This is a genomic window from Flagellimonas pelagia, assembly GCF_003584135.1.
GTDB lineage: Bacteria > Bacteroidota > Bacteroidia > Flavobacteriales > Flavobacteriaceae > Flagellimonas > Flagellimonas pelagia.
Map to the genome: position 1 here is coordinate 65,172 of NZ_QXFI01000009.1, position 54,536 is coordinate 119,707.

A 54,536-nucleotide genomic window follows, 5' to 3' on the forward strand; every position below is an offset into this window, starting at 1 on the left:
CAAAGATAACAACATCTCCCTTTTTTAGTTCATGTTCTGGAAGTTCCCCGTTCAAGACCTTGTCCAACAAAGTGGGCACTGTGGCTACAGAACTATTTCCCAATTCATGGATGCTCATCGGCATCACGTTTTCAGGGACTTCCTTACCATAAATTTTATAAAACCTTTTGATGATGGCCTCGTCCATTTTTTCGTTGGCCTGGTGGATGAAGATTTTTTTCACTTCATCGATTCCGACTCCGCTTTTATCCAAACAGGTAGCCATGGCCTTAGGAACATTGATACAGGCGAATTCATAGATTTTACGTCCTTGCATTTTAATATAACGGGTATCCTTGCAACAACCGGAACTATTGCTTTTGTCGAAATAGAGATAGTAAGCCTCTTCGTTGGCGAAGGTCATGGAGGCATGGGAAAGGATTTCACCCGAAGCAGGATTGGCTTCCAGAACAGCTGCCCCTGCACCGTCGGAAAAGATCATACTATCGCGATCATGTGGGTCTATGATTCTTGAAAGGGTTTCCCCACCAATGACCAAACATTTTTGGGCCATACCACTTTTGATGAAGGCCGTGGCTTGGATAACACCTTCGATCCAACCAGGGCATCCAAAAATGATGTCATAGGCCACACATTTTGGATTTTTTATTTTTAGCAAATGCTTTACCCGAGTTGCCAAACTGGGCAGGGTGTCCCCTTGGATTTTCCCCGGGGTGAGATCGCCAAAATTATGGGCAAAAATGATGTAATCCAGTTCTTCCCTATCAATACCAGCATTGGCAATGGCCTTTTCGGCGGCCAGATATCCCAAATCGGATGTTTTTAGTTCCGGTTCGGCATAGCGCCGTTCGGCAATTCCCGTGATGGCCTTGAATTTTTCAATGATGACCGTGTTCTCCTGTCCAAAAGAAGAGCCATCGGTTTCCATAAACTGATGTTCAAGAAAAGCATCATTTTTGGTGACGATGGTCGGGATGTAGCTTCCAATGCCTGTAATGCCAATTTTCATATTGAGGTTTTTAAAATTGATTTAAGATAACAACTTTTTTATTTAGTTATTATGCATGCATAATAAATGCTACAACGTCCAAAATAAGGTTTTCAAAAAATTGAAAAAGGAAAAAGCCTTGGTCGAAATCTCGACCAAGGCTTTTCATCAATGTTTATCAAGGTTTTTAGGCCTCCATGTACTCTTCGATAGGGGCACAGGTACAGATCAAATTACGATCCCCAAAAGCCTCATCGGTTCTTCTGATGCTTGGCCAAAATTTATTTTCGGCTACAAACGGCAATGGGAAGGCAGCTTTTTGTCTGCTATATGCATGGTCCCAAGTATCACTGGTGATCATGCCCAACGTATGTGGAGCATTTTTAAGCACGTTGTCCGTCTCTTCGGCACTGGCTTCATCAATCTCACTTCTGATGGAAATCATGGCATCACAGAACCTGTCCAATTCGGCAAGGCTTTCACTTTCTGTGGGCTCGATCATCAAGGTACCTGCAACTGGGAAAGAAACCGTTGGTGCATGGAAACCATAGTCCATCAATCGTTTAGCGATGTCCGTTACCTCAATTCCATTGGCCTTGAAAGGACGGCAATCAATGATCATTTCATGGGCGGCACGACCGCGTTCACCTGTATAGAGCACCTCGAATTTCCCTTTCAACCGGTCCTTGATGTAGTTGGCGTTCAAAATGGCCGCCTTGGTGGCATTAGTAAGTCCTTCAGCTCCCAACATCTTGATATATCCATAGGAAATCAAACATACCAAAGCACTGCCCCAAGGCGCAGCAGAAATGGCTGTAATGGCTTCTTCGCCACCTGTTTTGATCACTGGATTGGAGGGCAGGAACGGTTTTAGTTGTTCCGCCACACAAATAGGCCCAACACCTGGTCCACCACCTCCGTGTGGTATGGCGAATGTTTTGTGAAGGTTCAAGTGGCATACGTCCGCACCAATGGTCGCAGGGTTGGTCAGCCCGACCTGGGCATTCATGTTAGCCCCGTCCATGTAAACTTGTCCGCCGTTATCGTGTATCAATTTGGTAATCTGTTTGATGGATGACTCAAATACTCCGTGGGTGGAAGGGTAGGTCACCATCAAAGCTGCTAAATTTTCGGAATGCTGCTTGGCTTTTTCTTCCAAATCGGCCATATCGATGTTTCCTTTTTCATCGGTCTTGGTCACCACCACTTTCATGCCGGCCATTACTGCGGAAGCTGGGTTGGTTCCGTGTGCCGAGGCAGGAATTAGGCAGATATCACGATGTCCCTCACCTCTGGATTCGTGATAGGCACGGATAACCATCAACCCGGCATATTCGCCTTGTGCCCCAGAGTTGGGTTGCAAAGAAGTGGCAGAAAAACCGGTAATCACGTTCAAGTAAGCTTCCAAGGATTTCAACACTTCCTGATAGCCCTCGGCTTGTTCCAAAGGAACAAAGGGGTGGATATTGCCCCAATGGGGCCAACTCAACGGAAGCATTTCCGAGGCGGCATTCAATTTCATGGTACAGCTTCCCAAAGAAATCATGGAATGGTTCAGTGCCAAATCCTTGCGCTCCAATTTTTTGATGTAACGCATCAATTCGGTCTCGGAATGGTAGGAGTTGAACACTTCATGCTCCAAAAATGGGGTGTTACGCTGAAGAGATGCAGGAATCACCTCTTTGATTCCACTTTCGAACGAAAACTCCTTTTTATCCTCTTGGGAAACAATAAAACAGGAAAGCAATAATTTCAAATCCTCTTCGGAAGTGGCTTCGTTCAATGAAATGGAAACGGTTTCCTGATCAATATAATTTAGGTTGATGCCACGGGTCTCGCAAACCTCCTTTAATTTTCCAATGCTGGAAAATTTCACCTTGATGGTGTCAAAGAAGCTTGTGTTCAATTGTTCAAGTTCTATGGCTTCAAGACCTTTCGCCAATAGTTTGGTGAGGGTATGCACCTTGTTGGCTATGTATTTTAATCCATTTGGGCCATGATACACGGCATACATCCCCGCCATTACGGCCAATAAAACCTGGGCAGTACAAATGTTGGATGTGGCCTTGTCCCTTTTAATATGCTGTTCCCTGGTCTGGAGTGCCATTCGCAGGGCACGGTTGCCATCGGTGTCTTTGGTCACCCCAATGATTCTTCCGGGCAAACTTCTTTTATATTCTTCCCTGGTGGCAAAAAAGGCTGCGTGCGGTCCACCGTATCCCAAAGGGATACCGAAGCGTTGGGTGGTACCCACCACAACATCAACACCCCATTCACCAGGAGCTTTCAGCATAACCAAGCTTAGGATATCCGCAGCAACGGCTACCTTGATTTCTTTTTCTTTGGCCTTCTCCACAAATCTGGCATAGTCATGGACTTGACCATGTTTTCCGGGGTATTGCAACAATGCGCCATAGAATTCAGAAGCGAAATCGAAAGTTTCGTGATTGCCAACTACCAACTCTATTCCTAAAGGAATAGCCCTTGTTTTAAGGAGGTCCAATGTTTGGGGCAATACTTCCTCGGAAACGAAAAATTTGGAGGCACCATCCTTTTTCTGCTGTCTTCCACGGACATCGTATAACATGGTCATGGCCTCGGCGGCTGCCGTACTTTCATCCAAAAGGGATGCATTGGCAATTTCCATTCCGGTCAAATCGGTAATCATGGTCTGGAAGTTCAAAAGGGCTTCCAAACGGCCTTGGGCAATCTCGGCTTGATAGGGCGTATAAGCGGTGTACCATCCTGGGTTCTCCAAGATGTTCCTTTTAATCACGGACGGGGTCAAGGTTTCATGATACCCCAATCCGATATAGGTTTTGAAAATCTTATTTTTTTGGGCCAATTCCTGAAGATGGCTTAAAAACTCATGCTCACTGATCCCTGCAGGAAGGTCTAATGGTTGTTTGAGTTTGATGTCATCAGGAATGGTCTCGTAGATGAGTTGTTCCACATTTTCAACCCCAATGGTTTTGAGCATTTGGGGCATGTCTTTCTCCGTAATGCCTATGTGTCTGGCGGCAAAAACCTCTGTGTTCATGTTCAATCCAATAAAGTGCACAAAATTAGGGATTAATTCAATGAAAATGGGCAATTTTGATGGCCAGGGAAGCAAAGTTGTTAACCACAAATTAACCTTTTACTTTCTTCCCTTGATTTGCTCAGATGCGTACGTTGAAATCCATATTCGATTTTTATTTGGATGCGAGTATCCATGTGGCCTTGGCGGTCATAGCGATGGCTGGTGTCACCTTTCACCTGTTCGGTACTTTTTCGGATATTGATCTATTGGGCTTTATTTTTTTCAGTGTGATCGTATGCTACAATTTTATCAAGTATGGTGTGGAAGCCTATAAATATTTGATTGTTTCCAATGCGTACCATAAAAGCATCCAAATATTCAGCTTTTTGTCCTTCGGATTCGCCCTTTACTTCTTTTTTCAATTGGATGTGGAGATTTGGTGGGGAACCATTGCTCTGGGATTATTGTCGGCCCTCTATGCCGTACCTCTTTTACCAAGGGCCAAGAACCTCAGGAATTTGGCTGGGCTCAAAATCTATATTGTTGCCTTTGTTTGGGCGGGGTTTACGGTTCTGTTCCCACTACTGGATGCCCATATGCCACTGGATTGGGATTTTTGGATAAACTTTTCCCAACGGTTCCTTTTGGTATTGATATTGATCCTTCCGTTTGAAATCAGGGACCTGCAGTGGGACGACAAGTCCTTAAGAACGTTGCCACAGGTATTGGGTATACGGAACACCAAAAAAGTGGGGATTGCCATGACCGTCATTTTCTTTCTCCTCACTTTTTTGAAAGATTCCATCCATCCCATGGAAATTGGTATGAGGTTGGTCCTTGCCATCGCTTTGGCATTGGTACTGATGTCCGACAAAAGAATGAGGTCACGCTACTTTGTATCCTTTTGGGTGGAGGCGATTCCTATTTTTTGGTTTTTGTTGTTCTGGGGAGTGGAGAAAATCCTCTAGAATTTTTTTTCAAGGTCACGCTTCATACGTTCCTTGTCGTCTTTGGAAAGCATGGTAAGACCCGCCCGATCGCACATAGAGGTAAGCTCACTGTTCTTTTTGGAATACTGTTTACAGGCCTTGCAGTACAATAGGTGAATGCGCAATTTGACAATATCCCAAAAGCTTGCCTCTTTGTATTGTGATTTGTTACAGATATTTGATGCCTCCTGACATGTGATCTTCATAGCTAATACCAATTATCGTTTAAACAACCCATTAATGCTGTTCGGGCCCTATGGATCATCACCCAAAGATTGGACGGATTAATGTCCAGTTCATTACAAATATCTTCTGTGCTCATGCCCTGTATGGTCTTCATTTTAAAGACGACGGCTTGTTTCTGGGGCAGTTTGGAAATGCAATCCTGAATGGCAAGCCCCAGTTCCTCGTTTTCCATGATATTGTCACCGTCCTTGCTGAACGGGTCGGCCACTTGTTGTTCCAGCCAATCCCCTTCGGCATCGGAATCCGAACTGTAGTTGATGCGCACTTCCGCCTTTCCTTTTTTAGAGTTGATCTTTCTGTAATGATCGATGACCTTTCTCTTTAAGATGGAAATCAACCAGGTACGCTCCGCGGCATCCCCTTTGAAGTTTTTGGCGGAATTCAGTCCGGCATAAAAAGTTTCCTGGACCAGGTCTTTGGCCAAATCGGCATCGCTTACCCGAGCAACCGCATAGTTGAACAGGTAATCTGCATAGAGGTCTACCCAGTTTTCAGGATGAAGTTCTTGTGCGGCCATAGTTGTTTAGATGCACCAAAATTAATTTTTTTTGGAACAAATTACCTTTTTTGTCGGTTTCTTTGGTAAAAACCGATTAGACGTTGAATGAATACCAGACTAACAATTTAAAGGCTTTTTTTGGCTGAATTATCTGAGGCAAGACTTTTTTGAGAAAAAACTGCCTAGATATATTGAAATGGAGAGTTGTCTTTTACCCTGTTTATGATATTTGGAGTAGAATATCCTTAATATCCTCCGATTTAAGGGGTTTTACCAGATAATCTGAAATGGCGTCGATTCTTTTTGCCCTCTTCATGTCCATGGGATCTATGGAGGAGGAAACCAGATACACTTTAATCTCCTTGTTCAACCCTGGAAGCAGATCGACAAACTCATCCATAAATTGAAATCCATCCATAACCGGCATATTGATATCCAAAAAAATGATATCGGGAAGTGCATCCAATTGATCTTTGTTGGCTGTTATATGCTCTAGGGCTTCGGCCCCATCAGAAAAGGTGTTTATCGATTTTACGGAAGGAATATTTTTTAAAGTTACTTTTAGAGTGAATTGGTAGATATCGTCATCATCCACGACAAAGACATTAAGGGAGCTCATATTCAGTTATTTAGGTTTATAAAAAAGGATGTTCCAACACCCTCTTCACTTTCGGCCCAGATACTGCCACCCATTGCATCTACTTGGGCCTTCGTCAAAAATAGTCCAACGCCCTTGGCGTCCTTGTGCCGGTGGAACACTTTGTTGAACCCGAAAAGTTTGTGTCCATTTTTCTTCAAGTTGATTCCAAGTCCATTGTCCCTGAATTCAAGTTTTGTTTTTCCATTCTCAACTTTGGAATAGATGAAAATTTCGGGTGTTCTGTTTTCAGAGCTATATTTTAGGGAGTTACTTACCATATTCAGGAAAATACTCTCCAAATAGACTTTGTTGTACATGGCAAACGGAGCGTCGGTAAAATCGGAGGTTATGTTTGCTCCCGATTTTAAGATCTGGGCCGCCAGCATTTCTTTCGTCTTTGACAGGATATCCTCAAGGGAGATTTTTTCAACAGGGATTTGTTCGGCGTTTTTTATCATTAATGATTCCACCAAGGTATCCAAGGTCCAGGTAAGATGATTGGTAACGGTCTCGATTTTTTCGATGAGTTCCTCCTTCATCTCTGCATCATCTTCCGTCTTGTATAGGCTCAGGAGGGCACTTAGGTTGCTCACGGGGGACCTTAAATTGTGTGAGGTGATATGGTTGAATTCTGCGAGCTGTCGGTTTTGGGCCTTTAGTCTTTTTGCGGATTCTTTTAGACTCTTATTGGTTTCCATGATTCTGTGCGCTGCTTGTTTTTGGGTGGTGATATCCCTAATGGCTATGGAAACAAGGAGGCCTTCAGGTGTTTCAAGAGGACTCAGGGTAACTTGAACCGGAATTTGGAAACCAGATTTGTTAAGTACGAAGAAATCTAGGTTGTCGGGAAGTCCAGTATGTTTGGGGTCTTTAAAAAAAGCAATTGCGTAAAACTCCATGATGTCCCATAGTCGTTCCGGAACAAGCATGGATACATGTTTCTCTTTAAGTTCGGAGAATGTGTATCCAAACATTTTTTCGGCTTGTTTGTTGATCAAATGGATGGTGCCTTTTTGATCCACGATTACCATGGAATCCGGTGCGGAATCCAAAAGTCCCCGAAATTTGATTTCGGACATACGCTGTTCCGTAATATCCTGGGTGATGCCTACCATTTTAACTACGTTACCGGTACCATCCATAATCAGTTCACCAAAAAGCTCAACGGTTCTAATCGTGCCATTTTTGTGGACTATTCGGTGCATGAATTTTCTGAACCGTTTTTCGGATATGAATTCCTCTGCGTTGGCACGAAAGTTATCTCGATCATCCGGGTGAATTGCAGCAACGACATTTTCAAAGCCTAATTGAGATCCAATTTCCAAGCCAAAAATCCGATACATATTGTCGGACCAGATAAGGTGGTCATTCACAATATCCCATTCCCAATAGCCTATTTGGGCCATTTCCTCGGCAAATGTTAATTGTTGGTTTTTTTTAACCAGTTCTTGCTCTTTGTTGACTTGATCGGATATATCCTGGCATGTGCCAAACATTTCCACAGTTTTTCCGAGATCAGTTTTGACAATGCCCATGGATTTGATGATTTTTATGGTACCGTCCCTATGCTGAATACGATATATAAGATCATCGTAGGTCCCAGTTTCCAAAGCCTTCAATATCTTTTGCTCCACAAGGTTCCTGTCGTCCACATGTATATAGTTCAAATATACTTCATAGGAAATGGGCTCATTTTTGGAATGACCGTAGATTTCATAGAGATTGTCGGACCAAGTTAGTTCCCCGGTAACGGTACTCCAGTTCCAATTTCCAATTTTGGCCATTTTTTCCGCATTGTTGAGCTGTTGGTTTTTCTTGGCCAGTTCAAATTCTGTTTTTTTACGATCCGAAATGTCTACGAGGATGCCCACTATTTTAACGCACGTTCCATTTTCAAACTCGGGATAGCCTATTTTGCGCACAAACCGTTGATTTCCCTTCGCGGTAACCATTTCCACATCAAAGTCATACGGTTCCCCTTCATGAATGGCATTTTTTAAGGCTTGTCGAGCCTTTTTTCTACAATCTCCTTCTTTATAAAAGCTTAGTTCTAATTCAAGGGTGGGCACAAAATCGCTAGGGACTTCAACAATTTTTTTAATAGTATCATTCCAATATAGTTCTTGGTCAACCATATCAAATTCATACACACCTATCTGTACGGCATTGGCCGTATGGTTCAGTATTTGTTTGATCTTGATATCCTCAATGTCCTTATGTTTCATTTCAAGAAGAATTGATTGATTAGATTTTGGGATAATCAGGTTGTATCAGAAACCGGTTGGCTTCCATTTTCCTAAAAAACTTAAAACTAAGATAGAAAAGATAGCAAATATATTGTGTGAAATTTATGACAGGAGTCAACTTTTCAACAATCCCGCTCTTTCCAATAAAGCATCAATATTGGGCTCGGCCCCACGAAAACGTTTATAAAGCTCCATGGGATTTTCAGTGCCACCTTTGGACAGCACATGCTCCCGGAACTTATTTGCGATTTCCCTACTAAAAATGCCATTTTCCTTAAAATAAGCAAAAGCATCCGCATCCAATACCTCCGCCCATTTGTAGCTGTAGTATCCGGATGAATAACCACCTTGGAAAATATGGGAGAAGGAAGTGCTCATGCAGGTTTCGGGGGTTTCGGGAAACAGATTGGTGCTTTTGAAGGCTTCCGTCTCGTATGCTTTCACATCCTTGATGTTGGTGGGGTCTTTGCCATGCCATGCCATGTCCAAAAAGCCAAAACTCAATTGGCGAACCGTTGCCATTCCTTCCTGGAAGTTGGCAGATTCCTTAATTTTTTCCACCAATTCCATCGGAATCAGTTCCCCGGTTTCATAATGATGGGCGAATAGTTCCAAGGCCTCTTTTTCATAACACCAGTTTTCCATCACCTGGCTGGGCAATTCCACAAAATCCCAATAAACCGATGTCCCTGACAGACTCGGATAGGTAGTATTGGCCAACATGCCATGAAGACCATGTCCAAATTCATGGAACAAGGTGGTCACCTCGTTAAAAGTGAGCAAGGAAGGCTTGGTGCTGGTGGAACGGGTAAAATTGCACACGTTGGAGATGTGTGGACGACTGTTCTTTCCGTTCAAGGTGTATTGTGATTTGAAGGATGTCATCCAAGCGCCATCGCGCTTGCCGGGTCTTGGGTGAAAATCGGCGTAAAAGAGCGAAATAAAGTTGTTGGCATCATCGTATACTTCATAGGTTTTCACTTCCGGATGATATTTTTCCACATTGGTGACTTCCTTGAACTTGAGGCCGAACAATTTCTCGGCGACCAGGAACACCCCGTTGATTACATTTTCCAGTTTGAAATAGGGTTTCAGTTTTTCATCATCCAGATTGAACAATTTCTGCTTTAATTTTTCCGAATAATAAGCACTGTCCCATTTCTCCAAACAATCTATACCATCCAATTCTTTGGCGTAGGTCTCCAGTTCGGTAAATTCCCTTTCGGCAGCTGGTTTTGCCTTGGTCAGGAGTTCGTTGAGGAATTCCAAAACTTTTGCAGGGGTTTCGGCCATGCGTTCTTCTAAAACAAAATCGGCATGTGTAGGGTATCCCAATAAGTTGGCACGTTCAAACCGAAGGTTCACGATTTTAAGCACATTTTGCTGGTTGTCCAATTCATCGTTGTGGAATCCCTTGCTGCCAAAAGCAATGGACAATTTTTTACGTAGTTCCCTGTTTTCGGCATACTTCATAAAAGGAATGTAGCTCGGATACTCCAAGGTGATCAGCCAACCTTTTTTTTCTTTGGACTCCGCCAATTGGGCAGCGGCCTCCACGGTACCTTCGGGTAGTCCTTTTAAATCCTCCTCATCCGTGATCAAGAGTTCATATTTATTGGTCTCGGCAAGTACATTCTCACCGAACTTCAATTTTAATTTGGAAAGTTCCGCATCGATTTCACGAAGTCGTTTTTTGTCCGTTTCGTTCAAATTGGCTCCATTGCGACTAAAACTTTTGTATTTCTTGTCCAAAAGTGTGTACTGTTCCGGTGTCAGTTCCAAGCTGTCCCTTTGTTCATAAACGGTTTTGATACGTTCAAAAAGGCCTTGGTTCAGTATAATGTCATTGCTGAATTCTGATAATAACGGAGAAACTTCCTGGGCGATTTTTTGGATTTCCTCATTGGTTTCGGCAGAATTCAGATTAAAAAAAATGCTTGAGATGCGGTCCAATTGCTGCCCTGCAAAATCAAGGGCCTCCAAAGTATTCCTGAAAGTTGGAGGTTCTGGATTATCTACGATCTCATCGATCTCTTTTCTGGCATCATCCATAGCCTGAAGAAAAGCAGGTTTAAAATGTTCGTTTTTTATTTTTGAAAAGGGAGCTTGTTCAAAAGGCTCCAACAATGGATTGTTCATAGCTTTTTTTCTGATTCTTTTTGTTTTGATCGGGTGGCCGCAATATCGGATACCAAAAAAGCAAAGCCAATGATTGAGGACAACACGGCCATGGTCAGCGGAGCATAGGTTCGTACACTGGCACCATAGGTTTGTTTGTTCATGGCTTCGATGGCTTCTTGGGAATATTCGTTCAAGTCAACAAATCCATTGCCGTTCAGGTCATATTTGCTGGCATATTCGGCAATAAATTGCCAATGGATTTCAATATAGATCAATAGCGTGGCATATAGGGTGAAGACCAAAAGGGCAGTGCGCCACAAGCTTTTTAAATAGGGATTGTCCACTTTTTTCCAAGTGATTCCGACAAAGGCAATAACAATTATCGCCAACAACATGCCCATTTGATTGTAGCTCATGACAAGCGTTAGGATTTTTTCCTGACCTCTTCCGCTCCCTTGATCACTTTTTCTTTCAGTGATTCCTTGTAGGCTTCAATCTTGGCCAAAACTTTGGCATCTGCACTACCAATGATCTGTGCAGCCAAGATTCCAGCGTTTTTGGCTCCGTTCAGTGCCACGGTGGCCACAGGTACTCCGCCAGGCATTTGTAGAATGGAAAGGACAGAGTCCCAGCCATCAATTGAATTGCTGCTCTTCACAGGCACCCCAATAACCGGTAAGGGTGATAATGATGCCACCATGCCGGGAAGGTGTGCGGCACCCCCGGCTCCTGCAATGATCACGGAGTAACCTTTTTTATGGGCGTTTTTGCTGAAATCGAACAATTTCTCAGGGGTACGGTGTGCAGAAACAATGTCTACCTCCACTGCAATCCCAAATTCCTTCAACATATCCACAGCGTCCTGCATAACGGGAAGGTCACTGGTACTCCCCATGATTACGGCTACTTTGCTCATATTATTCACTTATCACTTTAATTGTTTCCTTTACTTTTTGTGCCACTTCACGGGCATGGGCCATATCTTCATCCACAATGGTCACATGACCCATTTTTCGGAAAGGTCTGGTTTGTCTTTTACCATAGATGTGAGGGGTAACACCCTCCATTTCCAAGATTTGTTCCATGTTTTGGTACACCACATCACCGGTATGGCCTTCGGCGCCTACCAAGTTTACCATAACACCGGCCACCTTACTATCGGTTTTGCCTAAGGGTAAGCCCAAAATGGCGCGGATATGTTGTTCAAACTGGTTGGTATAACTGGCCTCAATACTGTAATGGCCACTATTGTGAGGCCTTGGAGCCACTTCGTTCACCAAAATTTGGTCTTCCTTGGTCTGGAACATTTCCACGGCCAAAAGGCCAATATGTTTCATGTGTTCTGAAACTTTTAAGGCTATATCCCTCGCTTTTTCCGCTACTTTTGGTTCGATTCGGGCGGGGCAGATCACATATTCTACTTGGTTAGCTTCGGGGTGAAATTCCATCTCCACCACCGGATACGTAACCACCTCACCTTTGGTGTTCCTGGCTACAATCACCGCCAATTCGTTCTTAAAGTCGATCATGCGTTCCGCTATGCATTCCACATTGGGCAGTCCTTGCAAATCTTCCATCTGGCGCACCACTTTTACGCCCTGACCATCATACCCGAATTGTGCGCTCTTCCAAACAAAAGGCAATTGCAATCCACCATTGTGAATACTGTCCTCAATTTCTGAGGTATAGGCAAATCGTGTAAAGGGTGCTGTGGGAATTTCGTGGTCGGTGTAGAACAATTTCTGCGTGGCCTTGTTCTGTATCGTTCTAAGCGTTTTGGTGGGCGGATACACTTTTTTCCCCTCATGTTCCAATTTCTCCAAGGCATCGATGTTCACATTTTCGATTTCGATGGTGAGCACGTCCACATCCTGTCCAAATTGGTATACCGCATCAAAGTCCATCAAGCTGCCCTGTACGAATTCGTTACAGGCAATTTTGCAGGGGGCATCTGCGGATGCATCCATTACTTTGGTGTAAATGTCCCATTTTCGGGTTTCATAGAGCATCATCTTGCCCAGTTGTCCACCTCCTAAGATTCCCAGTTTAAAGTCGGATGAAAAAAATTGCATTGATCGGCGAATTGGAATGAAAGCAAAAATACATGAAATCCATGAAGGTATGAAAGAACTGGGATCATACCACCTGTAAAAATGCTATCTTTGCCAACCTGACCATAACGAGAATACAGTGATCAAGCTTCACGATAAAGTTTTTAAACCCTATTTGAAGGAAGAGGAGATTCTCCGCGCCATAGAAAAAATGGCAGTGGAAATTGCCAAGGATTATAAAGATGAGGTTCCCTTGTTTGTGGGGGTGCTCAACGGTGCCTTTATGTTCGTTTCCGATTTTTTGAAGGCTTACCAGCATCCGTGCGAAGTTTCCTTTGTGCGATTGAGTTCCTACCAAGGTCTTACCTCAACAGGGATTGTGGAAACCTTACTGGATGTTCCAGAGGAATTGGAAGGAAAGAGCGTGATCATTTTGGAGGATGTGGTGGATACCGGTCGTACGTTGAAGCACCTGGTGCATCTGTTCTCCAATACCAATGTGAAAGAATTCAAGATAGCGGCCCTGTTCTATAAATCTGAAGTGTACAATGGCGAGTATCCGATAGATTATATCGGATTGGATATCCCCGATCATTTTATCGTGGGCTATGGACTGGACTACAACGAGTTGGGCAGGAACCTGAGGGAAGTTTACCAATTAAATCAAGCTAATATGATCAACCTAGTGCTTTTCGGCAAGCCAGGTGCCGGAAAAGGTACCCAGGCCGGGTTTTTAAAAGAAAAGTATAATTTGAAGCACATCTCAACCGGGGATGTATTTCGCTATAACATTAAAAACGGTACCGATTTGGGCAAGTTGGCCAAATCGTATATAGACCGTGGGGATTTGGTTCCCGATACGGTGACCATAGACATGTTGAAGGACGAAGTGGAGAAAAACCCAGATGCCGCAGGCTTCATTTTTGATGGGTTCCCACGTACCGCTGCCCAGGCCGAAGCATTGGACAATTTTTTGGAATCCAAGGACATGAAGGTGGATGCCACCATTGCTTTGGAAGCCGAAGACGATATCTTGGTGGCCCGTTTGTTGGAGCGCGGCAAGGTAAGCGGTCGTTCCGATGATCAGGACGAAAGCAAGATCCGTAACCGTTTTGACGAATACAATGAAAAAACGGCACCTCTTAAAGCCTACTACGAAAAACAGGGCAAATTCCATTCCGTGAACGGTATTGGGGAAATCGACGAGATCACCACGCGGTTGAGCCAAGTGATTGAATCATTGGTTTGATCCGAACTTCTTACGGCCGAATAGGCCTTTCGCTTTAAAACTAAAACCGACAAGATGACCGAGGGCAATTTTGTGGATTATGTGAAGGTACACATCTCTTCCGGTAACGGGGGCAAGGGCTCTGCGCACCTGCACCGCGAAAAATATGTGGCCAAAGGTGGTCCAGATGGTGGTGATGGAGGTCGTGGTGGGCACGTGATTGTAAAGGGCAATAAAAACCTTTGGACCTTGTATCACTTTAAGTTTCAAAGGCATTTTAAGGCAGGCCATGGAGAACATGGCGGTAAAAGCAGAAGTACAGGTGCCGATGGTACCGATGTGTATATGGAAGTACCCTTGGGTACCGTAGTCCGCGATACCGAAACCAACAAGATCCTTTTTGAGATTACGGAGGACCAGGAAGAAAAAATCGTCCTTGAAGGTGGCATGGGTGGTCGCGGGAACTGGCATTTTAGGACCGCCACCAACCAAACCCCTCGTTATGCACAACCTGGCATATCTGGTCAAGATACCCAAGTGACCTTGGAATTGAAAGTTTTGGCAGATGTGGGACTTGTGGGGTTCCCGAATGCGGGGAAATCTACCTTGCTTGCTGCTATGACCTCAGCAAAACCTAAAATTGCCGACTATGAGTTCACGACCCTAAAACCGAATCTGGGCATTGTGGAATACCGCGATTTCAAGAGTTTTGTAATGGCGGATATCCCCGGAATCATTGAAGGTGCAGCTGAAGGAAAAGGGTTGGGGCATTATTTCTTGCGCCATATCGAACGGAATGCCACACTGCTGTTTTTAATCCCAGCGGATAGTAAGGATATCAGTCAGGAATACAATATTCTCTTGGGGGAATTGGAACGTTACAATCCTGAGTTATTGGACAAGAATCGATTGGTGGCCATATCCAAATGTGATATGTTGGATGCTGAACTTATTGAAGAAATGAACGAGGACATGAAGGAGGATTTTAAAGACGTTCCGTATCTATTTATCTCATCTGTAAGTGGTTTGGGGATTCAAGAACTCAAGGATAGGCTTTGGACACTGTTGAACGAATAAACACTTTTCTTTCCTTATCCGATCATTTTATTGACTAATTTTAAGGGATCAGATCTACCACTTATGCGTTTTGTTTTTTCCTTGGTATTGGTTTTCCTGGTACTGTCCTGTACAACCGTCAGGGTCAATTATGATTATGATAAGGACATAGACTTTTCTAGTTACGCTACCTATAACTATTATTCCGACATGAAGACCGGTCTCAGTCAATTGGATGAGAAACGCTTGGTTCGTATTTTGGACTCCACACTAAAGACCAGGGGATATCGATTGACCGAGGAGCCCGATTTTTTCATCAATATCTTGAACAGTGAATTCCAAAGTGCCCCGAGCAGTTCGGTTGGCGTTGGTATTGGAGGTGGCGGACGAAATGTTGGTGGTGGTATATCCGTGGGATTGCCTGTGGGGAACCCTGGAATACAACGGAGCATACAGTTCGATTTTGTGGATGCCCAAAGAGATGCACTGTTCTGGCAAGCCACTGCCCAGAGCGGCTACAGGGAAAATGCCTCGCCCAGTGTTAGGGAAAGCAATTTAAGGGCTTTGGTGAAAAAGGTATTTTCCAAGTTCCCTCCAAAAGCTAACTAGCAAATATTCAGTAATATATCTGTAAATATTCATCGTTTTTTCAGCTTTTACCGTTCAGGTGATCCTATTTACCACTGGTCATAATTCCGGTGCTAGGACAATTGACTTGTTTTACTTTAGCCGAACAATCACAAATCAAAAAGCCATGATCGTACTTGCAAAATTGATTATCGCCGTATTAGTAAGCATTCTGCTGTAATCAAGCAGGCTATCCGTAAAACAAAAGTCATGAAAAAACTTAGAACATCACAAATTGTAATCATCGCCATTGGTATCATAGGCGGTCTCATAGGTATCTTCGGAAGGTTTGATGGATGGGAATACATGGAGTATTTTCCATTTTTCTACTCTGGAATGACGATGATCTGGATTGCATTTTTACCGAATAAAGGATGCAGTTGCAATCTTTTCAAGAGAAAGACTGCCCAAAAATCTTAATTTTTAGATTTTGATAATTTACCAACTTTCACCCACACAAAGGGTATATTTGGGAAAATGACCATCCATGTATGGAATTGAGTAAGGGGAGAAGAAATAAGATATTTTGGGCTCTGCAGCTCCTTGGTTGGGGGTTTGTAAACTCCTTGGCAGCCTTTATTCCCAAAAACATCAGTATTGAACTCGTCACCTATTCGGTTGTCGTTGGAATATTTATTGGCATCTTTTCCACCTCACTGCTTCGGTTTTACCTTAAGAGGAACATCAATTTTGAGTCGTTCGGCACCAAGGATTTGGTTAAAATATTGGTATCCTTCGTCCTCACTTCGGCATTGTATGGGGTCTTGAACCTGTTCTTCGGGTATTTATACTTGAAATTTGGACCTTCCCTCACCGAATCGGAACTGTACCTTTTTAAGGGGTATGACAATTTTTGGATACAGGTGGTCAATTCGGTCTTTTTAGTAGGAGCATGGACCGTTACCTATTTGGTGATCAAATTGTTGTTGAAACTCAATCAGGATAGGATCGAACGCTTGGAACTCAATACCAATTTAAAACAGGCCCAATTGAATACATTGAAAGGACAGATCAACCCCCATTTCATGTTCAATAGCCTGAACAACATCCGTGGGTTGATGTTGGAGGATGTAAATCGATCTAGGGAAATGCTCACGAAACTTTCTGAAATCTTAAGATATTCCCTGACCAAGAACAATGTCAATGATATTCCGGTTCGGGAAGAATTGGAGGTGGTTGACAATTATATCGACCTATCCAAGATTCAATTTGAAGATCGCTTGGAATTTATCAAAAGGGTGGATCCGGACACGTTGGATTTGAAAATTCCGCCTATGGTGATCCAATTGTTGATCGAAAATGCAGCAAAGCACGGCATTGCCAACCTAAAGAAGGGAGGAAGAATTGTATTGAGCATTCAACGGATAGATGATGAGCTGTTGATAGAGGTCAGGAACACGGGCAAGTTGAATATTTCCAAGGATTCCACACAATTGGGGTTGCAAAACATCAAACAGCGCTTAAAATTGTTGTATGCCGACAAGGCATCCTTTACCTTGGAGGAGGTTTCCGATGAAGTGGTGGCCAAAATCATAATTCCCATGTCATGAAGATCAGAGCGGTTATAGTGGAAGATTCCCGTTTGGCAAGAAATGAGTTGAAAGAGCTCATTAAACTGCATGATGACCTTGACCTTATCGGTGAGGCGGAAAATGTGGACAATGGTGTGGAACTGATCCAATCGGAAAGGCCCGATCTTTTGTTTTTGGACATCAATATGCCCGAAAAGGACGGATTTGAACTATTGGAAATGTTGGATGAGGTGCCCATTACCGTTTTTACCACCGCTTATGATGAGTACGCCATAAAATCGTTTGAGTACAATGCCCTCGATTATCTTTTAAAACCTGTCAGTGAAAAGCGCTTCGGTCTTGCGTTGGAAAAGGTAAGGGCTCAAATGGAATCACGGAACAACCAATCCAAGGCAAAAAAACTCACCGAAGGCAGCCAGATTTTTATCAAGGACGGGGAATCATGCTGGTTGGTAAAGGTAGGAGACATTGCTTTGTTCGAGATTGTCGGGAATTACACCAGGGTCTATTTTTCCGACGAAAAACCGCTATTATACAAATCGCTTAATCAAATCGAGGAAAAACTTCCGGAGGAATCTTTTTTTAGGGCCAATCGGCAACAAATTGTGAACACGAATTTTGTGGAGGGGGTAGTTCCTTGGTTCAATGGTAAATTAAAATTGACGTTGACCAATGGAGAGGAGGTTGAGGTTTCCCGAAGGCAATCCTACATTTTTAAAGATCGTATGAGTTTATAAAAAAGGCCTTCTTAAGAAGGCCTTTTTCAATATTATGCGCGTAGGATATCCTTGTACCGATCCTTATAGCCCACAAGGACTACAATGTTCAAGATCAAAAGGGCCAGGGCGGGACCGATAGTTTCCGGTGCCATGGTAATATGAAAGAGCACGGCGCAGACCGATACGCTCATCAAGATCAAGGCCATAAGAGCCCCGTATTTGTTAAGAATAAAGGCAATTCCCGAAACAACTTCCACCAATCCTACCAATAGTAAGGTCTTGGAAGAGGTAAGCGCTGTAAAATAGGTCATTAAACCTTCTGGCATTTCTTCCGGGGCAGGGAGAAAGGGGTAAAGCTTGTTCGCCCCAAAGACGATGACAAAAAGCCCTAAAAGGATACGGGCAACCAAAAAAACTTTTGAATTCATAGGTGATTGTTTTGTGGATTAGATACTAAATGTACCTAAAAATCGAACATATGATAATTGTTTTTTGGATGTATTTTGTTGAAAATGAAACACTTTTAAAGTGACTTTAGCAATCCACCATCAATGGGAATGTTCGTCCCGGTGATAAATGCAGCTTGGTCAGAGGCCAAAAAGGCCACCAAATAACCATATTCTTCTGGTTTTCCAATACGTTTCATAGGAACCTGTTCTTCCATGTTGGAACGAACCTCATCTGGGGAGATTCCGAGTTTTTCCGCTTTTTTGGAGTTGAGTTGAGCAATACGGTCTGTGTCAAAATATCCTGTGAGTGTGCTGTTCACCGTAATCCCATCCTTGGCCACATCATAGGCCAAACTTTTTGCCCAAGTGACCACCGCAGCGCGAATGGAATTGGACAATGCCAGATAGTTCAGAGGTTCTTTAACGGAAATGGAGGCCACATTGATGATACGTCCCCAATGTTGTTGCTGCATGTGGGGAAGGGCCAGTTGAGTAGTAAATACAACGGATTTGAATAGGAGATCGAAAGCTTCTTGGTAATCCGCCACATTTTTTTCCAGGGTACCACCTGCTTGTGGACCTTGGGTGTTGTTTACCAAAATGTCCACGGTATTGTTTTTAAAATAGCGGGTCAGAGTGGTTTTGAAACCTTCAAAATTTGAAAAATCAATCACCAGATATTGGTGTTGTTGGCCTTGTTTGGTGTCCAATTCCGAAACAATGGTTTTCATCCGCGTTTCGTTCCTTGCCATAAGGGTCACGCTGGCACCACTGGCCGCCAATTGTCGAGCAATGGCCTCCCCGATTCCCTTACTGCTGCCACCTACAAGCGCTTTTCTGCCTTTTAATGAAATGTTCATCTTATTTGTATTCAGATCTTACAGGGCTGAAAATATCCATCAATTTGCAAACAGTGATGGCTTTGCCACTGTGTGGCGTGTTGGATGGAATGATAACGACGTCCCCTGGTCCATAAGTTTTTGTCACTCCGTCCAGGGTGAATTCAAAAGTGCCATCCACCACATGCATGATCTGTTCGTTCACATGATGATGTTCGGGCACCACCGCGCCTAGTTCCACATCCCAAAACACCCAGCTCATTTGCTCGCCATGGACCAATTTTCCATGATAGCCGGGCATGATTTCTTTTGATTCGATATCTGATAGGTTCATTGTTCTCAATTTTACCACCAAGATAAAAATTAATAGGGGTTTCTTTGTTTGTATTGGGTTGGGCAATGGCTATTTTTGAACAATAAATGGATTTGATGCACATACATTTTATAGCCATAGGAGGAAGCGCCATGCACAATTTGGCCCTTTTGCTACAAAAAAAAGGCCATACGATTACGGGGAGTGATGATGTAATTTATGAACCATCCAAAAGCAGGTTGGGGGCCAAAGGGTTGTTGCCGAAGGAGTTCGGTTGGTTTCCTGAGAAAATACACGAAGGTTTGGACGCCGTGATCTTGGGAATGCACGCCAAGGCCGATAACCCAGAGTTGCTCAAAGCCCAGGAATTGGGTCTTAAAATGTATTCCTACCCTGAGTTTCTGTATGAACAATCCAAATATAAAACCCGTGTCGTGATTGCAGGAAGTCATGGGAAAACCACCATAACTTCCATGATCCTTCATGTGCTCCAGTATCATGATAGGGATGTGGACTACATGGTAGGGGCCCAATTGGAGGGATATACGGACATGGTCCATCTCACAGATGAAAATGATTTTATGGTTTTGGAAGGTGACGAATACCTATCCTCGGCCATTGATCGTAGGCCCAAGTTTCATCTGTATCGACCAAACATTGCGTTGTTGAGTGGTATTGCCTGGGATCATATCAACGTATTCCCAACGTTTGAAAACTATGTGGAGCAGTTTCGCATTTTTGTGGACAGCATAGTGAAAGGTGGAAGCATCACCTATTGTGAAGCTGATCCCGAAGTAAAAAAAATGGTTGAGGAAACCGAAAACCCCATACGAAAGTTTCCGTATTCGGCACCGGCCTACCGAGTGGAAGATGGTGTGACCCTACTCGAAACCGAGGAAGGGGAAATGCCTTTGGAAATTTTTGGGGAACACAATTTGACCAATCTGGCCGGGGCCAAATGGATCTGCCAACAAATGGGTGTGGACGAGGAGGATTTTTATGAGGCCATTTCCACGTTCAAAGGAGCATCCAAACGATTACAGAAGATTGCGGAAGGCAAAAATAGTGTCGCGTACAAGGATTTTGCCCATGCACCCAGCAAAGTAAAGGCCACGGTGAACGCAGTAAAAGAACAATACCCAAACCGAAGTTTGTTGGCCTGTTTGGAGTTGCATACCTATAGCAGTTTAAATCCGGAATTTTTAGTGCAATACCGCAATACATTGGATCAGGCAGACCAGGCTGTGGTATATTACTCGTTGGATGCCTTAAAAATCAAGGGAATGACCGAAGTCTCCCCACAACAAATTTTAGAGGCTTTTGGCAGACCAGACATCAAGGTTTTTACTGATGTCAAGGGCTTTCAGGACTTTGTATATGGGCAACAGTTTGAAAATTCAACCTTGTTACTAATGAGTTCCGGTAATTATGGGGGCCTTGATTTTGAAAAATTAGCTGAGAAGTTTTAAAGATTTTAAACTCCGAATTGCCTTAAATGATGGTCCAAATGTTTATACTGCATCTGGCCCCATTGCTCAGGTGTGAAACGTCCAAAAACAGGATGTGGGTCCCATTCGGTCTTGTCTTTTTCTTGGTGAAAATCATTGATCAATGCCACCAATTTGTCCTTCTCCGTGGCAAAATCCTTTTCTTCGGTCACTTTTAATCCTTTGGCCGTAGGAAGGTTGTGTCGCCACGGCTTATCGTTGTATAGGCTTTTTCTGAAAAATTTGCCCATGAGTTTCAACATAGGATTGGGTTTGTTGTTGGGGTTTGTTCTTCCTAATCCGATCTTGAGCGGAAATTGACAGTGGTGCAACATTTGTCCCACCTTCATTTTGCCCCATTGCCCCTCGGAATCCGCAGTCAAATGCTCGATTCGGGATAAGATTTCGGCATGGGCCCCAGTGTCGAAAAGTGATTTCATGTTGAAGGGTTTATCCTGAAAAATACATAAAATTATTCTCCTATCTTTAGACCATGCAAGAAAAACTAGCTTCCTTTTCCATAAAAAATTGGGCAGACGATGACCGACCTAGGGAAAAATTGGTGCAGAAGGGCAGTTCCGTTTTGTCCGATGCCGAATTGATCGCTATTTTGATCGGTTCAGGAAGTAGAAATGAGAGTGCAGTGGAACTTGCCAAACGCATTTTGGCATCGGTGGACCACAACCTGAACGAGCTTGGAAAACTTTCCGTGAACCAATTAATGCGTTTTAAAGGCATTGGGGAAGCCAAAGCAGTGACCATTGCCGCGGCATTGGAAGTAGGAAGGAGGAGAAGGGCGGAGGACACCAAAAAAATCACCAAAATAACGGGGAGCAACGATGTTTTTGAGCTGTTGTACCCCTTGATCGGAGAATTGCAGCATGAGGAGTTCTGGATCATTTACCTGAACAATTCCAACAAAGTGGTGCATAAAGCACAATTGAGCAAAGGCGGTATTACTGGCACTTTGGTAGACGTAAGGTTGGTGTTAAAACAGGCTCTGGAACTTGGAGCCGTGGGCATTATTTTGGCGCATAACCATCCTTCGGGGACCCTAAAACCCAGTGCAGCCGACAAACAAATCACCCAAAAACTGAAGATCGCCTCCGAGGCTTTGGACATCAAGGTGCTGGATCATTTGATCGTGGCCCAGCACGACTATCTCAGTTTTGCGGACAAAGGAATATTATAGCCATATGCTGCTGATATTTACACATAAGGTCACCAATAGGCTTACGTATACGGCCAAACAAATCTTTGAAAGGATTTTGGGCATGGAGATATCCTTTACCACAAAGGTGGAGGATTTCATCAAGCACAATGGCCCCAAGATGACCTATTCCAAGCAACCTTTGCAGAATGAGTTCTTTATTCGGAGCAATGATCTGTTGTTCGAACAGGGTATCAATGATTTGGAGATCAAGGTTTCTGATTGGGATGGGGTTCCCTGTTTTTTTGCCAGCGGCGAGAAAAGCACCGTACCCTATGATGTTTTTTCGGCCAGTTTTTTTCTTTTAAGTCGTTATGAGGAATATTTACCCCATGTGAAGGACAGTGTAGGTAGGTTTCCGGTAAAGGAAAGTCTCGCTTATCAACATAAATTTTTGGAGCTTCCGGTTGTGGATCTTTGGGCGTACAAGCTTTTGGATGCGCTTAAGGAACGTTTTCCCAATCTGGAATACGAGGAAAAATCATATGGTTTTACCTCCATCATCAACGTGACCACCTCCCATGCATACAAAATGCGCGGTCTGGCCCGAACGCTTGGTGGATTGTTTTTGGACCTGGGAAATTTTAAGTTCAGGTACGTGTGGGAACGTATTTCGGTATTGTTGGGACTTAGGAAGGATCCTTACGATAATTTTTATGAACTGGTGGAGATACACAAAAAATTTCCGATCAAGACCATGTTCTTTTTTCAGTTTGCCAAACATTCGGCACACGACAAGAACATCTCCCCGAACAACAATAAATTCAGGTACCTCATCAAATCCATTGCGGATTACAGCATTGTCTCGCTTAGTACGTCCTTTCTTTCATCAACAAACAAGGATGTACTCAAGGAAGAAAAGAAACAATTGGCCAATCTTATCCATAGGCCCATCAACTATTCCAGGTTGAGGTACAACAGGGTAAATGTGCCGGCGGCATATAGAAATTTGGTGGAAACCGAGTTTACCGACGATTTTTCCATGGGATACACGCACGAAATCGGTTTTAGGGCCGGGACCTGTACACCGTTCCATTTTTACGACATCAATATGGAAGTGAGGCAACCCTTGAAGGTACATCCCTTTGCCCTACATGATTATGCCTTGGTGAACTACAAGAAAAAGGACGAGGTCTACGAGAAGATGGATAGGGTTTATCGTATGGTGAAACAGGTAAAAGGGGATTTTGTCATGGTTTTTTCCAATGAACTTTTGGGGAGTAAGCACCGATTGGATTGGATGGAGCTGTATCAATCGTTCCTAAAGCGTTATTATGTTTGAGCACGAGGTTACGGACATCTTTTTTGATCTTGACCACACCCTTTGGGATTTCGAAAAAAACTCGGCCCTTACTTTTGCCAAAATATTGGCCGAGAACAGGGTTGCAGTGGACCTGAATGGCTTTTTAGAAATCTATTCACCCATCAACCTTCAAATGTGGGCCTTGTACCGTGAGAACGGTATAAGTAAGTCCGAACTTCGCTATCAACGCTTAAAACGCACATTTGATGCATTGGATACTCCCGTTTCCGATGAAATGATCCATGTGTTGGCCCATGAGTATATACAGAGGCTATCTTCCTTTACCCATCTGTTGCCCAATGCCATTGAAATTTTGGAATACCTCTCTCCAAAATACAAACTTCACATCATTACCAATGGGTTTCAAGAGGTACAGGAAAGGAAAATGAAAGGCAGCAGTATCCATCACTATTTCGACAAGGTCATCAATTCTGAAATGGCAGGAGTTAAAAAACCACATCCCCGCATCTTTGAACTGGCATTGGATATGGCACAGGTGGACCCCAAGAACACCTTGATGATCGGGGATGATCTAGAGGCAGACATTCAAGGGGCAAAGGCAATGGGGATGCAGGCAATCCATTATAATTCCCACAATGTGGCAAGACACGAGGTTTGCAAGATGATTAACGATCTCATTGAAATAAAAAGCATTTTATAGAGTTATACTAAGAGCGGTAAACCCCGTTCTGGACACTGGAAAATGTTTTTGGCTATGAAAAGATCATTTTATCTGCTCCTTTGCTTTGCTGTGGTGTTGATGCTTTCCCAATCTTGCACAGAACAGCAGGATTTCGGTCAATTTGAAGACCTTAGCATTACACCGACCTTGGCAACCGGACTTTTTTATATGGAATCCGATGAGGCGACCATCAATGATGCTGGTACCTTTGGCACATTCTATGCCCAAACAGTCAATTTTGATGCCTTTAATGAAGAGTTTGTGGCAGACCACCTAATTGAAGGGACCATCACTTACGAGATTGTGAATACCACAAGCAAACAGTTGCGCATTACCATCGAGTATTTGGATGAGGCGGGCAATACCTTGGACGGTGAATTGTTCAATATAGATGCCGATCCTTCCGGATTGATGACTTGGGAAGTGGCCTATGGGCCAGGAGGTAAAAGCTTGGACATTTTGGCAAATACCTCAAACCTTAGACTTACGGCGACAAATCTTAGCGATGCCATCAGCGTTTCGTCACAACCTGAACCCAAAGTGAAATTTAAATCTGCAGCAGAGTTTTTATTTAGGTTGAAATGAGGTTACGGTCCTATTTAGTGTTTTCTGTCCTTTTGGGAAGTTTTACGATTTCCGCGCAAAACAAGGAATTGCTTTATGATTTTTATGAAATTCCTCAGGCGCTCATGGTCAATCCAGGGGTAAAAACCTCAGAAAAGTGGCATGTAGGTATCCCGGTCATTTCAGGACTGTCCTTTCAAGGTGCTACCAGTGGGGTTACGGTAAATGATTTATTCGCAAATGACGGGATCGATTTTACAACAAAGGTACAAGAGCGGGTACTGGATGTCATGACCCGTAAGGACGATTTCAGTACAACCAGCCAAATTGAAGGTTTTACCATAGGTTTCAGGGGAAGGAACAGACCGGATGACTACTATTCTTTCGGTATGTACGGAGAAACCGATGTCATTGTCTATTGGCCCAAGGATTTGGCCATCTTGGCCTTTGAAGGCAATGGGGGTAACAATATTGGAAGGAGATTTGATTTGGGAGATTTGAACTTACGTGGAGAGATGGTCAATGTGTTCCATTTTGGGGTCAACAGAAAAATGAGCAATACCCTTACCGTTGGGGCAAGGGCCAAGCTTTACTCCAGTATTTTTCAGTTTCAATCCATTAAAAATTCAGGGACTTTCAGGACAACAGAAGGTCAGGACAATATTTATGTTACCTCCATCTCTGCGGACATGCAACTACAAACTGCGGGGGTGAAGGGTTTTTATGATATTCTGGAAGAAGATACTGGAACTACAAGAAAGGATGTTACAAGTTTGTTCACCGAACGGGTATTATTGGGAGGTAATTTGGGACTTGGGTTCGATGCCGGTTTCAGTTACCAGTTAACCCCGCAAACCACCATTACAGGTAGTGTATTGGACATCGGTTTCATATACAACAACAAGGATGTTTGGAACTATACCTTTAGCGGAAGTACGAGCACCCAAGGGATTTCGGTCTATTTGCCGGAAGATATCGATAATCTGGACAATAATCTTTGGCAAGAGCTTATTGATGATATTGATGAGGCTTTGCCCCATGGGGAAAACACGTCTTCCTATATTTCCTTTAGACCGGTAAAGGCATACGGTTCCATTCGGTATGACTTTGGTGAAGGCGGCAACAACACATTTGACAATTGCGGATGTGGAGTAAATGCAGGGGGCGGAGGAAACCAAGATTTTTATCGGAACAGTATAGGAGGACAATTGTTCATGATGAAAAGGCCTAGGGGCGTTCAGGCAGCCCTAACAGGGTTTTACCAAAAAAGGTTCGGAAGGGGATTATCCCTTAAAACAACCTATACCATAGACAAGTATTCTTTTACGAACGTGGGTTTGGGACTGAACCTTCAGGCAGGTCCTGTAAATTTTTATGTGCTGGGCGATAACCTTTTGAGCTATGCCAACGTAGCGGACAGTCATTATGCATTTTTACAGTTTGGATTTAATATCATATCTTGGAACGATAATTGAATGATGTTCCGTATGAAGTCAAAACTATTATATGTTATTTTGTTTGCCTTGGGTTTGAATTTCTCAGGACATGCCCAGTTGAATGACTATAAATATATTATCGTTCCCAAAAAATTCGCGGCCTTTAAAGGTGAAAACAGATATCAGACCAGTACATTGGTCAAATATTATTTCACAAAGAATGGTTTTAATACCATTTATGATGATGAAATGCCTTTGGACCTGGCGACCAATAGATGTTTGGGACTTGTGGCCGATCTTTTGGATAATTCTTCCATGTTTTCCACCAATGTAATCATTACACTGAAGGATTGTAAAAATTCTGAGGTATACCGAACCTTTGAGGGAAAAAGTAAGACGAAGGACTATGTGGATGCATATAAGGAGGCCATTCAAGACGCCTTTACTTCCTTTGCGGGAATAGGTTATGCTTATGAACCGAAGGAAACCGAAACCCCCAAAGAACCTATTGTGGTTAGTTTTAGAGACGATGTAAAGATCGTTGAGGATAAAGAGGGGGAAAAAGTTGTTGAGCAAAAGGCAACTACCGAGGAGCAGGTATATAAAAGCGTTGAGCCGAAACCATCCAATTTTACCAAGGCAACCCAAACCGAAGGAGGGGAGCCCATATCATCCGATCTATTGTATGCCCAGCCTATTGAAAATGGCTATCAATTGGTGGACAGTTCGCCCAAAGTTGTCCTTAAACTCGAAGAAACCTCCATGGAAAATGTTTTTCTTACCACCTACCAAGGTAACAATGCCGTGGTATTCAGCAAGGATGGCAAATGGATATTGGAGTATTTGGAAAATGGAAACAAACAACAAAAGGAGCTCAATATCAAATTCTAATACCCATATTTGTCCTTCCAACGGGATTTTAAAAAATCTTTCATGGCTTTTTCCCTAGGGTTGTTCCCCGGGCGGTAAAAGGTGGTACCTGAAATTTCATCAGGCAAAAACTCCATGTCGGCAAAATTGTTTTCATGGTCATGGGCGTAGGCATATCCTTGCCCGTAACCAATATCCTTCATGAGTTTGGTGGGTGCATTTCTTATGGCCAAGGGTACGGAAAGGTCCCCAGTTTGTCTTACTGCTTGTTGCGCCTCATTGATGGCGATATAGCTCGCATTGCTTTTGGCAGAGCTGGCCAAATACGTCGCACACTGACTTAAAATGATCCGGGCTTCAGGATGTCCTATGGTGTTAACGGCCTGAAAGGTAGTGTTGGCCATTACAAGGGCAGTGGGATTGGCGTTGCCAATATCTTCGGAAGCCAAGATTACCATTCTCCGTGCAATGAATTTAACGTCCTCGCCCCCCTCGATCAGTCGGGCAAGCCAATATACTGCGGCATTGGGGTCACTACCCCGTATGGACTTAATGAAGGCAGAAATAATATCATAATGCTGCTCCCCGGTCTTGTCATATAAAAAGGTATTCTTTTGGACTTTGCCCAGCACCATGTCATTGGTGATGGTAATGGGGCCTTCAGATTCCGAGTTTACGATCAACTCGAAAATGTTCAACAATTTTCGGCCATCCCCTCCCGAGAGTCTCAGCAAGGCCTCGGTTTCCTTTAATGTTATTTTTTTGGACTTTAGAACGCTGTCGGTCTTCATGGCTCTTTCCAAAAGGGCAATAAGGTCTTCCTTCCCAAAAGGATTTAGGATATATACCTGACATCGGGAAAGGAGCGCGGGGATTACCTCAAAACTTGGGTTTTCCGTTGTGGCCCCGATTAAGGTTACCCAACCCTTTTCTACGGCACCCAAAAGTGAATCTTGCTGTGATTTGCTAAAACGATGGATCTCGTCTATAAAGAGGATTGGATTTTTGGAAGTGAAAAGCCCACCACTTTGTTTGGCTTTGTCAATGACTTCCCGAACATCCTTTACGCCACTGCTAATGGCACTAAGGGTATAAAAAGGTCTTTGGCTTTCAGTGGCGATAATGTTGGCCAAGGTGGTTTTGCCCGTGCCCGGTGGTCCCCAAAAAATCAGGGAAGGAATCACACCATTCTTGATTTGGGCGGTCAAAGCACCATGCTCACCCACCAAATGTTGCTGACTGATATAATCCGAAAGGGTTTTGGGCCGTATACGTTCTGCCAAAGGTTCGTTCATAGGATAAAAGTAAGACAAATTTAGAGGTGTTTGGCCAGGTTCAGGGAATGAGATTTTAGCCAGAACTGACAATTTGTGTAAATTGGTTATCGTGGTAAGCTATTTGAGTCCATTGGAAACATGAAGTCATCCGAACCTTTTAAAATTCCGTTAAGTGTTGTATTGGCACCTATGGTTGCCGTGCTCTGCATTTGGACAGTATTTTGGGTAGAGGTTGGATTTGGGGTCAATTTTAACGACTATGGCATTTTTCCCAGAAAATTATGGGGATTGAGGGGAGTAGTGCTTGGCCCTTTTATCCATGGATCGGTAGAGCACCTATATAACAATACCATTCCGCTGGCCATTTTGTTGGCCTTCCTGTTTTATTTTTACCAAAGGGTAGCTTTAAAAGTTCTTGTTTTTGGGGTGATATTGTCGGGACTCCTAACATGGGCCATTGCCCGCCCTTCATATCACATAGGCGCAAGTGGTGTCATTTATGTTTTGGCAAGTTTCATTTTTTTCAAAGGGATTCTGGCCAAATATTATAGACTGGTTGCCCTTTCGTTGGTCGTTGTGTTCATCTACGGAAGCATGGTCTGGTATATATTTCCGGTAAAGGAAGATATTTCATGGGAGGGGCATCTAGCTGGTTTTGTTACAGGGTTGCTGCTGGCGTTTATCATAAAGGCAGAAGCGCCGGAGGTGCGAAAATATGAATGGGAAAAGGATGATTTTAATGAAGATGAAGACCCGTTCCTAAAACATTTTGATGAGCATGGTAATTTTATTGAAAACAAGGAGGAGAAGGAAACCGGCATACAAATAAAATACCACTATAAAGAATCCAAAAAAGATTGATGTTATCCTTGTCGCTGCCGAACCACTTCATACAGGAAAACACCACAGGCAACAGAAACATTAAGGGAACCGATTTTGCCCAGTAGAGGCAGTTTGGCCTGATGGTCCACCATGCCCAGTATTGAGGGGGAAATACCTTTTTCCTCCGAGCCCATGATGATGGCTGTGGGTTGGTCAAAAGCTATGGAATAGATATCATTTTCAGCCTTTTCGGTGGCTGCCGTAATAGAAATGCCTGAGGATTGCAGATAAAAAAGAGCGTCCTTTAAATGATCCACTTTGGCAATAGGAACATTAAAGGCGGCACCGGCAGAGGTTTTCACCGTATCATCGGTTATGGGGGCCGAACCATTTTTGGGGACAATGATCCCATTCACTCCACAGCATTCCGCAGTGCGGATAATTGCACCAAAATTCCGTACATCGGACACTTGGTCCAGAAGTAGGAAGAAGGGCATTTTTTCCTCAGAAAGGATTTTTTCCACCATGGTTTCAAAATCTTGGAACTGAACGGGAGAAATCTGGGCCACCACACCTTGGTGGTTGTTCCGTGTTATCCGGTTCAATTTTTCAATGGGGACGTAGGAGGCGCTTAGGCCCGATTTGCGAATAGTGGACTCCAACTCTTTGAACAGGTCTCCTTTCAACCCTTTTTGGATAAATATCTTGTTAATGGGCTGATTGGCACTTATTGCCTCTAAAACTGCACGTATGCCATAAATGAGTTGGTTGTCTTTCATGGGGCAAAAGTAAATAAAAAAACCGCCCAAATTTTGGGCGGTTTTTATTACGAGTTGTATGTTGTTTTAATGATAATGTGAAAAGACATCCATCAAAACTGAACTTTTATTTCCAATTCAAAAGAGGAAAAAATCATTTTATTGCCCATCAATATATTCGAACAGCTTTACTAAATCGGCTTCTTCTTTAATATCTATATTATTATCCTTGATATAGGTCTTTATTTTTGCTCTTAAAGGTTCTTTGAACAATTTGAGTAGTTTGTTTTCTTTAAGAGGTATTTCATCGATTCGGTTTACACCATCCATTTGGTAATAGTACTCGATAAAATGGGTGAATCTGTTGGGAACAGCTTTAACAAAGGAATTTTGAGCCTTTTGGCCTTCGGTAAATTTTACCTTATCCCTTCTATATAGATTAACTTTTTTTCCATTCAAGAGGGTTGTCAAATAACCATTGGTAGTATTCCCTTTTTTGTCGATAAAGGTTGAAAAACCCATGGGTTTTCCATTGATCATTATTTTAATGGCTTTATCTTTTACCAGGCTACTGACCTTTTCCTCGGCCAATTTGGTCTTTTTTAATTCTATCTCTTCGTTATAGGCATTATATCTGTAGTAAAAGGAACCCATGCCTTCTTCATTATAAAAAACGGGAGCGGAAATGAATTCATCATTGGTATAGGGAGAACCGGAAAATTGATCAATCCCTGTCCTTTTGGACAAACGTGCATATTGATCATTCATGTCGCCGATTACACTATTGACCAATGCGCTGGATGCGGCATTGTAGGAACTCCCTGCGGCGACTTGACCAGCATATTGGGAGAATGTGAATTGCGTAACAATTAAAAAACTGATTGTAGAGATGATATGTTTCACGATGAAAATTTTGAATGTAAAGTATAAATAATTGATGCGTTTAGCAAGAAAAGAGGTTAAGTTAACATTGTTTTTGTGCATTTGGAACTAACCTTGGCATGATTTTTCATCTATAACTATTTTGATATGAGTTTTTTATGTGATGGATAAAAATGAATAAGCCCGATCATAGCTAGCTATGATCGGGCTTGACTCTTAGTTGTATAATTTACTATTGTTTTGTAAAACGATAAGTAGTTTGAACTGGTGAGCTACAATCACTTTGCGTATCATCTGTAAACGTGACCAAGAAAACACTATCGTCATTCGGGTCGTAGGTTTCCCTAACAGTTGGGTCAGAGAACCAATCACCACCACTTGAACAGGCACAACCACTATTTTGGGTCGGAACCTTAATCTCACCACAAATGAATTCAATGGTGAAATCCCTTAATGTAGTGCAGTACAATGGATAGTTAGCTGTTTGGAATACCCTTTCAACGGATGTTGCTCCAACGGCCAAAGTAACTATTTCACCATCTGACAACGTTGGACCATCCACATATCCTGACGTTTGCTCTATTAAATAATCACCTACGAATAGGGTGCTTTCAACAGGACAAGTAACGGAAGGGGTGTACAAAAATGGTGAAGCAAAGAATGATCCTGTAGAAGTATCCGTGTTGTCGTCGTTGGAGAAACTTCTTCCATCGGTCAATACGGCTTCAAAGCGAACATAAAATTGGTCGCCACCATCCAAAATGCTGCTGTCCATTGACAATAAGCTTAGCATCTCATCAAGAGTAAGAGTATAGGTAGTTCTTGGGAATCCGTAGATACCGGTATAAAATTCGGAGCTGGGAATGGTAGCGGCCATAACCTCATCCAAAATATCATAGTCGGTTTCGCCTGTTTCAACAGTGTTGTCCCTAAAGGATACAAAAACCTCCAGATGATCTACAAGGGCACCATTTTGTTCATCCTGCATCTCGACCTCAACTGAAAAATTGGCATCCGATTTTCCAATGGGCAATTCATTTGAGATAACACTTACCGTTCTGAGCACTATTCCGCTCGTGGTATTATCAAAGACTTCGTCAACCACGGCGTTCCCGTCATCACATGAATTGAATGTGAATACTGCTAGCGCTGTTGCCGAGGCTAAAAGTAATTTATTTATGATTTTCATGATTTTCAATTTTTTTTAATTGTTATTGTGCTGGTGGGAACGCAGGTGAAGCTGGATTGTTGTCCCAGAATACCTGTCCTGTCAAATCATCCTTTTGTGTCAAATTAGGATTGGTGATCACCTCGTTCTGAGGATACAGGAAGGATCTTGGGAACGGACCTGGGTTAGCTTCCCAGTTCGGCTCCAAATTCGTAGGATACCCTGTTTTTCTGTAGTAGTTGTAAGCTTCGGCAGAACCTCCGTACAACGTTACAAAATACTGGTCTGCAAAAATGTTCATTTGGTCATCACCAGTAGCTGCGGTAAAGTCGGCAATAATGCCGTCAATCCAGTCAGAAACTTCTGTAGCTGTTGGTTCATAAGACAAATCTGCAGTAGGGTCCACAGCTCCATAAGCCTGGACTTTGGCCATTGATTTTTCCAAACCAGATTGGAAAAAACCTGCTACGACCGCAGTTGAGGAACCTTTGGCCATTTCGTTGTCTGCTCTCCAGAAATCAACATAGGAAGCAAGGATTATAGGAAGGATACCTGCACCCGCGCCACCTTTGCCCAAACCAACGGTAGGGTCATCTTCTTCATCGTCAAAATCATTGTCATCAAATTTACCGGCAGCTGGATATACACCTATAGCAGTTTTCAAGAAACCATCTGGTGGCCCACCTTCATTGTTACCATGAGACCTACCCCAGTAACCGTTGGGAACACTACAATATGCCCATCCACTCTCCACGTAATGAACTGGAGGAACGGCCAAGGAACAAGCCAATGTCTCTTCATTTGGAGGAGTGCCATCGGAAGATCCTGGAGTACCGCCGGTCTGGCGATAGAAGTAGTAACGCATTCTTGGATCACTTACGTTTTGCATGTATTCCATAAGCCAGTTAGACCTATAGTTGTCAGCACCACTAGGAGTGTAGTCGCTGGCGTAGTCTGGGTGACGAGTATCAGGCTGAAGGGCCCTGGAGCCATATTGGAACTGGAAATCGTCGTCACTGCCAGAAATGAAGTTGCCAGCAGCGATGGTGGCGTCAAAAGCAGCAGTATTGCCTGTTGTAACATATGCCTTCAATTTGAGGGAGTTGATGACCTTGATCCATTTAGTGGTATCCCCATCATAGAAAAAGTCTGTTGCACCATTGGTGGCAGGTCCGGCAGCAAACAATGCCTTGGCCTCATCCAACAATGCCAATGCACTGTTATAAACTGAGGCACCATCATCCATCAAAGGAGCTGGGTATGTTGCTGGATCACCGGCTTGGGTATATACGGCTTCGCCAATATAATCAGCAAGCAACAAGAGCATGTGCGCTTGAAGGGTTTTTCCAACAGCAATGTGGAAGGAATAATCTACGTCACTTGCCGCATCGATATCTTCCAATGCCGTAACATTGGTGAAAATACCCAAACTGGTGTTGCTTGGGGTTGTGCCCCCACTACTGTAGGTTCTTGACCAAATGGTGCTGAAAGTTGAACCCGGGTAGTTGTTAAAGTAGTTCCTTCCGCTCATATATTCGATCCTGGTCAAATCACCACCTAACTGACTGATGGCGAAAATATTGTCTCGATATGAAAGCTGTATGGAATTCAACAGCAATGCTGGATCCGCCTGATCGGCAGCAAGGTCGTTTGGACTCACCAAGAGATCCATGTCGGTTGTCTCACAAGATTGCAACAATCCTGTTAACAAGAGAACAACGGTTATATACTTAACTATATTTCTCATAATATTTTAGCTATTTTTTTGTTTAGAACGTTACTTTGACGCTTATACCGTACTTTTTGGCGCTAGGACCGTTGATAAAGTCGAATCCTTGTGCGTTACCAATTCCAGCACCTTGAACGTTCGGATCAAAGTGTGCACCCTTGGGAGTGTTGTAAGCATCATACCATAGGTTGAAACCTTGAGCGGTAATGCTCAAAGAACCAAATGGAGTCTTGTCCAAAAATTTGGATGGGAATGTATAGCCCAAAGAAACCTCTTGAAGCCTGACTACAGAAGCATCATAAATCTTCAATTCAGCAGGACCGAACAAGATGTTGTCAAAGTAGAATGAAGAGTTGTTTGTCTGTTTCATGTTAACTTCACCTGTACTTTGGGATACACCTGGGAGAATATAGGTGTTTTCCCTGTTCAAGGTTTCAACGATTAAACCACGACCCAACAAGGTTGCAATGGTGTTGGACATCATATCACCACCTTTTGTCCAGTTAACTTGGAAACCGAAGTTCCAGTTTTTGTAGGATATACTGTTGATGAAGTTAGTGATGAAATCAGGGTTTGGATTACCGATGATCGGCACATTTCCATCAAGGTCTTGCTCAACAACTACATAATCACCAGCATCGTTAACCAAGAAGTTTCCGTCAGCATCCCTTCCTACGGCCGTACCAACGATAGAACCAAGAGGCTTACCTTTGATGGCAGCATTACCACCTACAAATAAGGTTGAACTACCGGCATAGATAATGATGTCTTGTTCTTGTTCGGTAACTACAGGTTTGTATGTAGAGAAGTTAGCTCTGGTGTTCCAGTTGAATCCTCCAGGGCTATCGCTTCTAAACCAATCAACAGAAGCATCAATTTCGAAACCATCACCTTCGATTTTACCTACGTTACTCTGAGTGAAAGTAAATCCAGTGGATGGGGAAAGAGGCTCCCTGACAATCAGGTCTTTGGTCACACGGTTAAAATATGTGAAATCCAAAGAAACTCTGTTGCTGAAGAATTTGGATTCAAAACCAAGTTCATATTCAGTCAAAAGCTCAGGCTTCAAATCTGGATTTGCCTTAAAGCTTGCAACTTGGTTGGTGGTAGTCTCCCCGCCTTCACCATAAACTTGAGTGGTCTGCTCTACAATACCAACAGTTGGATAACCGGTTGGGAAAGTTGCTGATGAACCAACACCAGCTCTCAATTTCAAAAAGTTAAGTCCTCCTTGTGATTGCAATTCTGGAAAAGCAGCTGTTGGTAAGAAAGAAATACTTCCACTAGGGTAAGTTCTACTGTTGTTTTCTGTGATCAAGTTGGAAACCCAGTCAGTCCTGGTAGAACCTGTCAAGAACAACATATTGTCATAGTCCAATGTTACCTGGCCTAGCAAACCTGCAATGTTTCTTCTTTCGGAGTACTGGATCGGAGTTTGGTTGGAGTAGTTGAAGTGACGAACCACGCCATATACCAACTGACCGGTACTGGAAACACCTTGTTGGTCAAAAGTAGTTGACCTTGTGGTGGCACCTGCAGTGAAGGTCATACCCAATTTCTCTGATAGGTCATAGTTTCCGTTTAGGGCCAAGTAATGGTCCCAAATGGTGTTATTGTTATCATATGTTTTTAGGTATCCATAGATTGCAGAGTCGAAACCAACACCACCTTTGTTGGAGTATTGAGTGTTTCTCTCATTGTAGAAGTCCATACCGCCCCTATAGGTAACATCCAAATTATCGGATATGGCATATGTGGCAGATGCATTCCAGAAGAACCTATTGGTCAACTGGTTGTTGGAAATGTTGTTTAAAACCCATCTTGGGTTGATGATATCGTTTCCATTTCGATAGTAGACACTGGAGTGGTCGATTGGGTTTTCATAAGGAAGACCCATCAAGTCAACGTTCCTTGGTGTAAAGAATACGTGTCCGAACAAAGAAAGTCCCAAACTACCGTTACCCCTACTTGCCGCAATTGGAGGCGAGGTATAGTCGGTTCTTGAGAAGTTCATGGCAGCACTGATGGTGAACTTGTTCGTCAGTTTGCTTCTACCACCAACGGATATGTTGAACCTATCCAGTTGATTACCTGGTACAAAACTCTCGTCGCTCAAGTAACCTGTATTTACATTAAAAGATGTATTGCCGTCTGCAGACCCACCATTGATGTTAATGGAAGTACTGCTAACCCCTCCAGGTCTGAAGAAATCTTCAACACTGTCATAAGGTTTCCAGGCATATCTTGCATTTTGTAACTCAGGGAATGCTTCCCTTGTTTTGGCAACTGCTGTTGTGGAATAAGGGTGAGCCAATGTGCCATTTTCATCTATGGCGGCTTGATTACCCCATCCTGCTACACCATCTTTGGCGAATTTTGGGCCCCAGTTACTGTAGAACCACCCGAAAGATTGGTCAAAACCACCACCATATTCATCTTGGTAGTCGGGCAAAGATGCCATTGCATTAACAAAATAAGATTGATTGACGGTAATCTCCGTTTTCTTTGCACCTCCAGAACCAGCACCGGCCTTGGTGGTGATCAAGATCACACCGTTTTTACCTTGGGTTCCATAAAGAGTGGCCGCGGCCAAACCTTTAAGCACTTCAACGTTGGCAATGTTGTTCGGATCCAAATCCAAGAACCTTGAGGAACCAGTGTTACCATCCAAGAAGTTGCCGGCTGCGTTGGTGTCACTACTAAAAGGTACACCATCAACTACGAAAAGAGCCTGGTTGCTTCCACTAAAGGAGCTCAAACCTCTGATCACCACGTTGGTACCGGAACCGGCCATACCGCCAGCTGCGGTAATGTTTACCCCAGAGGCTTTACCGCTCAAAACCCTGGCCACGTCACCATCGGCACGTTGCTCAAGATCTTCCTCGCCTACAGAGGATACTGCATAACCTAGCGCTTTCTTTTCACGCTTAATACCTTGTGCGGTAACAACAACCTCTTCAAGGGCTTGGGTGTCTTCCACCATTTGTACATTGATCACAGTGGCGGCTCCTACAACCCTTGTGGATGGTTTTTGTCCTATGTAAGTGAAGAGTAGGGTTTGACCTTCACTTGCACTGATTGCATAGTTTCCATCAAAATCTGTCTGGGTACCTGTAGTGGTCCCCTCAACGACAATGTTGACCCCAGGCAGTGGGAGGCCATCGGCATCCGTAACAGTACCTGTAATCGTCTTGTCTTGTGCAAAGGATATATGCACAACAAACGCCAATAATAGCGTTAACAATCCATTAAGTTTTGTTCTCATTGTTAAATTATTTGAATTAGCTAATGGCTAAAATCATAATTTCATGTTAATAATCCAAACTAATTTTATAAAATCTTTAAGACTCGGACCGTAAATGCAATAACTGCAAAATGTTTATGAATGATTAATAACTCTTCAATTTGAAGGGGGTTGAATTGATCTTAATGCAAATAATGCATCGTAGGCCCCGAAATCACTAGGGGTTGACCTTTTTAAAGGGCTTAAAACAATTAAACGTGCTGATTTTAAATGTGATTTAGCGGGTTTGGGTTTTGTTAAGCAAAAATTAACAGTATCGAAATATCCGCCACTATACCTTAATATATTATAGTGTTTTTTAGAACACTTTTTTTGATGACGTGTTTTGATCGGTTTCGCATTATGGTGGATTGTTGAAATGCATCCGATAATTCTTAATTGGGTAATGTTGGGGTAAGTCAATCCTCTTAACTGCTTTTTGAACTTTTTTTTCCGTAAGGGGTAAAATTAATTCCCTTCCATTTGAATTATTCCGAAATATCACTACATTTGCAGCCCTCAAAATGAGGGTTATTCAGTTTTTAAAAGAAATTTAATGCCAACAATTTCACAATTAGTACGAAAAGGAAGGGCCACGATTACCAAGAAGAGTAAATCGGCTGCTTTGGATTCGTGTCCTCAAAGAAGAGGGGTTTGTACGCGTGTGTACACCACTACACCGAAGAAACCAAACTCTGCAATGCGTAAAGTTGCTAGGGTAAGGTTGACCAACGGTAAAGAGGTGAACGCTTACATCCCTGGTGAGGGGCACAACCTTCAAGAGCACTCGATAGTATTGGTAAGGGGCGGAAGAGTAAAGGATTTGCCTGGTGTTCGATACCATATCGTTCGCGGGGCGTTGGATACCGCCGGTGTTGCCGGTAGAACACAACGTCGTTCGAAATATGGTGCTAAGCGTCCTAAAAAGTAATCAACTTTAAGAAGAAGCGATGAGAAAAAAGCAGGCAAAGAAAAGACCATTATTACCAGACCCAAGATTTAACGATCAGCTTGTTACACGTTTTGTGAACATGATGATGTGGGATGGTAAAAAGTCAATTGCATTCAAGATTTTCTACGATGCAATCGATATTGTTGATGAGAAAAAGACCGACGAGGAAAAAACAGCCTTGGAGCTTTGGAAAGATGCCCTTTCCAATGTAATGCCACACGTTGAGGTAAGAAGTAGAAGGGTTGGTGGTGCTACATTCCAGATTCCAATGCAGATCCGTCCGGACAGAAAGATATCCACTGCCATGAAGTGGTTGATCAGTTACTCCAGAAAGCGTAACGAGAAATCCATGGCCCAGAAATTGGCCTCCGAAATCTTGGCCGCTGCCAAAGAAGAAGGTGCTGCAGTGAAGAAAAGAGTAGATACACACAAAATGGCCGAGGCCAATAAAGCATTCTCACACTTTAGATTCTAATTCACAACATGGGAAGAGATTTAAAATATACAAGGAATATAGGTATTGCAGCTCACATCGATGCTGGTAAAACAACTACTACTGAACGTATTCTTTTTTATACTGGTGTGAGTCACAAAATTGGTGAGGTGCACGATGGTGCGGCCACTATGGACTGGATGGAGCAAGAGCAGGAGCGTGGTATTACCATTACTTCTGCCGCTACTACCTGTACGTGGCAGTTTCCTTTGGAAAATGCACAGCCTACACCTGATACAAAGCCATACCACTTTAATATTATCGACACTCCCGGACACGTGGACTTTACCGTTGAGGTAAACCGTTCTTTGCGTGTTTTGGATGGATTGGTGTTCTTGTTCAGTGCTGTTGATGGTGTTGAGCCACAATCCGAAACCAACTGGAGGTTGGCCGATAACTATAAAGTGCCACGTATCGGTTTCGTGAACAAAATGGACCGTCAAGGTTCCAACTTCTTGAACGTGTGTAAGCAGGTTCGTGAGATGTTGGGCTCCAATGCAGTGCCAATTGTGTTGCCGATAGGTGATGAGGCCGACTTTAAAGGTATCGTGGATTTGGCCAAAAACAGGGCTATCGTATGGCACGATGAGAACTTCGGTTCTACTTTCGATGTTGTGGATATTCCTGCTGAAATGGAGGCTGAAGTTAAAGAATACAGAGCCGCCTTGATCGAGGCTGTTGCTGAATATGATGAAAATCTGATGGAAAAATTCTTCGAAGATGAAGATTCCATCACTGAAGAAGAAGTGCATGCTGCATTGAGAGCTGCGGTTATGGATAGGGCGATCATCCCTATGATCTGTGGTTCTTCTTTCAAAAACAAGGGGGTTCAGTTCCTTTTGGATGCTGTTTGCCGTTACTTGCCTTCTCCTTTGGATAAAGATGCCATCATCGGTATCAATCCAGATACAGAAAAAGAAGAAAAAAGAAAACCAGATCCAAAAGAGCCTTTTGCCGCTCTTGCATTTAAGATTGCTACCGATCCATTTGTAGGTCGTTTGGCATTCTTCAGGGCATATTCAGGTCACTTGGATGCAGGTTCTTATATCTTGAACAACCGTTCAGGAAACAAAGAGCGTATTTCCCGTATCTATCAAATGCACGCCAACAAGCAAAATGCTATTGAGTTCATCGAAGCTGGTGATATCGGTGCTGCTGTTGGGTTCAAGGATATCAAGACCGGGGATACCCTTTCTGATGAAAAACACCCAATTGTTTTGGAGAGTATGCAATTCCCTGATCCTGTGATCGGTATTGCTGTGGAGCCCAAAACAAAGGCTGATGTTGATAAAATGGGTATGGCTTTGGCCAAATTGGCCGAAGAAGATCCAACCTTCCAGGTAAAAACCGACGAGGCTTCTGGTCAGACCATCATTTCTGGTATGGGCGAGCTTCACTTGGATATCATCGTGGATCGTTTGAGGCGTGAGTTCAAGGTTGAGGTGAACCAAGGTCAACCTCAGGTTGAGTACAAAGAAGCCCTTACAGCCAAGGCAAACCACAGGGAAGTTTACAAGAAACAGACCGGTGGTCGTGGTAAGTTCGCGGATATCGTGTTCTCCATGGAGCCAGCCGAAGAAGGTAAAGTTGGATTGGAGTTTGTTAACGAGATCAAAGGAGGTAACATTCCTAAAGAATATGTTCCATCTGTAGAAAAAGGATTCAGGGAAGCCATGAAGAATGGTCCTTTGGCCGGATTTGAGATGGACAGTATGAAGGTTACCCTTTCCGATGGATCTTTCCACCCTGTGGATTCTGATTCCTTGTCCTTCGAATTGGCCGCGAAATTAGGTTACAAAGCTGCTGCCAGAGCTGCAAAAGCGGTGTTGATGGAGCCGATTATGAAGTTGGAGGTGCTTACACCAGAGGAAAACATGGGTGATATTGTAGGTGACTTGAACCGTAGAAGGGGACAAGTGAACAACATGGACGATAGGGCCGGTGCCAAAGTGATCAAAGCTGAAGTGCCACTTTCTGAAATGTTCGGATATGTAACCTCGTTGAGGACCTTGTCTTCAGGTAGGGCAACATCCACCATGGAATTTTCACACTATGCCGAGACTCCTTCCAATATTGCAGAGGAGGTAATCAAGGCAGCTAAAGGAGTAACAGCGTAATTATCAGCAAGATGAGTCAAAAAATTAGAATTAAATTGAAGTCTTACGATCACAATTTGGTGGACAAATCTGCTGAGAAGATCGTGAAAACAGTGAAAACCACTGGTGCGGTGGTAACGGGACCTATTCCATTGCCAACGAACAAAAAGATATTTACGGTTTTGCGTTCACCCCACGTGAACAAAAAATCTAGGGAGCAGTTCGAATTGAGCTCTTATAAGAGACTTTTGGACATTTACAGCTCTTCATCAAAAACCATCGATGCCCTTATGAAGCTTGAGCTTCCTAGTGGTGTTGAGGTTGAGATCAAGGTCTGATAATCAGTTGTAAGTGTTGAGTCTTAAGTTTTGATTGTTCAGAACTGTCAACTTAAAACTTATAACTAAAAAGTACATGTCTCTGACGATGGTCAGGGAAAAACGGAGAAAGAAAAAAATCTGGGTCAGAGCAGAAAATTTTCTTGACCCAATTTTTTTGCCAAGAAATTGGCACAATTAAAAAAGTAAACAATTAATAATTAATAAATATGTCTGGGTTAATAGGTAAAAAAATCGGCATGACCAGCATTTTTGACGAGAATGGAAAAAACGTTCCATGTACCGTTATAGAAGCTGGACCATGTGTGGTTACCCAAGTCAGAACCGAAGAGGTTGACGGGTACAAAGCCCTTCAGCTTGGTTTCGATGACAAGGCAGAAAAACGTGCTAACAAGGCCGAAACAGGTCACTTTAAAAAAGCAGGTACTTCTCCTAAAAAACAAGTCATTGAGTTCCAAGGATTTGAAGGTGAATACAAATTGGGAGATACTGTTGGTGTCGACATTTTCCTTGAAGGAGAGTTTGTTGACGTTGTAGGTACATCCAAAGGAAAAGGATTCCAAGGTGTTGTTAAACGCCATGGTTTTGGTGGTGTTGGACAATCCACCCACGGTCAGCACAACAGATTGAGGGCCCCTGGTTCCATTGGTGCCGCTTCTTATCCTGCCAAAGTTTTCAAAGGAATGAAAATGGCCGGTAGAATGGGTGGCGAGAGAGTGACCGTACAGAACTTAAGAGTATTGAAAGTGGTTCCGGAGAAAAACATCTTGGTTGTAAAAGGATGTGTGCCCGGTCACAAAAATTCATACGTAACAATTCAAAGGTGGCAATAATGAAGGTAGCAGTATTAGATATCACAGGAAAAGAGACCGGAAGAAAGGTAGAGCTTTCTGACGATGTTTTCGCCATTGAGCCCAATGAGCATGCCATTTATTTGGATGTGAAACAATATTTGGCCCACCAAAGACAAGGTACCCACAAAGCCAAGGAAAGAGGTGAGATCGCTGGTAGTACCAGAAAGATCAAAAAACAAAAAGGTACCGGTACCGCAAGGGCAGGTAGCATTAAGTCTCCTGTTTTTAGAGGTGGTGGTAGGATCTTTGGTCCAAGACCTAAGGATTATTCCCAAAAGTTGAACAAGAACCTTAAGCGATTGGCTAGAAAATCTGCCTTGACCCTTAAGTCAAAAGAGAACGCTTTGGTCGTTGTGGAGGATTTCAATTTTGAAGCACCAAAGACCAAGGATTTCGTTAGTTTCTTGACTTCATTGGGATTAGAAAATAAAAAGTCCCTTATTGTGTTGGGCGATACAAATAATAACGTATATTTGTCGTCGCGTAATTTGGAGCGTTCCGAAGTTGTAACCGGTTCAGAATTAAACACTTACAGAATTGTTCATGCGAACAGCGTAGTGCTTACTGAAAGTGCTTTGGAAGGAATTGAATCGAACCTAAAGAAATAAGAATATCATGAGTGTGTTGATAAAACCGATAATTACGGAGAAAATGACCGCTGACAGCGAGCTTTTCAATCGCTATGGTTTCTATGTTGACCCAAAGGCCAACAAGTTGGAAATCAAGGAAGCGGTAGAGGCCACTTATGGTGTTTCTGTGGAAAAGGTAAGAACCATGAACTATGGTCCAACGCGTAAGAGTCGCTATACAAAAACCGGAATCCAACACGGAAAGACGAACGCTATGAAAAAAGCGATCGTTGATGTTGCCGAAGGTGATATTATTGATTTTTACAATAATCTATAAAGACAAGAGATGTCAGTTAGAAAATTAAAACCGATAACCCCTGGTCAGCGTTTTAGAGTAGTAAACGGATTTGACGCGATTACTACTGATAAGCCGGAGAAAAGCTTGCTTGCTCCGTTAAAAAAGTCAGGTGGTAGGAACAGTCAAGGTAAAATGACCATGCGCCACAGAGGTGGTGGTCATAAAAGAAGATATCGTATCATCGATTTCAAAAGGGACAAACAAGGAGTGGATGCCACTGTGCAATCTATCCAGTATGATCCCAATAGAACTGCATTTATCGCCTTGGTAGAGTACGCAGATGGTGAAAAAAGATATGTGATCGCACAAAATGGAATGCAGGTAGGACAGGCTATCCAATCCGGTACCGGTTCTGCCCCTGAGATTGGAAATGCACTTCCTTTGGGTGAGATTCCTTTGGGTACCATCATTTCCTGTATTGAATTGAGACCTGGACAAGGTGCCGTTATGGCCCGTAGTGCAGGTACGTTCGCACAGTTGATGGCGAAGGACGGTAAGTTTGTGACCATCAAATTGCCATCTGGTGAAACCCGTATGGTGTTGGCCACATGTTTGGCAACCGTAGGAGCTGTTTCCAACTCTGACCACCAATTGTTGGTATCTGGTAAAGCAGGTAGAAGCAGATGGTTGGGTAGAAGACCAAGAACTAGGCCAGTGGCCATGAACCCTGTGGATCACCCAATGGGTGGTGGTGAAGGAAGGGCTTCCGGAGGTCACCCAAGATCTAGAAACGGTATTCCTGCCAAAGGTTTCAGGACCCGATCCAAGACCAAGGACACCAATAGGTACATCGTAGAACGTAGAAAGAAATAAAAGAAAAAGTAAATGGCACGTTCGTTAAAAAAAGGACCATTCGTTCATAATAGTCTGGAGAAAAAAGTCCAGACCAATATAGAGACAGGTAAGAAAACAGTTATCAAAACGTGGTCAAGAGCCTCTATGATAACCCCAGATTTTGTGGGACAGACCATCGCAGTACACAACGGGAAGCAATTTGTGCCCGTGTATGTAACCGAGAACATGGTAGGTCACAAACTTGGAGAATTTTCACCAACACGATCTTTTAGGGGTCATGCTGGAGCTAAAAACAAAGGTAAAAAGTAAGTAAGCAATGGGAGTTCGTAAAAGACAAATGGCCGAAAGGTTAAAGGAAGAGAAAAAGCAACTTGCTATCGCAAAGCTTAACAATTGCCCAACATCTCCAAGAAAGATGCGTTTAGTGGCAGATTTGGTAAGGGGAAAACAAATTGAGATGGCTTTGGCCATCCTAAGGTTCAACCCTAAGGAAGCATCCAGAAAATTGGAAAAACTTTTGCTATCCGCCATCGCCAATTGGGAAGCTAAAAATGAGGATGCCAGTATCGAGGATGCCGATCTTTACATCAAGGAAATCCGTGTAGACGGTGGGACCATGTTGAAGAGATTGAGACCAGCTCCACAAGGTAGGGCCCACAGAATCAGAAAACGTTCCAATCATGTGACCATGATCTTGGAGTCCAATAACAACGTTCAAAGCTAGAAGAAGAATATGGGACAAAAGACCAATCCAATAGGAAATCGCTTAGGAATTATCAGAGGATGGGAATCCAACTGGTACGGAGGAAACGATTACGGCGATAAGCTGGCTGAAGACGATAAGATCAGAAAATATGTCCATGCCCGTTTGGCCAAGGCCAGCGTGTCAAGGGTCATTATAGAGAGAACCTTGAAATTGATCACCATCACCATTACCACGGCTCGTCCTGGTATCATCATCGGTAAAGGTGGACAAGAGGTAGATAAACTTAAGGAAGAGCTTAAGAAAATCACCAACAAAGAGGTTCAGATCAATATTCACGAAATCAAGAGACCTGAATTGGATGCCAATTTGGTAGCTGCCAGTATCGCAAGACAGATCGAGAGCAGGATTTCATACAGAAGGGCCATCAAAATGGCTATTGCAGCTGCAATGCGTATGAATGCCGAAGGAATCAAGGTTCAGATTTCAGGACGTTTGAACGGTGCTGAGATGGCACGTTCAGAATCTTACAAAGAAGGAAGGATTCCATTGTCTACTTTCCGTGCCGATGTGGATTATGCCTTGCACGAAGCCCACACTACCTATGGTAGATTGGGTGTGAAGGTTTGGATCATGAAGGGTGAAGTTTATGGAAAAAGAGAACTTTCCCCGTTGGTAGGATTGAGCAAGAGTCAACCAGGAAAAGGCGGTAAACAAGATGGTGGTAAAAAACCACGCCGTAGAAAGTAATAAGATAAAGTAAGGTAAGATGTTACAGCCAAAAAGAACAAAGTTTCGTAAGGCCCAGAAAGGGCGTATGAAGGGAATCTCGCAAAGAGGACACCAGCTTTCCAATGGAATGTTCGGTATCAAGTCCTTGGACTCCCACTTCATCACCGCCCGTCAAATTGAGGCTGCGCGTATTGCTGCGACAAGGTACATGAAGAGACAAGGTCAATTGTGGATCAAGATATTCCCGGACAAGCCCATCACCAAAAAACCTCTTGAGGTTCGTATGGGTAAAGGTAAGGGTGCTCCAGAATATTGGGTAGCTATTGTGAAACCTGGAAGGATCATGTTCGAGGTGGCCGGGGTTCCCCTGGATGTTGCCAAGGAAGCCCTAAGGCTTGCGGCACAAAAGTTGCCCGTGAAGACCAAATTTGTGGTAGCTAGGGATTATTCCGCTTAATTTTTAATTGAGAAGAAAGATGAGACAATCAGAAATAAAAGAACTTTCAATTGAAGAGCTAAAGGAAAAGTTGGCCGAGTTGAAGAAACAACATGCCGATCTTAAAATGGCTCACGCCGTTACTCCTTTGGAAAATCCTTTACAGATCAGAAAGACCAGAAGGACGGTGGCAAGACTTGCAACTGAATTAACTAAAAGGGAATTACAATAATTGGTTCTGCCTTATGGAAAACAGAAATTTAAGAAAAGAAAGAATAGGCGTTGTTACCAGCAACAAAATGGAGAAATCAATTGTGGTTTCTGAGGTAAAACGAGTTAAGCACCCTATGTACGGTAAATTCGTTTTGAAGACCAAGAAGTATGTAGCCCACGATGAGAAGAACGATTGCAACGAAGGTGACACCGTTAAAATAATGGAAACCAGACCTATGAGCAAGACAAAATGCTGGAGGTTGGTAGAAATCCTAGAAAGAGCTAAATAATTATGGTACAGCAAGAATCAAGATTAAAGGTTGCGGACAATACCGGTGCAAAAGAAGTTTTGACCATCCGCGTACTGGGAGGTACAAAGAGAAGATATGCTTCCCTAGGTGACAAGATTGTTGTATCCGTTAAGGAGGCAACTCCAAACGGTACCGTTAAAAAAGGTTCTGTGTCCACAGCTGTTGTGGTTAGGACGAAAAAGGAAGTAAGGAGACCTGATGGTTCTTACATCCGTTTCGACGACAACGCCTGTGTATTGTTGAACGCTGCTGGTGAGATGAGGGGTACCCGTGTATTCGGACCTGTTGCAAGGGAGTTGAGGGACAGGCAGTTCATGAAGATTGTTTCATTGGCGCCAGAAGTGCTATAAAAGAATTATCAGAGAGATGAAGTTGAAAATCAAAACAGGGGATACGGTCAAGGTCATTGCGGGAGACCACAAGGGCAGTGAAGGTAAAGTACTTCAGGTAGACCGTGAAAAGAACAAAGCTATCGTGGAAGGCATCAACGTGGTGTCCAAACACGAAAAGCCAAGTGCTAAGAACCCTCAAGGAGGCATAATCAAAAAGGAAGCACCTATCCAAATCTCCAACCTAGCATTGATCGATCCAAGATCTGGAGAGGCTACCCGCGTGGGTTACGAAGTTAGGGATGGTAAGAAAGTAAGGGTTTCCAAAAAATCCAATGAAGTAATTTAGTCATGAGCTACATTCCAAGATTAAAACAAGAATATAAGGAGCGTGTGATCAAGGCTCTTACCGATGAGTTTGGGTACCAGAATGTAATGCAGGTTCCAAAATTGCAAAAGATCGTAGTAAGCCGTGGGGTCGGTGCAGCCGTATCCGACAAGAAGCTTATCGACCATGCCGTGGATGAGTTGACCATGATCACAGGTCAGAAAGCGGTGGCCACCCTTTCCAAAAAGGACGTTGCTACGTTCAAATTGAGAAAAGGTATGCCCATCGGTGCCAAAGTAACCTTGAGAGGTGAGCGCATGTACGAATTTTTGGATCGATTGATTACCTCCGCCCTTCCAAGGGTGCGTGATTTCCAAGGGGTTAAAGCTACCGGTTTTGATGGTAGGGGTAACTATAACTTGGGTATCACCGAGCAGATCATCTTTCCAGAGATCAATATAGACAGGATCAACAGGATCAACGGTATGGACATTACCTTTGTTACTTCTGCTGATACTGATAAAGAAGCAAAATCATTGTTAACCGAACTGGGAATACCCTTTAAAAAGAACTAGTATGGCCAAGGAATCAATGAAAGCCCGTGAGAGAAAAAGGGCGAAAATGGTTGCAAAATATGCCGAGAAAAGAAAAGCCTTAAAAGAGGCTGGCGATTATGAAGCCCTTCAAAAGCTTCCGAAGAACGCATCTCCGGTACGTATGCGTAACCGTTGCAAATTGACCGGAAGACCAAGAGGTTACATGAGAACCTTCGGTATATCCAGGGTTACTTTCAGGGAAATGGCCAACCAAGGCCTTATCCCAGGAGTTAAAAAGGCAAGTTGGTAATTTAGATAAAGAAAAGAAATGCTTACAGATCCAATTTCAGATTATTTGACCAGGATTAGAAATGCCAGCAAGGCAGGTCATAGGGTAGTGGATATCCCCGCTTCCAATCTAAAGAAACAGATTACCAAAATATTGTTCGACCAAGGATATATTTTGAGCTATAAATTCGAGGAAGACGAAGTACAGGGCAATATCAAGATTGCCTTGAAGTACGATAAGTTTACTAAAGAGCCCATCATCAAAAAATTGCAAAGGGTAAGTAAGCCCGGTTTGCGTAAGTATTCAGGTTCTGATGAGCTACCAAGGGTATTGAATGGTTTGGGTATCGCTATTGTGTCCACTTCACATGGAGTGATGACCAGCAAGCAGGCCAAGCAAGAGAATGTGGGTGGCGAAGTATTGTGCTACGTATATTAATAGAGAAAAGAGTAGAAAAATGTCAAGAATAGGTAACAGTCCAATTGCAATTCCTGATGGTGTGACCGTTGAAGTGAAAGATTCAGTGGTTACCATTAAAGGTAAGTTGGGAGAGCTTTCACAAGAATTTTCAGAAGTAGAGGTGAAGGTAGAGGATGGCAGTATTTCAGTGGAAAGACCTTCCGATGCCAAAGAGCATAGAGCTAAACACGGTTTGTACCGTGCCCTATTGGCCAATATGGTAAAAGGGGTATCGCAAGGATGGTCCAAGGAATTGGAATTGGTGGGTGTTGGATACAGAGCCAGCAACCAAGGACAAAAGTTGGATTTGGCCCTGGGCTTCTCCCACAACATCATCCTGGACATCGCTCCAGAGGTGAAGGTTGAGACCGTTTCCGAAAAAGGGAAGAACCCTATTGTTAAACTAACATCTCACGACAAGCAATTGGTAGGCCAGGTTGCCGCCAAGATCAGATCTTTCCGTAAGCCAGAGCCTTACAAAGGAAAAGGTATCAAGTTTGTTGGTGAGCAACTAAGAAGAAAAGCAGGTAAATCAGCTTAATAATTAAGACTATGGGATTATCTAAGACTGAAAGAAAATTTCGCATCCGAAGAAGAATCAGAAAAGTATCCTTCGGAACTGAAGCAAGACCAAGATTGTCTGTGTTCAGGAGCAATAAGGAAATATATGCCCAGTTGATCGACGACAACAAAGGTGTAACTTTGGCATCTGCCTCATCCAGAGATAAGGAAATCGACGCCAAAGGAACCAAGAGTGAAGTCGCTACAAGCGTGGGTAAGGCCATAGCGGAAAAGGCCCTTAAGCTAGGTATAGAGGCCGTGGCTTTTGATAGGGGAGGAAACCTATATCACGGAAGAGTAAAATCATTGGCTGAAGGAGCTAGGGAAGCAGGACTAAAATTCTAAGAAAACTATGTACCAGAATTACAAGAACGTAGAGACAGTTAAGCCAGGTGGACTGGAGTTGAAAGACCGTTTGGTTGGAGTACAAAGGGTTACCAAGGTAACCAAGGGGGGTAGAGCCTTTGGTTTTTCAGCGATTGTCGTTGTAGGTGATGAGAACGGAGTTGTTGGACATGGTTTGGGAAAATCCAAAGAAGTTGCCACAGCTATTGCAAAAGCCATTGAGGATGCCAAGAAAAACTTGGTCCGTATTCCTTTGAACAAAGGAACCCTTCCCCATGAGCAAAAAGGTAAGTTCGGTGGTGCCAGGGTATATATCCAACCAGCATCACATGGTACCGGAGTAATTGCAGGTGGAGCCGTAAGGGCGGTATTGGAAGCCGTTGGTGTACACGACGTATTGTCCAAGTCACAAGGTTCATCTAACCCTCACAACGTGGTAAAAGCTACTTTCGATGCCTTGTTGCAGTTGAGAAGCGCCGATACCGTTGCCAAGCAAAGGGGAGTTTCTTTGGAAAAAGTCTTTAAAGGATAAATCGAGGATATTATGTCAAAGATTAAGGTAAAACAAGAAAAAAGCGCCATCAAAAGGCCAGAGAACCAAAAAAGAACTTTGGAGGCTCTTGGTCTGCGCAAGATAGGACACGTTGTGGAACACGAAGCAACACCTAGTATCCTTGGAATGATTAATAAGGTAAAACACTTGGTTTCCACTGAGGAAGCTTAAATATAGAGGCACATGGATCTAAATAATCTTAAACCAGCCGAAGGCGCTGTGCACAAAGAAGGAAAACGTTTAGGTAGGGGTGAAGGTTCCGGTAAAGGGGGTACAGCTGCCCGTGGACACAAAGGAGCCAAGTCTAGATCTGGATATTCAAAGAAAATTGGTTTTGAAGGTGGTCAGATGCCTTTGCAGAGACGTGTTCCCAAGTTCGGTTTCAAGAACATCAACAGAAAAGAGTACAAAGGAATCAATTTGGGCAAATTGCAAGAGTTGGTGGATAAAGGTACCGTTAAAGGTGAAGTGACCTTGGATACTTTGATCGACAACGGATTGGCCCACAAAAATGATTTGGTAAAGATTTTGGGTGATGGCGAATTGAAAGCGTCCCTAAAAGTATCTGTACATAAATTTACTGCTTCCGCTAAAGCCGCTATCGAGGCTGCTGGAGGTGAGGCAATAAGTTTATAAGTAGTGTAGCATGAAGAAATTTATTGAGACCATATCTAATATCTGGAAGATCGAGGAACTGAGACAACGTATCATCCTCACCTTAAGTCTATTATTGGTTTACCGATTTGGTGCCCAGATTGTACTTCCCGGTATTGATACAACCCAATTGGCCCAATTGACTTCCAACACGGAGCAGGGTATTTTGGGTATATTGAATGCTTTTACGGGTGGGGCTTTTGCCAATGCATCCGTTTTTGCCTTGGGGATCATGCCATATATTTCTGCCTCCATTGTGGTACAGTTGATGGGAATCGCGATTCCTTATCTACAAAAACTACAAAAGGAAGGGGAAAGTGGTAGAAAGACCATCAATCAGATTACCCGTTGGTTGACCATTGGTATCTGTATTGTTCAGGCCCCTGCTTACTTGTATGGTTTAGGAGCCTTGGGTGTGCCGGATAGCGCATTCGTTTTGGGTAAAGGAATGGATTTCATCGTGCCAGCAGTGATCATCTTGGTGACCGGGTGTGTGTTTGCCATGTGGTTGGGTGAGAAAATCACAGACAAAGGTATCGGTAACGGTATCTCCTTGTTGATCATGGTGGGAATCATCGCAAGGATGCCACAGGTATTCGCTCAGGAATTCGTATCAAGGACTACCAACAATACAGGTGGTATCATGTTCATCTTGATTGAGGTGATCGTTTGGTTCTTGGTCATCTTGGCCAGTGTGTACTTGACTATGGCTGTAAGGCAGATTCCTGTGCAATATGCACGTAGAACGGCTTCCGGTGGATACGAAAAGAATATCATGGGTGCAAGACAGTACATTCCTTTGAAGTTGAATGCTTCCGGGGTAATGCCTATCATTTTCGCCCAAGCGATTATGTTCGCCCCAAGTTTGTTGGGTAGAACATTCAACAATACAGCCGTAGGACAGTGGATGGAGGTTCAGTTCGCCGATATTTTCGGATTGGCCTACAATACTTTGTTTGCGATTTTGATTATCATTTTCACCTACTTCTATACCGCGATTACCGTGCCTACCAACAAAATGGCCGATGATTTGAAAAGAAGTGGTGGTTTTATCCCAGGTATCCGTCCAGGTAAAGAAACAGGGGATTATCTGGACAAGATCATGTCCTTGATCACCTTGCCAGGATCTATGTTCTTGGCCCTGTTGGCGGTTTTACCGGCCATTGTGGTCAAGTTGATGGATGTTCAGGCTGGTTGGGCATTGTTCTATGGTGGTACATCCCTATTGATCATGGTAGGTGTAGCAATAGATACTGTACAGCAAGTGAATTCTTATTTGTTGAACAGGCATTATGACGGCTTGATGAAAACCGGCAAAAATAGAAAAGTAGCATAATTTATGGCAAAGCAGCCAGCAATAGAACAAGACGGGACTATCATTGAGGCATTGTCAAACGCAATGTTCAGGGTAGAATTGGAAAATGGGCATGTTGTTACGGCGCACATCTCCGGGAAAATGAGGATGCACTACATCAAATTGCTTCCAGGGGATAAAGTAAAGTTGGAAATGAGCCCATACGATTTAACAAAAGCAAGAATTACTTATAGATACTAATTACAATGAAAGTAAGAGCATCAATAAAGAAGAGAAGTGCCGACTGCAAGATTGTTCGCAGAAAAGGCAGATTGTACGTAATCAACAAAAAGAATCCTAGATTTAAACAAAGACAAGGGTAATTATGGCAAGAATTGCAGGTGTAGATATACCTAAACAAAAGCGTGGCGTTATTTCGCTTACCTACATTTTCGGTGTGGGCAAGAGCAGGGCGCAAGAGATTTTGAAAGCAGCCCAGGTAAGCGAGGATACCAAGGTTTCAGATTGGACCGATGACGAGATCGGTAGAATTAGGGATGCAGTTTCCGCTTATACTATTGAAGGTGAGCTTCGCTCGGAGACCCAAATGAACATCAAGCGTTTGATGGACATCGGTTGTTACCGTGGAATCCGTCACAGAGCTGGTTTGCCACTTAGGGGTCAACGTACCAAGAACAACTCTAGGACCAGAAAAGGAAAAAGAAAAACAGTTGCCAACAAGAAAAAAGCAACTAAATGATAAAACATAGTCATTAGTCTTTAGACGTTAGAAGAATCTGTTTGAAATGTAAAAGTCTAGGATTCCAATAACTAAAAACTAACACTAGAAACTAAAAAATATGGCAAAGGCAAGTACCAAAGTCGCTAAAAAGCGCAAAGTAATAGTAGAATCTACAGGAGAGGCGCACGTGGTGGCATCTTTTAACAACATCATCATTTCCCTTACCAACAAAAAGGGAGATGTGATCTCTTGGTCTTCTGCAGGTAAAATGGGATTCCGTGGATCTAAAAAGAACACCCCATATGCTGCACAGGTAGCCGCCGAGGATTGTTCCAAAGTAGCTCACGAAGCAGGATTGAGAAAAGTAAAGGTTTATGTTAAGGGACCAGGTAACGGTAGGGAATCCGCTATCCGTTCCATCCACAATGCTGGGATCGAGGTTACCGAGATCGTAGATGTTACCCCACTACCACACAACGGTTGTAGACCTCCAAAAAGAAGAAGAGTTTAATCAATTTTAAATAATGGCCCAAATAGGGTCTTCACCAGAAGGCGCAGTTTAGATTATCGAAGGATAAGCCTTAATTCATAATCGCGCTTTCCAAATTTAAGAAGATGGCAAGATACACAGGACCAAAATCAAAAATCGCTAGAAAGTTTGGAGAAGCGATTTTCGGGGACGACAAGTCTTTTGAAAAGAAAAATTACCCTCCAGGACAGCACGGTAACAACAGACGCCGTGGTAAAAAATCAGAATATGCTATCCAGTTGATGGAGAAGCAAAAGGCCAAATACACATACGGTATTTTGGAGCGACAGTTCCGTAACCTATTTGAGGAGGCCAAAAGAAAAGAAGGAGTAACCGGTGAGATATTGCTTCAATTGTGCGAATCCCGTTTGGACAACGTAGTCTACAGAATGGGTATTTCTCCTTCAAGAAGGGGAGCACGCCAGTTGGTTTCACACCGTCATATCACCGTAAATGGTGATGTAGTGAACATTCCTTCCTATAAACTAAGAGCCGGCGACGTTGTTGGTGTCAGGGAAAAATCAAAATCTGTTCAGGCTATCGAGGATTCGTTGGCGGCCAACAGTTCCGTTTACGAATGGATTACCTGGAACACCGAGAAAAAAGAAGGTACTTTTGTGGCCGTTCCAGAAAGACTTCAGATTCCAGAGAACATCAAGGAGCAACTGATCGTCGAATTATACTCTAAATAAGAATTCAACATTAATCCAATTATGGCATTACTTAATTTTCAGAAGCCCGATAAAGTTATAATGATAGATTCAACAGATTTCGAAGGGAAATTTGAATTTCGCCCTTTGGAACCTGGCTACGGATTAACAGTTGGGAATGCGCTGAGAAGGGTTTTGCTTTCCTCTTTGGAAGGTTTCGCCATCACTTCTGTGCGCATAGATGGAGTTGAACATGAGTTTTCTGTTATCCCAGGCGTTGTTGAAGACGTAACTGAGATCATACTGAACCTTAAACAAGTGAGGTTCAAAAGACAAATTGATGATGTTGAGAGCGAGACTGTTTCCATTTCCGTTAGTGGGAAGGAACAGTTGACCGCCGGAGATTTCCAAAAATTCATTTCAGGATACCAAGTCCTTAACCCCGATTTGGTAATCTGTAACATGGATCCAAAAGTGAGCATCAACTTGGAGATCGTGATAGAAAAAGGACGTGGTTACGTTCCTGCAGAGGAGAACAAAAAATCCAACGCACCGCTTGGTAGCATTGCTGTGGATTCTGTGTACACTCCCGTAAAGAACGTAAAATACAGCATCGAGAACTACAGGGTTGAGCAAAAGACCGATTACGAAAAATTGGTTTTTGAAATCATCACCGATGGTTCCATCCATCCTAAGGATGCGTTGACCGAGGCTGCTAAAGTTTTGATCCATCACTTTATGTTGTTCTCTGACGAGCGCATCACTTTGGAAGCTGACGAGATTGCACAGACCGAAACCTATGATGAGGAATCTTTGCACATGCGTCAGTTGTTGAAGACCAAATTGGTAGACATGGATTTGTCCGTAAGGGCTCTGAACTGTTTGAAAGCCGCCGAGGTGGATACCTTGGGAGATTTGGTTTCCTTCAACAAGAACGATTTGATGAAGTTCAGGAACTTCGGTAAAAAGTCCTTGACAGAATTGGAGGAATTGGTCATCAACAAAGGCCTTCAATTCGGAATGGATTTGAGCAAATACAAATTAGATAAAGATTAATTAATCATATTTTGCTCCCCGGTTCCGATTGGGTTTGGTAGCAAGATGATAAACTGTAAAAATGAGACACGGTAAAAAAATCAATCACCTAGGAAGGAAATCAGCCCACAGAAAGTCCATGTTGGCCAATATGGCTTGTTCCTTGATCGAGCACAAAAGAATCAACACCACGGTTGCCAAGGCAAAAGCTTTGAAGCAGTTCGTTGAACCGTTGATTACCAAAGCAAAGACCGAGAACAACCAGACTGCCGAGAAAGGCATGCACAACAGAAGGATTGTTTTCAGCAGCTTGAGAAACAAATATGCCATCACCGAATTGTTCGGC

General features: G+C 43.2%; 67 protein-coding genes (2 of these 67 cut by a window edge). 47 read left to right on the forward strand and 20 right to left on the reverse strand.

What is annotated here, in order from left to right:
• On the reverse strand, positions 1 to 1,009 hold the 5' portion of the coding sequence (locus D2V05_RS02085; RefSeq protein ID WP_119645938.1) for a 3-oxoacyl-ACP synthase III family protein. It extends 50 nt beyond the left edge of the window; only the first 1,009 of its 1,059 coding nucleotides appear in the window; the start codon lies at positions 1,007 to 1,009; its stop codon lies beyond the left edge, outside the window.
• Between the two features lie 166 nt (positions 1,010 to 1,175).
• A complete protein-coding gene (gcvP, locus tag D2V05_RS02090) occupies positions 1,176 to 4,028 on the reverse strand; it encodes an aminomethyl-transferring glycine dehydrogenase (protein ID WP_119646117.1) in 2,853 nt (950 codons plus the stop codon).
• Positions 4,029 to 4,153: 125 nt separating this feature from the next.
• Here gcvP and D2V05_RS02095 point away from each other — a divergent pair, with 125 nt between their 5' ends.
• The gene (locus tag D2V05_RS02095; protein WP_119645939.1) at positions 4,154 to 4,978 is read left to right on the forward strand and encodes a UbiA prenyltransferase family protein; all 825 of its coding nucleotides are present in this window, start codon (positions 4,154 to 4,156) and stop codon (positions 4,976 to 4,978) included.
• On the opposite strand, the gene D2V05_RS02100 is transcribed toward D2V05_RS02095, so the two are convergent.
• The 8 genes from D2V05_RS02100 to D2V05_RS02135 form a co-directional block, all read right to left on the reverse strand.
• The gene (locus D2V05_RS02100) at positions 4,975 to 5,205 is read right to left on the reverse strand and encodes a hypothetical protein (RefSeq protein ID WP_119639375.1); all 231 of its coding nucleotides are present in this window, start codon (positions 5,203 to 5,205) and stop codon (positions 4,975 to 4,977) included. The genes D2V05_RS02095 and D2V05_RS02100 overlap by 4 nt on opposite strands.
• Positions 5,206 to 5,207: 2 nt before the next feature.
• Positions 5,208 to 5,762, reverse strand: coding sequence for a sigma-70 family RNA polymerase sigma factor (locus D2V05_RS02105; protein ID WP_119645940.1), 555 nt, complete (start codon positions 5,760 to 5,762; stop codon positions 5,208 to 5,210).
• 202 nt (positions 5,763 to 5,964) lie between these two features.
• The gene (locus D2V05_RS02110; RefSeq protein ID WP_119645941.1) at positions 5,965 to 6,363 is read right to left on the reverse strand and encodes a response regulator; all 399 of its coding nucleotides are present in this window, start codon (positions 6,361 to 6,363) and stop codon (positions 5,965 to 5,967) included.
• A 2-nt stretch (positions 6,364 to 6,365) separates the two neighbouring features.
• Positions 6,366 to 8,609, reverse strand: a complete 2,244-nt coding sequence (locus D2V05_RS02115) for a PAS domain-containing sensor histidine kinase (protein ID WP_119645942.1) — start codon at positions 8,607 to 8,609, stop codon at positions 6,366 to 6,368.
• Between the two features lie 135 nt (positions 8,610 to 8,744).
• Entirely contained in the window at positions 8,745 to 10,769 is a 2,025-nt protein-coding gene (locus tag D2V05_RS02120) for a M3 family metallopeptidase (protein WP_119645943.1), read from the reverse strand.
• Entirely contained in the window at positions 10,766 to 11,167 is a 402-nt protein-coding gene (locus D2V05_RS02125) for a hypothetical protein (protein ID WP_147378205.1), read from the reverse strand. The genes D2V05_RS02120 and D2V05_RS02125 overlap by 4 nt, the downstream gene beginning before the upstream one ends.
• An 8-nt stretch (positions 11,168 to 11,175) precedes the next feature.
• The gene (gene purE / locus D2V05_RS02130) at positions 11,176 to 11,667 is read right to left on the reverse strand and encodes a 5-(carboxyamino)imidazole ribonucleotide mutase (protein ID WP_119645945.1); all 492 of its coding nucleotides are present in this window, start codon (positions 11,665 to 11,667) and stop codon (positions 11,176 to 11,178) included.
• Between the two features lies 1 nt (position 11,668).
• On the reverse strand, positions 11,669 to 12,823 hold the full coding sequence (locus tag D2V05_RS02135; RefSeq protein ID WP_119645946.1) for a 5-(carboxyamino)imidazole ribonucleotide synthase: 1,155 nt from the start codon (positions 12,821 to 12,823) through the stop codon (positions 11,669 to 11,671).
• A gap of 118 nt (positions 12,824 to 12,941) precedes the next feature.
• On the opposite strand from D2V05_RS02135, the gene D2V05_RS02140 reads away from it, so the two are divergent.
• The 6 genes from D2V05_RS02140 to D2V05_RS02160 all read left to right on the forward strand — a co-directional run bounded on the left by D2V05_RS02140 (position 12,942) and on the right by D2V05_RS02160 (position 17,982).
• Positions 12,942 to 14,051, forward strand: coding sequence for an adenylate kinase (locus D2V05_RS02140; RefSeq protein WP_119645947.1), 1,110 nt, complete (start codon positions 12,942 to 12,944; stop codon positions 14,049 to 14,051).
• Positions 14,052 to 14,105: 54 nt separating this feature from the next.
• The gene (gene obgE, locus D2V05_RS02145) at positions 14,106 to 15,107 is read left to right on the forward strand and encodes a GTPase ObgE (protein WP_119645948.1); all 1,002 of its coding nucleotides are present in this window, start codon (positions 14,106 to 14,108) and stop codon (positions 15,105 to 15,107) included.
• Between the two features lie 63 nt (positions 15,108 to 15,170).
• On the forward strand, positions 15,171 to 15,695 hold the full coding sequence (locus D2V05_RS02150; protein WP_119645949.1) for a DUF4136 domain-containing protein: 525 nt from the start codon (positions 15,171 to 15,173) through the stop codon (positions 15,693 to 15,695).
• Between the two features lie 228 nt (positions 15,696 to 15,923).
• Positions 15,924 to 16,133, forward strand: coding sequence for a hypothetical protein (locus D2V05_RS19555; RefSeq protein WP_147378206.1), 210 nt, complete (start codon positions 15,924 to 15,926; stop codon positions 16,131 to 16,133).
• Positions 16,134 to 16,204: 71 nt separating this feature from the next.
• Positions 16,205 to 17,263: a sensor histidine kinase gene (locus tag D2V05_RS02155; RefSeq protein WP_119645950.1), complete on the forward strand. Its 1,059-nt coding sequence runs from the start codon at positions 16,205 to 16,207 to the stop codon at positions 17,261 to 17,263.
• A complete protein-coding gene (locus D2V05_RS02160; protein WP_119645951.1) occupies positions 17,260 to 17,982 on the forward strand; it encodes a LytR/AlgR family response regulator transcription factor in 723 nt (240 codons plus the stop codon). The genes D2V05_RS02155 and D2V05_RS02160 overlap by 4 nt, the downstream gene beginning before the upstream one ends.
• Positions 17,983 to 18,014: 32 nt before the next feature.
• On the opposite strand, the gene D2V05_RS02165 is transcribed toward D2V05_RS02160, so the two are convergent.
• The 3 genes from D2V05_RS02165 to D2V05_RS02175 all read right to left on the reverse strand — a co-directional run bounded on the left by D2V05_RS02165 (position 18,015) and on the right by D2V05_RS02175 (position 19,586).
• The gene (locus tag D2V05_RS02165) at positions 18,015 to 18,392 is read right to left on the reverse strand and encodes a DoxX family membrane protein (protein WP_119639388.1); all 378 of its coding nucleotides are present in this window, start codon (positions 18,390 to 18,392) and stop codon (positions 18,015 to 18,017) included.
• Positions 18,393 to 18,487: 95 nt separating this feature from the next.
• On the reverse strand, positions 18,488 to 19,273 hold the full coding sequence (locus tag D2V05_RS02170) for an SDR family oxidoreductase (protein ID WP_119645952.1): 786 nt from the start codon (positions 19,271 to 19,273) through the stop codon (positions 18,488 to 18,490).
• Position 19,274: 1 nt separating this feature from the next.
• Positions 19,275 to 19,586 (reverse strand): cupin domain-containing protein, encoded by a 312-nt coding sequence (locus D2V05_RS02175; RefSeq protein WP_119645953.1) that lies wholly within the window; start codon positions 19,584 to 19,586, stop codon positions 19,275 to 19,277.
• Between the two features lie 95 nt (positions 19,587 to 19,681).
• Here D2V05_RS02175 and D2V05_RS02180 point away from each other — a divergent pair, with 95 nt between their 5' ends.
• Positions 19,682 to 21,034, forward strand: a complete 1,353-nt coding sequence (locus tag D2V05_RS02180) for a UDP-N-acetylmuramate--L-alanine ligase (protein ID WP_119646118.1) — start codon at positions 19,682 to 19,684, stop codon at positions 21,032 to 21,034.
• 5 nt (positions 21,035 to 21,039) lie between these two features.
• On the opposite strand, the gene D2V05_RS02185 is transcribed toward D2V05_RS02180, so the two are convergent.
• Positions 21,040 to 21,492, reverse strand: a complete 453-nt coding sequence (locus D2V05_RS02185) for a DUF1569 domain-containing protein (RefSeq protein ID WP_119645954.1) — start codon at positions 21,490 to 21,492, stop codon at positions 21,040 to 21,042.
• Between the two features lie 53 nt (positions 21,493 to 21,545).
• Here D2V05_RS02185 and radC point away from each other — a divergent pair, with 53 nt between their 5' ends.
• The 6 genes from radC to D2V05_RS02215 are packed head-to-tail and all read left to right on the forward strand — an operon-like array spanning position 21,546 to position 27,138.
• The gene (gene radC / locus D2V05_RS02190; RefSeq protein ID WP_119645955.1) at positions 21,546 to 22,244 is read left to right on the forward strand and encodes a RadC family protein; all 699 of its coding nucleotides are present in this window, start codon (positions 21,546 to 21,548) and stop codon (positions 22,242 to 22,244) included.
• A gap of 4 nt (positions 22,245 to 22,248) precedes the next feature.
• Positions 22,249 to 23,544 (forward strand): polysaccharide deacetylase family protein, encoded by a 1,296-nt coding sequence (locus tag D2V05_RS02195; protein WP_119645956.1) that lies wholly within the window; start codon positions 22,249 to 22,251, stop codon positions 23,542 to 23,544.
• Positions 23,537 to 24,226 (forward strand): YjjG family noncanonical pyrimidine nucleotidase, encoded by a 690-nt coding sequence (locus D2V05_RS02200; protein WP_119645957.1) that lies wholly within the window; start codon positions 23,537 to 23,539, stop codon positions 24,224 to 24,226. The genes D2V05_RS02195 and D2V05_RS02200 overlap by 8 nt, the downstream gene beginning before the upstream one ends.
• A gap of 54 nt (positions 24,227 to 24,280) precedes the next feature.
• Positions 24,281 to 24,832: a hypothetical protein gene (locus tag D2V05_RS02205; RefSeq protein WP_119645958.1), complete on the forward strand. Its 552-nt coding sequence runs from the start codon at positions 24,281 to 24,283 to the stop codon at positions 24,830 to 24,832.
• Complete coding sequence (locus D2V05_RS02210) at positions 24,829 to 26,286, forward strand: DUF5723 family protein (protein WP_119645959.1); 1,458 nt, start codon at positions 24,829 to 24,831, stop codon at positions 26,284 to 26,286. The genes D2V05_RS02205 and D2V05_RS02210 overlap by 4 nt, the downstream gene beginning before the upstream one ends.
• 12 nt (positions 26,287 to 26,298) lie before the next feature.
• Entirely contained in the window at positions 26,299 to 27,138 is an 840-nt protein-coding gene (locus D2V05_RS02215) for a hypothetical protein (protein ID WP_147378207.1), read from the forward strand.
• Here the strand turns inward: D2V05_RS02215 and D2V05_RS02220 are convergent.
• Positions 27,135 to 28,412: a replication-associated recombination protein A gene (locus D2V05_RS02220; protein WP_119645961.1), complete on the reverse strand. Its 1,278-nt coding sequence runs from the start codon at positions 28,410 to 28,412 to the stop codon at positions 27,135 to 27,137. The genes D2V05_RS02215 and D2V05_RS02220 overlap by 4 nt on opposite strands.
• A 120-nt stretch (positions 28,413 to 28,532) precedes the next feature.
• Between D2V05_RS02220 and D2V05_RS02225 the strand changes: the two genes are divergently transcribed.
• Positions 28,533 to 29,255 carry a rhomboid family intramembrane serine protease gene (locus D2V05_RS02225; RefSeq protein WP_119645962.1) on the forward strand — a complete coding sequence of 241 codons (723 nt, stop codon included), beginning with the start codon at positions 28,533 to 28,535 and terminating at the stop codon, positions 29,253 to 29,255.
• Between the two features lie 2 nt (positions 29,256 to 29,257).
• On the opposite strand, the gene rlmB is transcribed toward D2V05_RS02225, so the two are convergent.
• From rlmB to D2V05_RS02250, 5 genes are all read right to left on the reverse strand, one after another.
• Complete coding sequence (gene rlmB / locus D2V05_RS02230) at positions 29,258 to 29,995, reverse strand: 23S rRNA (guanosine(2251)-2'-O)-methyltransferase RlmB (protein WP_119645963.1); 738 nt, start codon at positions 29,993 to 29,995, stop codon at positions 29,258 to 29,260.
• Between the two features lie 138 nt (positions 29,996 to 30,133).
• Positions 30,134 to 30,877, reverse strand: coding sequence for a hypothetical protein (locus tag D2V05_RS02235; protein WP_147378208.1), 744 nt, complete (start codon positions 30,875 to 30,877; stop codon positions 30,134 to 30,136).
• A gap of 211 nt (positions 30,878 to 31,088) precedes the next feature.
• Positions 31,089 to 32,045 (reverse strand): hypothetical protein, encoded by a 957-nt coding sequence (locus tag D2V05_RS02240; RefSeq protein WP_119645965.1) that lies wholly within the window; start codon positions 32,043 to 32,045, stop codon positions 31,089 to 31,091.
• 22 nt (positions 32,046 to 32,067) lie between these two features.
• Positions 32,068 to 33,771, reverse strand: coding sequence for a SusD/RagB family nutrient-binding outer membrane lipoprotein (locus D2V05_RS02245; RefSeq protein ID WP_119645966.1), 1,704 nt, complete (start codon positions 33,769 to 33,771; stop codon positions 32,068 to 32,070).
• Positions 33,772 to 33,793: 22 nt separating this feature from the next.
• Positions 33,794 to 37,018 carry a SusC/RagA family TonB-linked outer membrane protein gene (locus tag D2V05_RS02250; RefSeq protein ID WP_119645967.1) on the reverse strand — a complete coding sequence of 1,075 codons (3,225 nt, stop codon included), beginning with the start codon at positions 37,016 to 37,018 and terminating at the stop codon, positions 33,794 to 33,796.
• A 574-nt stretch (positions 37,019 to 37,592) separates the two neighbouring features.
• On the opposite strand from D2V05_RS02250, the gene rpsL reads away from it, so the two are divergent.
• The 32 genes from rpsL to rplQ all read left to right on the forward strand — a co-directional run.
• Entirely contained in the window at positions 37,593 to 37,967 is a 375-nt protein-coding gene (gene rpsL / locus D2V05_RS02255) for a 30S ribosomal protein S12 (RefSeq protein ID WP_013305196.1), read from the forward strand.
• 19 nt (positions 37,968 to 37,986) lie between these two features.
• Complete coding sequence (gene rpsG / locus D2V05_RS02260) at positions 37,987 to 38,463, forward strand: 30S ribosomal protein S7 (RefSeq protein WP_119645968.1); 477 nt, start codon at positions 37,987 to 37,989, stop codon at positions 38,461 to 38,463.
• A gap of 8 nt (positions 38,464 to 38,471) precedes the next feature.
• Positions 38,472 to 40,598: an elongation factor G gene (gene fusA / locus D2V05_RS02265; RefSeq protein ID WP_119645969.1), complete on the forward strand. Its 2,127-nt coding sequence runs from the start codon at positions 38,472 to 38,474 to the stop codon at positions 40,596 to 40,598.
• Between the two features lie 11 nt (positions 40,599 to 40,609).
• Positions 40,610 to 40,915: a 30S ribosomal protein S10 gene (rpsJ, locus tag D2V05_RS02270; protein ID WP_010519396.1), complete on the forward strand. Its 306-nt coding sequence runs from the start codon at positions 40,610 to 40,612 to the stop codon at positions 40,913 to 40,915.
• Positions 40,916 to 41,124: 209 nt separating this feature from the next.
• Positions 41,125 to 41,748, forward strand: coding sequence for a 50S ribosomal protein L3 (rplC, locus tag D2V05_RS02275; protein ID WP_119639406.1), 624 nt, complete (start codon positions 41,125 to 41,127; stop codon positions 41,746 to 41,748).
• Positions 41,748 to 42,377, forward strand: a complete 630-nt coding sequence (rplD, locus tag D2V05_RS02280; RefSeq protein WP_119639407.1) for a 50S ribosomal protein L4 — start codon at positions 41,748 to 41,750, stop codon at positions 42,375 to 42,377. The genes rplC and rplD overlap by 1 nt, the downstream gene beginning before the upstream one ends.
• 7 nt (positions 42,378 to 42,384) lie before the next feature.
• Positions 42,385 to 42,675 carry a 50S ribosomal protein L23 gene (gene rplW, locus D2V05_RS02285; protein WP_119639408.1) on the forward strand — a complete coding sequence of 97 codons (291 nt, stop codon included), beginning with the start codon at positions 42,385 to 42,387 and terminating at the stop codon, positions 42,673 to 42,675.
• A 9-nt stretch (positions 42,676 to 42,684) separates the two neighbouring features.
• On the forward strand, positions 42,685 to 43,509 hold the full coding sequence (gene rplB / locus D2V05_RS02290) for a 50S ribosomal protein L2 (protein WP_119645970.1): 825 nt from the start codon (positions 42,685 to 42,687) through the stop codon (positions 43,507 to 43,509).
• A gap of 12 nt (positions 43,510 to 43,521) precedes the next feature.
• Complete coding sequence (gene rpsS, locus D2V05_RS02295) at positions 43,522 to 43,800, forward strand: 30S ribosomal protein S19 (protein ID WP_119645971.1); 279 nt, start codon at positions 43,522 to 43,524, stop codon at positions 43,798 to 43,800.
• A gap of 7 nt (positions 43,801 to 43,807) precedes the next feature.
• Entirely contained in the window at positions 43,808 to 44,215 is a 408-nt protein-coding gene (gene rplV / locus D2V05_RS02300; RefSeq protein WP_073181014.1) for a 50S ribosomal protein L22, read from the forward strand.
• 9 nt (positions 44,216 to 44,224) lie between these two features.
• Complete coding sequence (gene rpsC / locus D2V05_RS02305; RefSeq protein WP_119639411.1) at positions 44,225 to 44,944, forward strand: 30S ribosomal protein S3; 720 nt, start codon at positions 44,225 to 44,227, stop codon at positions 44,942 to 44,944.
• Between the two features lie 19 nt (positions 44,945 to 44,963).
• Positions 44,964 to 45,383: a 50S ribosomal protein L16 gene (rplP, locus tag D2V05_RS02310; RefSeq protein ID WP_119639412.1), complete on the forward strand. Its 420-nt coding sequence runs from the start codon at positions 44,964 to 44,966 to the stop codon at positions 45,381 to 45,383.
• A 19-nt stretch (positions 45,384 to 45,402) separates the two neighbouring features.
• Positions 45,403 to 45,594 (forward strand): 50S ribosomal protein L29, encoded by a 192-nt coding sequence (gene rpmC, locus D2V05_RS02315; protein ID WP_090293759.1) that lies wholly within the window; start codon positions 45,403 to 45,405, stop codon positions 45,592 to 45,594.
• 13 nt (positions 45,595 to 45,607) lie between these two features.
• Positions 45,608 to 45,865, forward strand: coding sequence for a 30S ribosomal protein S17 (gene rpsQ / locus D2V05_RS02320; RefSeq protein ID WP_119639413.1), 258 nt, complete (start codon positions 45,608 to 45,610; stop codon positions 45,863 to 45,865).
• Between the two features lie 2 nt (positions 45,866 to 45,867).
• The gene (gene rplN / locus D2V05_RS02325) at positions 45,868 to 46,236 is read left to right on the forward strand and encodes a 50S ribosomal protein L14 (protein WP_072881245.1); all 369 of its coding nucleotides are present in this window, start codon (positions 45,868 to 45,870) and stop codon (positions 46,234 to 46,236) included.
• A 16-nt stretch (positions 46,237 to 46,252) separates the two neighbouring features.
• Positions 46,253 to 46,564 (forward strand): 50S ribosomal protein L24, encoded by a 312-nt coding sequence (gene rplX / locus D2V05_RS02330; RefSeq protein WP_119645972.1) that lies wholly within the window; start codon positions 46,253 to 46,255, stop codon positions 46,562 to 46,564.
• Between the two features lie 2 nt (positions 46,565 to 46,566).
• On the forward strand, positions 46,567 to 47,118 hold the full coding sequence (gene rplE / locus D2V05_RS02335; RefSeq protein WP_119639415.1) for a 50S ribosomal protein L5: 552 nt from the start codon (positions 46,567 to 46,569) through the stop codon (positions 47,116 to 47,118).
• A gap of 1 nt (position 47,119) precedes the next feature.
• On the forward strand, positions 47,120 to 47,389 hold the full coding sequence (gene rpsN, locus D2V05_RS02340) for a 30S ribosomal protein S14 (RefSeq protein WP_116218582.1): 270 nt from the start codon (positions 47,120 to 47,122) through the stop codon (positions 47,387 to 47,389).
• Positions 47,390 to 47,407: 18 nt separating this feature from the next.
• Complete coding sequence (gene rpsH / locus D2V05_RS02345; RefSeq protein ID WP_119645973.1) at positions 47,408 to 47,806, forward strand: 30S ribosomal protein S8; 399 nt, start codon at positions 47,408 to 47,410, stop codon at positions 47,804 to 47,806.
• A gap of 19 nt (positions 47,807 to 47,825) precedes the next feature.
• On the forward strand, positions 47,826 to 48,368 hold the full coding sequence (rplF, locus tag D2V05_RS02350; RefSeq protein ID WP_119645974.1) for a 50S ribosomal protein L6: 543 nt from the start codon (positions 47,826 to 47,828) through the stop codon (positions 48,366 to 48,368).
• Positions 48,369 to 48,379: 11 nt separating this feature from the next.
• Positions 48,380 to 48,733, forward strand: coding sequence for a 50S ribosomal protein L18 (rplR, locus tag D2V05_RS02355; protein ID WP_119639418.1), 354 nt, complete (start codon positions 48,380 to 48,382; stop codon positions 48,731 to 48,733).
• A 7-nt stretch (positions 48,734 to 48,740) separates the two neighbouring features.
• Complete coding sequence (gene rpsE, locus D2V05_RS02360; protein WP_119639419.1) at positions 48,741 to 49,265, forward strand: 30S ribosomal protein S5; 525 nt, start codon at positions 48,741 to 48,743, stop codon at positions 49,263 to 49,265.
• A 12-nt stretch (positions 49,266 to 49,277) separates the two neighbouring features.
• Entirely contained in the window at positions 49,278 to 49,457 is a 180-nt protein-coding gene (gene rpmD, locus D2V05_RS02365; RefSeq protein WP_119639420.1) for a 50S ribosomal protein L30, read from the forward strand.
• 12 nt (positions 49,458 to 49,469) lie between these two features.
• Positions 49,470 to 49,922: a 50S ribosomal protein L15 gene (gene rplO, locus D2V05_RS02370; protein ID WP_119639421.1), complete on the forward strand. Its 453-nt coding sequence runs from the start codon at positions 49,470 to 49,472 to the stop codon at positions 49,920 to 49,922.
• A 10-nt stretch (positions 49,923 to 49,932) separates the two neighbouring features.
• Entirely contained in the window at positions 49,933 to 51,276 is a 1,344-nt protein-coding gene (gene secY / locus D2V05_RS02375; protein ID WP_119645975.1) for a preprotein translocase subunit SecY, read from the forward strand.
• Between the two features lie 3 nt (positions 51,277 to 51,279).
• Positions 51,280 to 51,495, forward strand: coding sequence for a translation initiation factor IF-1 (infA, locus tag D2V05_RS02380; protein WP_014031991.1), 216 nt, complete (start codon positions 51,280 to 51,282; stop codon positions 51,493 to 51,495).
• A 5-nt stretch (positions 51,496 to 51,500) separates the two neighbouring features.
• Entirely contained in the window at positions 51,501 to 51,617 is a 117-nt protein-coding gene (ykgO, locus tag D2V05_RS02385) for a type B 50S ribosomal protein L36 (RefSeq protein ID WP_010519235.1), read from the forward strand.
• Between the two features lie 2 nt (positions 51,618 to 51,619).
• Positions 51,620 to 51,994, forward strand: coding sequence for a 30S ribosomal protein S13 (gene rpsM / locus D2V05_RS02390; protein ID WP_119639423.1), 375 nt, complete (start codon positions 51,620 to 51,622; stop codon positions 51,992 to 51,994).
• Positions 51,995 to 52,094: 100 nt separating this feature from the next.
• Entirely contained in the window at positions 52,095 to 52,487 is a 393-nt protein-coding gene (gene rpsK / locus D2V05_RS02395) for a 30S ribosomal protein S11 (protein WP_119639424.1), read from the forward strand.
• Positions 52,488 to 52,591: 104 nt separating this feature from the next.
• On the forward strand, positions 52,592 to 53,197 hold the full coding sequence (gene rpsD, locus D2V05_RS02400) for a 30S ribosomal protein S4 (protein WP_119639425.1): 606 nt from the start codon (positions 52,592 to 52,594) through the stop codon (positions 53,195 to 53,197).
• A 21-nt stretch (positions 53,198 to 53,218) separates the two neighbouring features.
• On the forward strand, positions 53,219 to 54,211 hold the full coding sequence (locus D2V05_RS02405; protein ID WP_119639426.1) for a DNA-directed RNA polymerase subunit alpha: 993 nt from the start codon (positions 53,219 to 53,221) through the stop codon (positions 54,209 to 54,211).
• Between the two features lie 61 nt (positions 54,212 to 54,272).
• A protein-coding gene (rplQ, locus tag D2V05_RS02410; RefSeq protein WP_119639427.1) for a 50S ribosomal protein L17 crosses the window boundary here: on the forward strand, positions 54,273 to 54,536 show its 5' portion. Its footprint extends 243 nt past the window's final position; the window shows 264 of its 507 coding nt (coding positions 1–264); its start codon is at positions 54,273 to 54,275; its stop codon lies off the right edge, out of view.

What these genes read in the sequence shown, in the direction of transcription:
- gcvP (WP_119646117.1), bottom strand. Translation starts at nt 4,028, where the DNA reads ATGAACACAGAGGTTTTTGCCGCCAGACACATAGGCATTACGGAGAAA.
- D2V05_RS02165 (WP_119639388.1), bottom strand. Translation starts at nt 18,392, where the DNA reads ATGAATTCAAAAGTTTTTTTGGTTGCCCGTATCCTTTTAGGGCTTTTT.
- D2V05_RS02215 (WP_147378207.1), top strand. Translation starts at nt 26,299, where the DNA reads ATGAAGTCAAAACTATTATATGTTATTTTGTTTGCCTTGGGTTTGAAT.
- radC (WP_119645955.1), top strand. Translation starts at nt 21,546, where the DNA reads ATGCAAGAAAAACTAGCTTCCTTTTCCATAAAAAATTGGGCAGACGAT.
- rpsG (WP_119645968.1), top strand. Translation starts at nt 37,987, where the DNA reads ATGAGAAAAAAGCAGGCAAAGAAAAGACCATTATTACCAGACCCAAGA.
- rplE (WP_119639415.1), top strand. Translation starts at nt 46,567, where the DNA reads ATGAGCTACATTCCAAGATTAAAACAAGAATATAAGGAGCGTGTGATC.
- D2V05_RS02200 (WP_119645957.1), top strand. Translation starts at nt 23,537, where the DNA reads ATGTTTGAGCACGAGGTTACGGACATCTTTTTTGATCTTGACCACACC.
- D2V05_RS02170 (WP_119645952.1), bottom strand. Translation starts at nt 19,273, where the DNA reads ATGAACATTTCATTAAAAGGCAGAAAAGCGCTTGTAGGTGGCAGCAGT.
- rpsD (WP_119639425.1), top strand. Translation starts at nt 52,592, where the DNA reads ATGGCAAGATACACAGGACCAAAATCAAAAATCGCTAGAAAGTTTGGA.
- D2V05_RS02095 (WP_119645939.1), top strand. Translation starts at nt 4,154, where the DNA reads ATGCGTACGTTGAAATCCATATTCGATTTTTATTTGGATGCGAGTATC.
- D2V05_RS02240 (WP_119645965.1), bottom strand. Translation starts at nt 32,045, where the DNA reads ATGAAAATCATAAATAAATTACTTTTAGCCTCGGCAACAGCGCTAGCA.
- rpsE (WP_119639419.1), top strand. Translation starts at nt 48,741, where the DNA reads ATGTACCAGAATTACAAGAACGTAGAGACAGTTAAGCCAGGTGGACTG.
- purE (WP_119645945.1), bottom strand. Translation starts at nt 11,667, where the DNA reads ATGAGCAAAGTAGCCGTAATCATGGGGAGTACCAGTGACCTTCCCGTT.
- D2V05_RS02185 (WP_119645954.1), bottom strand. Translation starts at nt 21,492, where the DNA reads ATGAAATCACTTTTCGACACTGGGGCCCATGCCGAAATCTTATCCCGA.
- D2V05_RS02210 (WP_119645959.1), top strand. Translation starts at nt 24,829, where the DNA reads ATGAGGTTACGGTCCTATTTAGTGTTTTCTGTCCTTTTGGGAAGTTTT.
- rplC (WP_119639406.1), top strand. Translation starts at nt 41,125, where the DNA reads ATGTCTGGGTTAATAGGTAAAAAAATCGGCATGACCAGCATTTTTGAC.
- rplW (WP_119639408.1), top strand. Translation starts at nt 42,385, where the DNA reads ATGAGTGTGTTGATAAAACCGATAATTACGGAGAAAATGACCGCTGAC.
- rplB (WP_119645970.1), top strand. Translation starts at nt 42,685, where the DNA reads ATGTCAGTTAGAAAATTAAAACCGATAACCCCTGGTCAGCGTTTTAGA.
- rpsJ (WP_010519396.1), top strand. Translation starts at nt 40,610, where the DNA reads ATGAGTCAAAAAATTAGAATTAAATTGAAGTCTTACGATCACAATTTG.
- D2V05_RS02105 (WP_119645940.1), bottom strand. Translation starts at nt 5,762, where the DNA reads ATGGCCGCACAAGAACTTCATCCTGAAAACTGGGTAGACCTCTATGCA.
- rpmC (WP_090293759.1), top strand. Translation starts at nt 45,403, where the DNA reads ATGAGACAATCAGAAATAAAAGAACTTTCAATTGAAGAGCTAAAGGAA.
- D2V05_RS02120 (WP_119645943.1), bottom strand. Translation starts at nt 10,769, where the DNA reads ATGAACAATCCATTGTTGGAGCCTTTTGAACAAGCTCCCTTTTCAAAA.
- rpsS (WP_119645971.1), top strand. Translation starts at nt 43,522, where the DNA reads ATGGCACGTTCGTTAAAAAAAGGACCATTCGTTCATAATAGTCTGGAG.
- rplP (WP_119639412.1), top strand. Translation starts at nt 44,964, where the DNA reads ATGTTACAGCCAAAAAGAACAAAGTTTCGTAAGGCCCAGAAAGGGCGT.
- rplD (WP_119639407.1), top strand. Translation starts at nt 41,748, where the DNA reads ATGAAGGTAGCAGTATTAGATATCACAGGAAAAGAGACCGGAAGAAAG.
- D2V05_RS02125 (WP_147378205.1), bottom strand. Translation starts at nt 11,167, where the DNA reads ATGAGCTACAATCAAATGGGCATGTTGTTGGCGATAATTGTTATTGCC.
- ykgO (WP_010519235.1), top strand. Translation starts at nt 51,501, where the DNA reads ATGAAAGTAAGAGCATCAATAAAGAAGAGAAGTGCCGACTGCAAGATT.
- D2V05_RS02245 (WP_119645966.1), bottom strand. Translation starts at nt 33,771, where the DNA reads ATGAGAAATATAGTTAAGTATATAACCGTTGTTCTCTTGTTAACAGGA.
- D2V05_RS19555 (WP_147378206.1), top strand. Translation starts at nt 15,924, where the DNA reads ATGAAAAAACTTAGAACATCACAAATTGTAATCATCGCCATTGGTATC.
- D2V05_RS02110 (WP_119645941.1), bottom strand. Translation starts at nt 6,363, where the DNA reads ATGAGCTCCCTTAATGTCTTTGTCGTGGATGATGACGATATCTACCAA.
- rplO (WP_119639421.1), top strand. Translation starts at nt 49,470, where the DNA reads ATGGATCTAAATAATCTTAAACCAGCCGAAGGCGCTGTGCACAAAGAA.
- D2V05_RS02100 (WP_119639375.1), bottom strand. Translation starts at nt 5,205, where the DNA reads ATGAAGATCACATGTCAGGAGGCATCAAATATCTGTAACAAATCACAA.
- D2V05_RS02155 (WP_119645950.1), top strand. Translation starts at nt 16,205, where the DNA reads ATGGAATTGAGTAAGGGGAGAAGAAATAAGATATTTTGGGCTCTGCAG.
- rpsC (WP_119639411.1), top strand. Translation starts at nt 44,225, where the DNA reads ATGGGACAAAAGACCAATCCAATAGGAAATCGCTTAGGAATTATCAGA.
- obgE (WP_119645948.1), top strand. Translation starts at nt 14,106, where the DNA reads ATGACCGAGGGCAATTTTGTGGATTATGTGAAGGTACACATCTCTTCC.
- secY (WP_119645975.1), top strand. Translation starts at nt 49,933, where the DNA reads ATGAAGAAATTTATTGAGACCATATCTAATATCTGGAAGATCGAGGAA.
- D2V05_RS02405 (WP_119639426.1), top strand. Translation starts at nt 53,219, where the DNA reads ATGGCATTACTTAATTTTCAGAAGCCCGATAAAGTTATAATGATAGAT.
- rpmD (WP_119639420.1), top strand. Translation starts at nt 49,278, where the DNA reads ATGTCAAAGATTAAGGTAAAACAAGAAAAAAGCGCCATCAAAAGGCCA.
- rpsL (WP_013305196.1), top strand. Translation starts at nt 37,593, where the DNA reads ATGCCAACAATTTCACAATTAGTACGAAAAGGAAGGGCCACGATTACC.
- rplR (WP_119639418.1), top strand. Translation starts at nt 48,380, where the DNA reads ATGGGATTATCTAAGACTGAAAGAAAATTTCGCATCCGAAGAAGAATC.
- infA (WP_014031991.1), top strand. Translation starts at nt 51,280, where the DNA reads ATGGCAAAGCAGCCAGCAATAGAACAAGACGGGACTATCATTGAGGCA.
- rpsN (WP_116218582.1), top strand. Translation starts at nt 47,120, where the DNA reads ATGGCCAAGGAATCAATGAAAGCCCGTGAGAGAAAAAGGGCGAAAATG.
- rpsK (WP_119639424.1), top strand. Translation starts at nt 52,095, where the DNA reads ATGGCAAAGGCAAGTACCAAAGTCGCTAAAAAGCGCAAAGTAATAGTA.
- D2V05_RS02195 (WP_119645956.1), top strand. Translation starts at nt 22,249, where the DNA reads ATGCTGCTGATATTTACACATAAGGTCACCAATAGGCTTACGTATACG.
- D2V05_RS02175 (WP_119645953.1), bottom strand. Translation starts at nt 19,586, where the DNA reads ATGAACCTATCAGATATCGAATCAAAAGAAATCATGCCCGGCTATCAT.
- D2V05_RS02250 (WP_119645967.1), bottom strand. Translation starts at nt 37,018, where the DNA reads ATGAGAACAAAACTTAATGGATTGTTAACGCTATTATTGGCGTTTGTT.
- D2V05_RS02160 (WP_119645951.1), top strand. Translation starts at nt 17,260, where the DNA reads ATGAAGATCAGAGCGGTTATAGTGGAAGATTCCCGTTTGGCAAGAAAT.
- rplV (WP_073181014.1), top strand. Translation starts at nt 43,808, where the DNA reads ATGGGAGTTCGTAAAAGACAAATGGCCGAAAGGTTAAAGGAAGAGAAA.
- D2V05_RS02205 (WP_119645958.1), top strand. Translation starts at nt 24,281, where the DNA reads ATGAAAAGATCATTTTATCTGCTCCTTTGCTTTGCTGTGGTGTTGATG.
- D2V05_RS02150 (WP_119645949.1), top strand. Translation starts at nt 15,171, where the DNA reads ATGCGTTTTGTTTTTTCCTTGGTATTGGTTTTCCTGGTACTGTCCTGT.
- rpsQ (WP_119639413.1), top strand. Translation starts at nt 45,608, where the DNA reads ATGGAAAACAGAAATTTAAGAAAAGAAAGAATAGGCGTTGTTACCAGC.
- rpsH (WP_119645973.1), top strand. Translation starts at nt 47,408, where the DNA reads ATGCTTACAGATCCAATTTCAGATTATTTGACCAGGATTAGAAATGCC.
- D2V05_RS02180 (WP_119646118.1), top strand. Translation starts at nt 19,682, where the DNA reads ATGCACATACATTTTATAGCCATAGGAGGAAGCGCCATGCACAATTTG.
- rplF (WP_119645974.1), top strand. Translation starts at nt 47,826, where the DNA reads ATGTCAAGAATAGGTAACAGTCCAATTGCAATTCCTGATGGTGTGACC.
- D2V05_RS02225 (WP_119645962.1), top strand. Translation starts at nt 28,533, where the DNA reads ATGAAGTCATCCGAACCTTTTAAAATTCCGTTAAGTGTTGTATTGGCA.
- rpsM (WP_119639423.1), top strand. Translation starts at nt 51,620, where the DNA reads ATGGCAAGAATTGCAGGTGTAGATATACCTAAACAAAAGCGTGGCGTT.
- rlmB (WP_119645963.1), bottom strand. Translation starts at nt 29,995, where the DNA reads ATGAAAGACAACCAACTCATTTATGGCATACGTGCAGTTTTAGAGGCA.
- D2V05_RS02220 (WP_119645961.1), bottom strand. Translation starts at nt 28,412, where the DNA reads ATGAACGAACCTTTGGCAGAACGTATACGGCCCAAAACCCTTTCGGAT.
- D2V05_RS02135 (WP_119645946.1), bottom strand. Translation starts at nt 12,823, where the DNA reads ATGCAATTTTTTTCATCCGACTTTAAACTGGGAATCTTAGGAGGTGGA.
- fusA (WP_119645969.1), top strand. Translation starts at nt 38,472, where the DNA reads ATGGGAAGAGATTTAAAATATACAAGGAATATAGGTATTGCAGCTCAC.
- D2V05_RS02115 (WP_119645942.1), bottom strand. Translation starts at nt 8,609, where the DNA reads ATGAAACATAAGGACATTGAGGATATCAAGATCAAACAAATACTGAAC.
- rplX (WP_119645972.1), top strand. Translation starts at nt 46,253, where the DNA reads ATGAAGTTGAAAATCAAAACAGGGGATACGGTCAAGGTCATTGCGGGA.
- rplN (WP_072881245.1), top strand. Translation starts at nt 45,868, where the DNA reads ATGGTACAGCAAGAATCAAGATTAAAGGTTGCGGACAATACCGGTGCA.